We start from the raw sequence: 55,909 nt of genomic DNA, 5'->3' as shown, positions 1-55,909 counted from the left end.
CATGGGCCATTGCCTCTGGCTGGGCATCGTGGATGAGGACAAGGCGCCGTCGGTGGTGGAACACCTGATGTCCCCGCAGATGTTCACCGGCTGGGGTATCCGTACGCTCGCCTCTGACATGGGGGCGTACAACCCGGTGAGCTACCACAACGGCTCGGTCTGGCCGCATGACTCGGCGCTGGTGGCTACGGGCATGATGCGATACGGGTTCGTCGAGGAGGCCCGGCGCCTTGCGTTGGGCCTCATTGAGGCTGCCGAGCACTTTGACGGCCGGCTCCCGGAGTTGTTCTGCGGCTTCGACCGCGGCGAGTTTCCCGGGCCGGTGCCCTACCCCACGGCTTGCTCGCCGCAGGCGTGGGCGGCCGCGGCGCCGGTGCAGTTGGCGAGGATCCTCCTGCGGTTCGACCCCGACTTCACCCGCAACGTGGTCCACCTGGCCCCGATCCTCCCCGAAGCCCTCGGCGAGTTCAGTGCCGAGAACGTACTGCTGGACACCTCCCGGGTGACCATCAGGGCCCACGGTACCGAAGGCAGCCTCGAGGGCCTCCCGCCTGGACTTAAACTGCTCGGCGAACCCCGCCCGCCGTTGGACTCCCTGCTGGATGACTTCGGAGACGTGCACCCCGGCAGTTAAGGGACGGTGCGCTCCAGCACGAAGTCATGCTCCACTGTGCTGCCGAGCCGGAACGACTTTGTGCCCACCTTGCGGAAGCCGGACTTTTCATAGAAGCGAATGGCACGGGCGTTGTGGCTGTTGACTCCCAGCCAGACGCCCTGGCCGCCGGCTTCGGCAGCCGCCTGGAGACTGGCGTGCATCAGCTCGGCAGCGGCGCCGAGCCCATGGTGTTCCGGGTGCACGTAGCACTTGCTCAGTTCCACCGACGGCAGGATCTTGAGCGCGGACACAACGTCCGGGTCCGCCGCCGGCCGGTTAACCAGCAGGCTGTAGCCGCGCAGGTCACCACTGGCGTCGATCACCAGGATGATGACGTCTGGGTCGGCGAGGTGGCCCTGGAAGTGGCGTTCGCTGAGCGTGTTCGCCAGGTGCGTTGCAATGTCTTGGGGCGACGACGACGGCGGGCAGGCCAGCGGAAAGGTGACGGCCGCCAGCGCAGCCAGCGCACCGGCGTCGTCCCCTCTCGCCTTACGGATGGAAGATGTCATGCAGGGATTTTATGTCCCTACTGCTTGAAGGCGGCGTCGAAGGAGGTGCTCGACGGCGCGAAATCGAACTTCTTGAGGGCGGCGAGGGCTTCGGGGGCGCCGTGGAGGCGGTCCATCCCGGCGTCTTCCCACTCCACGGAGATTGGCCCGTTGTAGCCGATCGCAGTCAGCGCCCGGAAGGACGCTTCCCAGGGGACGTCGCCGCGTCCGGCGGAGACGAAGTCCCAGCCGCGGCGGGGATCGCCCCAGGCGAGGTGGGAGCCCATCACAGTGTTCCGGCCGGTCTGGCGGACCTTGGTGTCCTTGCAGTCCACGTGGTAAATCCGGTCTTTGAAATCCCAGATGAAGGAGACAGGGTCTATGCCCTGCCACATCATGTGGGACGGGTCCCAGTTCAGGCCGAAGGCTTCGCGGTGGCCGATGGCTTCGAGGGTGCGGACAGTGGTCCAGTAGTCGTAGGCAATTTCGGACGGGTGGACTTCGTGGGCGAAGCGGACGCCGCATTCGTCGAAGACGTCCAGGATCGGGTTCCAGCGGTCGGCGAAGTCCTGGTAGCCGGCCTCGATGACCTTCTCCGGGACGGGCGGGAACATGGCGACGTACTGCCAGATGGAGGAGCCGGTGAAGCCGACGACAGTGTCCACACCGAGTGCCTTGGCGAGCCGGGCAGTGTGCTTCATTTCCTCGGCGGCCCTTTGGCGTACGCCTTCGGGGTCGCCGTCGCCCCAGACCTTCGCTCCGACGATCGCTTCGTGGCGGAAGTCGATGGGGTCATCGCAGACGGCCTGGCCCTTGAGGTGGTTGGAGATGGCCCAGACCTTCAGGTTGTACTTCTCCAGGACGGCGAGCTTGGATTCGACGTAGCCGGGTTCGTCCCAGCGCCAGGCATCCAGGTGGTCGCCGGAGACGGCTATTTCCAGGCCGTCGTAGCCCCAGCCGGACGCCAGCTTCGCGACTTCCTCAAGCGGGAGGTCGGCCCACTGGCCGGTGAACAGGGTGTAGGGGCGGGGCATGTCAGGCTCCTTCTGTCGTAGCTGCAGTGCGGGTTGCGGGGGTCAGGCTGATGGTCGAGCTTTTCGCGGCGGCGGACTCCTCCACGGCGGCCAGGATGCGCTGGACTTCCAGTCCGTCCTCGAACGACGGCGACGGCTCGGTTCCGCTGTCGACGGCAAGCAGGAAGTCCCGGATTTCGTGCGTGAACGTGTGCTCCCAGCCGATGATGTGGCCCTGGGGCCACCAGCCGTCCATGTACGGGTGGTCGGGCTCGGTGACAACGATCCTGCGGAACCCCTGCTCGCGGGCAGGTGCCGTGGCGTCCAGGAACTGCAGTTCGGTGAGGTTTTCCAGGTCGAATCGGAGGGCGCCCTTGTCGCCGTAGACCTCCAACTGGAGGGAATTCTTCCGGCCGGTGGCCACCCGGGAGGCCTCCACGGAGGCGACCGCCCCGGAGGCGAGGGTCAGCGTCGCCCAGGCGGCGTCGTCGACCGTTACCTCTTCAAGCCCCTCGGGTCCCGGCCTCTGGTTCACGAAGGTGTGCAGGCGGCCGGCAACTTCTGTGACCTGGTCGCCGAGCAAAAAGAGGACCTGGTCGATGGCGTGGGAGGCGATGTCCCCGAGCGCCCCGGAGCCCGCGGTGTCCTTTGCCAGCCGCCAGGTCATGGGGGCTGACTCGTCGGCGAGCCAGTCCTGCAGGTAGGCGGCGCGGACCTGGCGGACGGTACCGAGCCTGTCGGCGTCGATCAGTTCCTTCGCAAGGGCCAGGGCGGGAACGCGGCGGTAGTTGAATCCCACCATCGACTGCACACCCCTGGACCTGGCGGCCTTCGCTGCGGCGGTTATGGCCTCGGCCTCGGCCAAGGTGTTGGCCAGCGGCTTTTCCAGCAGCACGTGCTTGCCGGCTTCGAGAGCGGCAATGGCAATTTCCGCGTGCAGCCAGCCGGGGGCGCAGATATCCACGATATGGATATCGTCCCGGTCCATCACGGCGCGCCAATCCGAGGCCGTTTCGCTCCACCCGTACTTGGCGGCGGCGTCCGAGACGGCGGCGGCGTCCCTGCCCACGAGGACCTTCTGCTCAAACGCGGGGACGTCGAAGAAGCTTGCCACGTTCCGCCAGGCATGGGAATGTGCCTTGCCCATAAAGGCGTAGCCGATCATCGCCACGCCCAGCGGACCAATGGGGCCCGGTTCGCGGCTCACGCGTTGCCGCCAAGGGTCGGCGTTTCCGGGGACCAGTCCTCGGGGAGGGGAGCCGACGCCGGTGCGGAGCTTTCCACATTAACGAACGTGCCGGACTCCATGGACTCCGAGATGGAGACCATGCTGTCCAGGACGTGATAGGCAAGGTTCCCGGTGGCACGGTGGGGGACGCCGGCACGGATGGACCGGGCCATGTCCAGGACTCCCATGCCGCGGCCGTTCGCCGGACCCGTGGCCGCGATGCTGGTCCAGTCCTCGTCTCCTGCGCGCCAAATCCTGATGTCGCCGTCGAAATAATTCGGATCCGGCAGTGAGAGGGTGGCCTCGGTGCCGGTGATCTCCACGAAGCCCATCCGCTGGCGGGGGGACTCGAAGGAGAAGACGCTGTGGGAGGACGCCCCGCTTTCGAACTGGGCCATCGCGGACACGTGGGTGGGCACCTCCACCGTGAACTCTTCGCCGGCTTTGGGCCCGGAACCGATCACGCGGACGTTCTTGGCCTTGGATCCGACGGCGGCCACCGTGCGGATGGAGCCGAAAGCCTGGATAAGGGTGGTGAGGTAGTAGGGGCCCATGTCGAACAGGGGGCCCGCACCGTGCTGGAAGAGGAAGGCCGGGTTGGGGTGCCAGGATTCCGGGCCGGGGGTCTGGAACGTGGTCATGGCGGTCAGGGGTGTTCCAATGTCGCCCCGCTGGATCACGCGCAGTGCGGTCTGCAGGCCGGCGCCGAGGAACGTGTCCGGGGCGCATCCGAGGCGGACCCCGGCGGCATCAGCCGTTTTGAGCAGGCTTAGGCCGGACTCGCGGTCCAGCGAGAAGGGCTTCTCAGTCCAGACGTGCTTGCCGGCGTTCACTGCGGCAGTGGCAACCTCCACGTGGGCGGCAGGAATGGTCAGGTTGACGATGATTTCGACGTCGGGGTGGCTTAGGGCTTTCTCCACCCCGCCCCACTCGGGGATGCCATATTCCTTGGCGCGGGCTTCCGCCGCTTCCTCGAAGAGGTCCGCGATGACGTGGACTTTCACATCCGGGAAGATGGTGAGGTTGTCCAGGTACTGCTTGCTGATGTTGCCGGCGCCGATGATACCAACGCCCACCGGGCCGCTGCCCGGTGCTGCGTTCCGCGCGGTTGTTTGATTCAGTGGGGATGCGGCGCTCATGCTTCTGCTCCGGTTGCTGCGGCGCCGGACTCCTGCAGGAACTTCAGGCTTTGGGCGATGCCGTCGAAGATGTCCCCGTCGTAGTCATCAAATTCCACAACTCCCACTTCCAGGGACTTCGCGGCGGCAATGACGTCCAGAACAGCCACTTCGCCCTTGCCCGCGGGCAGTTGGGCCTTGGTGTCCGTGGTCAGCGGCCCGTCCTTGATGTGGATGAACTTCACCCGGTCACCCAGCCTGCCCAGGATGTTCACGGGGTCCTGTCCACCGACAGCGACCCAGTACGTGTCCACCTCCAGGACGAGTTCAGGGTCCAGCAGGTCGGCAAAGTACTCCAGGGCAGTCCGGCCCTCGACGGTGGACTCCAGCTCCCACTGGTGGTTGTGGTAGCCCACCCGGATGCCGTAGCCCGCCCCCTTTTTGGCTGCTTCGTTCAGTTTGGCGGCTGTGGAATGGACGTGTTCTGCGGACTGCCAGCGGTCTGCGGGAATGAACGGCTCGATCACAGTGGTGATCCCCAGTTCCTTGGCGGCTGCGAAGATTTCGTCCTGGTCCTGGCTCAACAGCGGGGCGTGACCGGACGGCGCGGTGACGCCGTTCTCCCGCAGGGCCGCTCCAAGCTCGGTGGCAGTGGCAACGAAGTTGTACGGCTCCACCTTGGTGAAGCCGAGATCCGCCACCCTTCTGATGGTTCCGGGAAGGTCTTCCTGGATGGCGTTGCGCAGCGTATAGAGCTGGAGGGAGTAGGACATGTGGTCTCCTGGGTTTGGGACTCGTTCAGGCCGGCGCAGTGGCCTCGACCACGGCTCTTTCGTCTACTGCAAAGCTAAGGCCACTTTTGTTGCGCGTCAAGCAAAAGTTGCCAGCGTGACACGCAGAAGTTGCCGTGTTATCCATGTCCTATGACCAAGGCAGCCGGCAGCAGCATCCCGGCAGCCGGGCCTGTCGCAGCCCAGGGCGGGGCGGGCGTCCTGTTCCAGCTCCTCCGTGACGGTAAGGCGCGGACCCGGGCAGAACTTGCGCTGACCACTGGTTTGGCAAGGTCCACGGTGGCGTCACGCATCGATGCCCTGATCGCGTCAGGGTTGGTAGGCCCGGCCGGTGAGGGGAATTCGAGCGGCGGCAGGCCGCCGTCGCGCTTTGCCTTCAACCCTTACGTGCGCGTGGTGTTGGCCGTCGATGTCGGGGCCACCCACGTGATCGTCGCCGTCACGGACCTCAACGGCCAGGTCCTGGCCGAACAACGCCTGGCGCAGGACGTGGCTGACGGGCCGGAGGCCGTGCTGGGCCGGGTGGTCAAGGAGGGTTTTTCGCTCCTGGCCACGGCTGGACGCGGGATGGCTGACCTGGCCGGCGTGGGCATCGGATTGCCGGGGCCGGTGGAGCACTCCAGCGGGCGGCGGGTCAAACCGCCCATCATGCCGGGCTGGGACGGGTTCGACGTCGTCTCTTACGTTCAGCGATCCCTGCCGGTGGCCGTCCTGGTGGACAACGATGTGAACATCATGGCGCTGGGGGAACGGTCCGCACACTGGCCCGCGGACGAGAATTTCCTGTTCATCAAGGTGGCCACCGGTATCGGCTGCGGAATTATCAGCAGCGGAACCCTGCAGCGAGGTGCCAACGGTACCGCCGGTGACCTGGGCCATGTGCGGGTTCCGCGCGGCGACGACGTGCTGTGCCGCTGCGGCAACTACGGCTGCCTGGAGGCACTGGCGTCCGGTCCTGCGTTGGCCGCCGAGCTGGACCGGCAGGGAATTACGGCCACGAATGGCAGTGACGTGCTTCGGCTCGTGGCGCAGGGAAACCTGCAGGCCATCCAGCTGCTGCGCCAGGCGGGCCGGGACGTGGGCGACGTCCTGGCCACCGTGGTGAACCTGCTCAACCCCTCTGTTGTTGTGGTCGGTGGAAGCCTGGGCGAGGCCGGGGAGCACCTGATGGCTGGCGTGCGGGAAGTGGTGTACCGGCGCTCGCTTCCGCTGGCCACAGCCCACCTCCGTATTGCGCTGTCGCTGGCCGGCGACCGGGCAGCCATTCTGGGCGCAAGCCAGATGGTGACGCAACATGTGCTGTCTCCGGCATCCATTGAGGCAGCGCTTCAGGTACCCGGGTAGCCGGACGGGACCCTTTGGACCCGCGGGCGGCTCGGTCCGCCGCGCCCTACGCCCTGCTTAGGGGCATCAGCCGGAAATTACGCGCACGGGCGAGCCTGCCAGCCAAGCCTTGACGTCTTCCAGCGCCCCGCCGTAAAACTCCCGGTAGCTCTCGCGAGTGACATAGCCCAGGTGCGGGGAGAGCACCGTGTTGGGGGCGCTGAGGAGCGGGTGGCCTACCGGCAAGGGTTCGTGGTCGAACACGTCCAGCGCGGCGCCGGCGATCCAGCCTTCGGACAGGGCCCGCACCAGGGCGTCCTGGTCAACCAAAGGTCCTCGTGCGGTGTTCACCAGGACGCCGTCCGGACCCAGCAGCCGGAGCTCCGGCTCGCCCACTATGCCCTCTGAACGGGGAGACAGGCGCAGATGGAGGGTGGCGACGTCGGAAGTCCTGAAAAGCTCTTCCTTGGACACTTTCCGCACCCCGGCCCCAGCCGCGGCCTCATCTGTCAGATTCTGGCTCCACGCCACGACCTCCATGCCGAAGGCCTGACCGTAGGCGGCAATCCTGCGGCCAATCTTGCCCAGGCCCACCACGCCCAGGGTCTTGCCGGCGAGTTCGAACCCAACCGTGTTCTGCCAGGCGCCCGAACGGAGCGAAGCATCCTCTGCGGGAAGGTTGCGCGCGAGAGCCAGGAGCAGTGCCCAGGTCAGTTCCGGCGCGGCCGTGGGCGAACCGGGAGTGCCGCACACCGTCAGTCCGAGCTCAGTTGCCGCCTCCACGTCAATTGAGGCGTTTGCCATCCCGGTGGTGACCAAAAGCTGGAGGGCGGGGAGTTTTTCGAGCACCTCCCGCGGGAAAGCGGTCCGCTCACGCATCGCAATGATGATGGTCGCTCCTGCCAGGGCGGAGACCAGCGCGTCCGGTGACGCGAACGGCTCGCGGTATGAGGTGACCGAGACGCCGTCGGCCTCCAGGGAAGACCAGTCCGCGAACCCATGCGCCACGTCCTGGTAGTCATCAAGGATGGCAAGCCGGTGCTGCATGTTGTGTCCTTCGTCCGGAGTCAGCGGCAGTGATGTTCATCGTAAGGCAGGACCGGCCCGCCGCCGCCGGGACCTGCCGCGTTCGTGCCCGTGATAGCAATGAGGGTGATGAAAAAAGATCCAGCATCCAAGCCCTGCAGGTGAGCGGCCGCATCTTTGCCAGGATTCCCAAGACCTGGATCTTGCTGGCCTGCATCGGGCTGCTGGCGCTGAACCTTCGCGGGCCCTTCGTCGCCGTCGCCCCGGTGGTGGATATTATGCAGGCCGACTTGGGCTTTTCCCCGGTGGTGCTGGGACTGCTGACCAGCATTCCGGTGTTGTGCTTTGCGCTCGCGTCACCCCTGGCTTCGATGGTGGCCCGCGGGTATGGTGCCGAGTTCGCCGTGACCCTCACCATCCTGGGGGTGCTGGCCGGCGTCATCATCCGGTCCTCGGGCGGTCCAGCTCTGGTGCTGGCCGGGACAGTAGTGATTGGCCTTGCCATCACCATTGGCAACATTGCCGCGCCCCTCATCATCCGCCGAGACTTCCCGCCGCTGCGGCAGGGAACAGCCATGGGCGTCTACACGGCCGCGCTGAACGTCGGGTCCTTCCTGACCTCGATGGTCACAGCACCGCTGGCAGAACTGGCGGGCTGGAAGCTCGCGCTCGCCTCCGTCGGGGTCTTCGCCGTAGCGGCCATCGTGTGCTGGGCGCTCGCCGTCGGACTCCGCGCTGCTTTTCTACCCTCCGCGGCTGTTGCTCCGGACCGGCCGAGGGACGGAGCCGTTGCCGGTTCAGGCTGGACCACGGCCGGGCTCACGGCTGCGTTCGCCGGACAGGCCTTCTCCTACTACGCAGTTACGGCCTGGCTGCCCAGCTACCTGAACGACGAACTGGGCATGTCCGCTGCTGCGGCCGGAGCAGGGTCCTCGCTTTTCCAGGTGTTCGCCATTGTGGGCGGCCTTGGCGTGCCGTTCGCGGCCAAATACTTCAGTACGACGACGGTGGCCGTCACCTTGGGTTTGTTGTGGACTGCCGTGCCGGCCGGTCTCCTGCTGGCACCGGAACTTTGGTGGCTGTGGTCAATCTTTGGCGGCGTCGCCCAGGGCGGCGGCATCACGCTGATCTTCATAGCCATCATCAAGCTGGCGCGGGACCAGGTTTCCGCCGGCCGGATGTCCGCCACCGTCCAGGGTCTCGGTTACTGCTTCGGCGCGGTGGCACCTCCGCTGGTGGGATACGTGCATGACGTTTCAGGATCCTGGACGCCTGCCCTGCTTCTTATTCTGGCGTCGGTGCTGACGTTCTTCCTCGCCGCCACCCTCTCCGTGCGGCGGGTGCCCAAGGGGCGGTAAAGCCCTGCGGGCGTGGGCCCACCTCGCGAGGCATGTGTGTTCCGCCGCCGGGCCGGCCCTCCGGATTTCGGAGGAGCCTGTTGCGGAGGGCGTGCCGGCCCGGCAGACGGAAGTTTGGAAGGTTACCCGGATGGTTATGCCGCGGCGAGCTCTTCCACCGATGCCCGTTCACGGGCTTCGGTGAGGTAGCGGGCGTAGGCGGGGAGGGTGAGGAACGACGGGAAGTCCTGGGCGAGGGTGACTTCCTCAAAGATGTCGCGGGCGTCTTCGAAGCGGTCGCCGTCGAAGCGTTCCAGACGTGCAAATTCCTCGTCCAGGAGCTCTTCAATCCAGTGGTGGGTGATGATTTCGCCGTGGTCGGTGATGGCCCGGGCGTAAATCCACTGCCAGAGTTGTGAGCGGGAGATCTCGGCGGTGGCGGCGTCTTCCATGAGGTTGTGGATGGCCACCGCGCCGTTGCCCCGGAGCCAGGATTCGATGTAGCGGATGCCCACTTCGATGTTGTTCCGGATGCCCTGTTCGGTGATGGTGCCTTCGGTGGCGGCAACGTTGATCAGGGCGCGGTCATCGGGGGTGACGTCCTCGCGGGCCCGGTCCAGCTGGTTGGGCTTTTCGCCGAGGACGTTGTCGAAGACCTCGCGGCAGACGGGCACGAGGTCCGGGTGGGCTACCCAGGAACCGTCGAAACCGTCGTTGGCCTCGCGGGTCTTGTCGGCACGGACCTTTTCAAGGGCGTTGGTGTTTGCTGCTTCGTCCTTGCGGTTGGGGACGGCTGCTGCCATGCCGCCGATGGCCATGGCGCCGCGCCTATGGCAGGCCCGCACGAGCTGTTCGGTGTAGGCGCGCATGAAGGGGGCGGTCATGGTCACCTGGGCCCGGTCCGGGAGGACGAAACGGGGGCCGCGGGTGCGGAAGTTTTTGATCAGGGAGAAGATGTAGTCCCAGCGGCCGGCGTTCAGGCCGGCGGCGTGATCGCGCAGTTCGTAGAGGATTTCCTCCATTTCGAACGCGGCGGTGATGGTCTCGATCAGCACGGTGGCGCGGATGGTGCCCTGGGGGAGGCCGAGGAGGTCCTGGGCGAGGATGAAGATGTCGTTCCAGAGCCGGGCTTCGAGGTGGTTTTCGATCTTGGGCAGGTAGAAGTACGGGCCTTTGCCCTGGGCGAGCAGGCGGCGGGCGTTGTGGAAGAAGAACAGGCCGAAGTCCACGATGCCCCCGGCGACGGGCGCGCCGTCGATGAGCATGTGCTTTTCGGGCAGGTGCCAGCCGCGGGGTCGGACCACGATGGTGGGCAGTTCCCCGGCCGGGCGGAGCTTGTATTCCTTGCCCTCTTCGGTGGTGAAGTCGATCCGGCGTTCCAAGGCGTCGGTGAGGTTCAGCTGACCCTTGATCACGTTCCGCCAGGTGGGGGTGGAGGAGTCCTCCATGTCCGCGAGCCACACCTTGGCGCCGGAGTTCAGGGCGTTAATGGTCATCTTCTGGTCCACCGGCCCGGTGATCTCCACGCGGCGGTCCTCGAAGCCCGGGGCTGGGGGAGCGACCCGCCACGACGGGTCGTTCCGGATGCCCTCGGTCTCGGGCAGGAACCGGGGATCAGCACCGCCGGCAATCTCAGCCCGCCGTGTACGCCGGGCCTGCAACAGTTCCTGCCGCCGGTCAGCAGTAGCCCGGTGCAGCTTCGCAACGAACTCAAGAGCGTCCGGAGTGAGCACCTCGTTCTGCCGGCAAATGGGCTGAGCGGTCAAGGTAATGCCATTGATGGTGAAGCTGTCAGTAAAGCTATTCATGTCAAGATCTCCTGAAAGTACTCCGTTGCCCCATCACTTTTGTTTGCCGAAACGGCTTGATGAGGACCAAAAGTGATAGAGCAACAGGTGGGGAAAGTGGGGCCACGGCCGCCGGGTTCCCTCGCGAGCTTGCGAGCGGAGGGGGCGGCTGGGGATTAGTGGAATTGGCCTTCTTCGGTGGATCCCACCAAGGCGAGGGTGGAGGCGTTCGGGTTGAGCGCGGTGGCGATGTCGTCGAAGTAGCCGGTGCCGACTTCGCGCTGGTGCTTGGTTGCGGTGTAGCCGCGGGATTCGGAGGCGAATTCCTTTTCCTGGAGTTCGACGTAGGCGCTCATGCCTTTCCGGGCGTAGCCGTGGGCGAGATCGAACATCGAGTAGTTCAGGGCATGGAAGCCGGCCAGGGTGATGAACTGGAACGTGAAGCCCATGGCGCCAAGTTCACGCTGGAACTTCGCGATGGTGGCATCGTCCAGGTGCTTGCGCCAGTTGAACGACGGCGAGCAGTTATAGGAGAGCATCTGGTCCGGGAACTCGGCCTTGACGGCCTCGGCGAACCTGCGGGCCAGCTCCAGGTCCGGGGTGCCCGTCTCCATCCAGATCAGGTCCGAGTAGGGGGCGTAGGCCTTGGCGCGGGCGATGCAGGGTTCGATGCCGTTGCGGACCTTGTAGAAGCCCTCGGCGGTGCGCTCGCCGGTGATGAATTCCTGGTCGCGGGGATCGACGTCGGAGGTGATCAGTGTGGCTGCCTCGGCGTCGGTGCGGGCAATGACGACGGAAGGGGTGCCGGCGACGTCGGCCGCGAGGCGGGCAGCGTTCAGGGTCCGGACGTGCTGCTGGGTGGGGATCAGGACCTTGCCGCCGAGGTGGCCGCACTTCTTTTCGGAGGCGAGCTGGTCTTCCCAGTGCACGCCTGATGCGCCGGCCTGGATCATCGATTTCATCAGCTCGTAAGCGTTCAGCGGGCCGCCGAAGCCGGCTTCGGCGTCGGCAACGATTGGGACCAGCCAGTCCTCGACGGTCTGGATGCCCTCGGAGAATTCGATCTGGTCGGCCCGGAGCAGTGCGTTGTTGATCCGGCGGACCACGGTGGGGACGGAGTTGGCCGGGTAGAGGGACTGGTCCGGGTAGGTGTGGCCTGAGTTGTTGGCGTCCGCGGCGACCTGCCAGCCGGAGAGGTAGATGGCGCGGAGCCCGGCCTTGACCTGCTGCACGGCCTGGTTGCCGGTCAGGGCGCCGAGGGCGTTGGTATAACCGCCGGTCTTCTGCTCTTCGGTGAGCTGCTTCCAGAGCTTCTCGGCGCCGCGGCGGGCGAGAGTGTGTTCTTCGGAGACGCGGCCGCGGAGACGGACGACGTCGGAGGCTGAGTAGTCACGGGTCACACCTTCCCAGCGGGGGTCGGCGGCCCACTCGAGCTCCAGGGCGGCAGCCTGCGATGTTGTGTCCTGGCCGGACGGCTGCTGGTTCGGCTCAAATGCTGCAGTCATCGTTGATCTCCTTGATTGAGCTCCGGTGTTTTATGGCTGGCGGGGCTGCCCCGTTGCAGTCCCGGCCGGCTTTTCCCGGTGCGGCGTTTCTTTCCGTGAAGACCACTTTTCTGCATTTACAACAGCCTTTCTAGGCAAAAACTATGGAAAGAAATGCAGTTCTTCACGTATTCTTCAAAAATGTCGCCTTCAAGCTGGAACAGGGAAGTTTTGCAGCCGCCGTCCCCGGGGACGGCGGCGGAACTGGACGTCATATCACTCGGCCGCCGCGTACGCCATCTGCGCAAACAAGCCGGGCTTACCCTCGAAGGCCTGAGCGCCGCCGTCGGGACAGCCCCCAGCCAGCTGAGCCTCATCGAAAATGGAAAGCGGGAACCCAAGCTCGGGCTCCTCCAGCACTTGGCGTCCGCACTCAACGTCAGCATCGATCAGCTGCTCGGAGCCGAACCGCCCAGCCGCCGGGCCGCCCTGGAGATCGAGCTTGAGCGGTATCAGCGCGGACCCCTCTACGATTCCCTGAACCTGCCGAAAATCCGCATCAGCTCGCGGCTTCCGCTGGACGTGCTCGAGGCCCAGGTGGGGCTGCTGCAGGAACTCGAACGCAAGATGAACGAGCAGGTCGCCACCCCCGAGGAAGCCCGCAGGGCCAACGGTGAACTGCGGGCCATGATGCGGGAGCGGGGGAACTATTTCCCTGAGTACGAGGCCGAGGCACAGAAGGTCCTCAAGGAGGTGGGCTACACCACCGGGCCGCTGAGCCAGCACGTGATCGCGGACATCGCGGAGCACCTCGGTTTCTCCCTGCATCATGTGGGCGACCTGCCCCATTCCACCCGCTCCGTCACGGATTTGAAGAACCGCAGAATTTACCTGACCCAGAGCCAGCGTCAGGACCACGATCCGCGCTCGGTGCTGCTGCAGGCCCTTGGCCACTACGTGCTGGGGCACGAGACGCCCCGTAACTACGGTGATTTCCTCGCCCAGCGTGTGGCCACCAACTATTTTGCGGCGGCCCTTCTCCTCCCTGAGCAGGCAACTATGGATTTTCTGCAAAAAGCCAAGGCAGCGAAGGAAATCGCGGTCGAGGACATCCGGGACGCGTTTGCCGTTTCCTACGAAACCGCGGCCCACCGCTTCACCAACCTGGCCACCAAGCATCTGGGCATCACAACGCATTTCCAGAAGACGCACCAGAGCGGGATCATCTACAAGGCATATGAGAACGACGGTGTGAACTTTCCGCAGGACCACACCGGTGCCATCGAGGGTCAGCCATCGTGCAAGGCGTGGACATCGCGGGCGGTGTTCGACGTGCCGGACAAGTTCAGCGCCTACAGCCAGTACACGGATACCCCATCCGGCACGTACTGGTGCACCGCCCGCACAGAACGGTCGGCGAACGGTGAGTTTTCACTGAGCATCGGGGTGCCCTACCAACACGTGAAGTGGTTCCGCGGGCGGGAGACGACGGCGCGGGCTACTTCCAACTGCCCCGACCCCACCTGCTGCAAACGCCCGCCTGAATCCTTGACGTCCGAATGGGCTGGAAACGCCTGGCCGTCTGCCCGAGCCCACTCGCACCTGCTGGCCGCCATGCCGCCGGGCGCGTTCCCCGGCGTCGACGAGACCGAGGTGTACAGCTTCCTGCAGGCGCACTCGGGGACTTAGACGCTCTCTCACTCTCTTCAGGAAGGTGAGAGAGCGTTTCGGCATTTCGTGCATCAAGTGAGAGAGCGTTTTTGTCATCCGTGCAGCGCGCGGTACGCGTCAGCCGCGGCCGGGTGCAACGGGATGCCCGCCGTGTTGATCAAGGTTTCCGGGCGAGGGGATGAAAGCCACTCGGCCGGGGCACCGGCGAGACCTAAATGAGTGCAAAGCGTGACCGTACAGGCATCGCCTCGTGCCGCCGTCGCTGTTTCACTGGGAGGAGGCGGATTTCCGCCATGGTGTGCCGGGGGAGGCAACAGAGGTGTTTCGTTTTCAGCGGATGATGGCGCTGGGTGCTGTGATGGGACTCGCGGCATGTGCAGCCCCGTCGGCTCCGGAGTTGCTCACGGCCGACGGCATCGAGCGGGCCTCGGCGGACCGCGCGGCTTACCCGGACGAACTGGCCATGTTCCGGACTTCCGCACTGAGGCTGGGCGACGCACTCCTGGCCAGCGAAGAGGGGAACGTCATCGCATCGCCGGGCAGCCTGCTGATCGCCCTGGCCATGCTCCGGGCCGGCGCATCCGGGGAGGCCGCCGCAGAAATGGACGCCGTGCTGGGACTGCCGGAAGCGGACCGGGACGAAGCCATGAACGCGCTGCTGGCGTCCCTGGAAGAGTACGACGGCGACCCCGGCTCAGTGGACGAGGACAACCCGCCTGCCAAACCGCTGGTGCATACTGCCAACGGCCTGTTTGTGGACAGAGACGTTCCGACCGGCCGGGGCTACCTGGAGACGCTTGCGAAGCACTACGGGACAGGCGTGCATCCCGTGGATTTCCGGGACCAGGCAGTCACCGCACCAGCGATCGACGCGTGGGTCAACAAAAACACCGGCGGCCGGATTGAAAAAGCGCCGGCTCCCTACGACCCCAACAACACCTTCAGCCTGCTCAACAGCGTCTACTTCGCTGCCGCCTGGGACATTCCGTTCGACGCGGAGGCGACGTCGGATGAACCATTCGCCACGGCCGATGGCACGGTTGATGTCCCGATGATGCACGGGCTGCAGGAAATGGCCTACGCCGAGGGCCCGGGCTGGCAGGCCGTTGACCTCCCGTATGGTGAGGGTTTTGTGATGCGGCTGGTGCTTCCTGCCAAGGATTCCGACGGCGGCGCCGGCACCCTCAACGCGGACCGGCTGGCGGAGGTGGCACTTGCCCTTGAAGCTGCGGACCCCGAGGACGTTGACCTGGCACTGCCCACCTGGGACCACAAGAGCCATTTTGACGTCCGGGCCATCCTTGAGCAGCTTGGACTGCAGAAGACCCTGAGTACCACCAGTGATTTCGACACCATCCAGCCGGGGCTGGTGATCACGCAGGCTGCCCAGGACGCGAACATCACCGTGGCGGAGAAAGGGACTGTGGCCGCCGCGGTTACCCAGATCAACGGCATGGCCACGAGCGTTCGGCCCGAGCCGGCGCGGTCCATCAGCTTCGACCGGCCGTTCCACTACCAGATTGTGCATGTCGGGACCGGCCTGCCGCTGTTTATGGGGAAGATCGCGGACCCGCGATAGGGTGAGGATCCGCTAGCGCGTGCCGCCCTGCCAGAGGGCGTCGAACGGAGCCCCGGAGGCCACCCGATTGCGGATTCCGGCGGTGACAAATTCTTTAGCCGCCCGCGCAGCTGCCAGCGGCGTGGCGCCCTTGGCCAGTTCTGCCGTTACCGCCGCCGCGAGCGAGCAGCCGGCGCCGGACACCGCCACCTCGCCCACTTTGGGTGCGCTAAGGACTTCGAGGGTCTCGCCGTCGTAGTAGACATCGACGGCGTCCGGGCCTGCCAGCCGCACCCCGCCCTTGGCCAGCACTGCGGCCCCGCTAAGCTCGTGGATGCGCACGGCCGCGGCCTTCAGGGACTCCACGTCAATGATTTCCAGCCCGGACAGGGACTCGGCTTCGAAGTGGTTCGGCGTGACGAACGTGGCCAGGGGGAGGATCTGCGCCTTCAGTGCCTGGTCGGTGTCCAGAGCGTGCCCGGGCTCCTGGCCCTTGCAGATCAGTACGGGGTCCAGGACCACGTTGCGGAACTGCCCCGCCTCGAGGGCACCCGCTACCGTGCTGATGGTGGCCGGGCTGCCCAGCATGCCGATCTTCACGGTGTCCAGTACGGACGTCGCGCCGGATTCCCGTCCGTAGGCGGCCGTCGTCGCCTCCAGCTGGTCTGCGATCACTTGCTGGTCCACGGGAACAAAGCGATGGTTCCAGCTGTCGTTCGGGTTGAAGGACACGATGCAGGTGAGGTTGGCGATGCCAAAAACGCCGAGCTCCTGGAACGTCTTCAGGTCGGCCTGGGCGCCGGCGCCGCCGGTGGCTTCAGAGCCTGCGATCGTCAGGACGATGGCGGGAGCGGCAGCGGGGGACTGGACATCGGTGGGAACAGAAGTCATGGCTCTATCCTGCCATCCGGCGCCGACCGCCCGCTTTGTGTGTCTGAACAGCTGGCGGGCGTTTCCAATGGCGTGGCTGCCGGCTGGGCTGGCTCTGCTTCCTTCGAGGGCGGGTCGTCGTGGACCGTAACGAGAGTTACCACTGCGGCGCGGCCCAGCGCCGCGCAGACCCCCGCCCACAGGACGAGCCCCCACATCGTGTACCAGCGGACACCTGCAACGGCCAGACTCGCCCCCAGGAAGAAGGCGCCGGGACCGAAGGTCACCCGGAGAGGGCGGGTCACGGTGTGCCTTTGGCGATCTGCAGGAGCGCCCGGCCCAGTTCGGGCTGGCTGTAGACGAAGCCATGGTCCAAGAGCTTCTGCGGCTGAACCCAGCGGCTTTTCAGGACCAACTCGGTCTCTGTCCGGATCAGTCTGGCGCCCAGCCGCAGCAGCCAGGCCGGTGTCGGGACGCCGAATCTGGCCCGATAGGCCCGCCGGACCATGCGCATCAGTTCGCGGTTGTCCACTACATCCGGCGACGCGACATTGACCGGGCCGGTGATGTCTTTCCGGGCATGCACAAAGAGCACGGTTCGGTAGAGGTCCTCGACGTGTATCCAGCTGAATTTCTGTGTGCCGGGGCCCATGCGGCCTCCCAGGCCCAGCCGGGCAAGGTTGGCGAAGGGCCGCAGCGCACCGCCGCCCGGGCCCAGGACGATGGCAATCCGGAGCGGAATCTTCCGCGTCCCGGGCGTGGTGGCAGCTTCCAGTTCCGCTTCCCAGGCACGGGCGACGTCGACCGAAAAGCCCGTCCCCAGCTCGCCGTCGCGTTCGGTTTGGGGGCCGTCCGTGGCGTTGCGGTAAATGGTGCCGGTACTCGCGTTCAGCCAGGTCGACGGCGGCTGACGGCAGAGAGCCACCGCCCGGCGGAGTGCCGCAGTGGTGGAGACCCGCGACTCCATAATGGCTGCCTTGTTCCGGGCGCTGTAGCGGCAGGAGACGGAGCGCCCGGCGAGGTTGACGAGGAGCTCGGTACCGTCGAGCACCCGGGCGAGCCCGGCGTCGTCGTCCTCCCAAGTGGCCGCTGGCGAACTTTTGGCGCCCTTGCGGCCGATAGTGCGCACGGTCCAGCCATCCTGCTCAAGACGCCGCCGGAAGTATGTGCCGATGAAGCCCGAGGCTCCGGCCAGTACCACCGTTCTGGTGCTGCTCATGTTTCCCCCAAATTGTTGTTTCGATACTTAGTTGCGGATGCTGCGGCTCAAGCTGAGGACGTCGTCCTGGATTTTGCTGACGCCGGGAACCCGCGCCAGTGACAGTCCCCGTGCGATCAGGGGAACGGCTCCGTCCACCAGCCGGCGGGTCCGCTGCTGCCCTTCGGACGTGTCGTAGACCCAGAAGAGCGTGATGCCCATGTAGAAAAGCCATAGCAGTTCCGGCAGGTCGGCGCGCAGCTTCTTCGGCGCAGCGGGTTTGGCTCCTTCAACCGCCGTGCGGAAGATAGCCAGGGAGGCCTCGCGTGCTGCTGTTGAGCCGGCCGCAAAAGGGTTCACCGGGGAGGTGGGACGAATGGCCGTTGCCACGAAATCGGCACCGAACCGGTGGTAAGGAGCCATGACGTCCAGGCCGGTATGGAGCACGGCTTTGAGGCGGGCGGAGAGATCGGTGGAGTCTTTGAGCGTCGCGCCGGCCTCGGCTGCATGCTCTGCCTGCACCTGCACGTAGAGCTCATGGACCAGATCGTCCTTGGACGCGAAGTAGTAGTACGCGTTGCCAACAGAGATTCCGGCTTCCGCGGCGATGGCGCGCATGGTGGTCTTCGCGAAGCCGATCTCGCGGAACATCCTCAGGGCCACGTCCGCCACCAGCTGCCGGGTCTGCTCGCTCTTGGTCATGTGGACTCCTTGAGAATCTGAACGTGTTCAATAAGTATGTCACGAATTGAACGTGTTCAGATTTCGGTCTGGCCGGTCTTCGTGCCGTTCGCTTTCGATGGGAGAATTGGGCGGACAGTGCTAATACAGCCGGCGGCCGGCCTCAACCCCGGACGCCGAGCGAACCACTATGAACGGAATCCCCATGCCCTCATCCACAGGCCCAAACGCCCTGCCTGAAACAACCCCGCCAGGCAGCGCGGCCACGTTCGCCTCCATTGGCTCCCCCTACTTCGGGATCATGCTTGCGTCCATGGCGGTATTGCTGATCCTGTCCAACATCGGTGCGTCCAAGGGCGTAGCCATCGGGCCGATCATCACGGACGGCGGCTTCTTCCTCTTCCCGCTGGCATACATCCTGGGCGACGTCATCAGCGAGGTCTATGGCTTCAAGGTGGCTCGCAAGGCCATTCTCACCACGTTCGCGCTGTCTGTTTTCGCATCCCTCTGCTACTGGGTGATCATCGCCCTGCCCGGTTTTGACGACGAGTTCGGAACGTCGAAGCAGGCCGCCCTGGAAGGGGCACTGGGCCCGGTACCTCAGATTGTGCTCGCTTCGCTGCTTGCGTTCCTGGCAGGGCAGACCATCAACTCGTGGATCCTCGTCAGGATGAAGGCCCGCTCGGGTGAGAAGTCCCTGTGGGCGCGGCTTATGGGGTCTTCAGGTGCCGGCGAGTTCGTGGACACCCTCATCTTCTGCAGCATCGCGGCCTCCGTTATTGGCATCACCGACTTCGGGACCTTTGTGAACTACGTGGTGGTGGGCTTCGTGTACAAGACTTTGGTGGAGTTCCTCTTCGTGCCCGTCACGTCGCTGGTCATCGGATGGATCAAGAAGCGCGAGCCGAGCTATGGCGTTCCTGCCGCCGTCTGACCTGCAGCTGCCCGCTCCAGAGTCGCTGGAACAGTGCCGGGCTGCCGGAGGGCTTCAGCGTCCCGGCACTGCGCCGCTCTTCAAACAGGACTTCAGCGGTTGGCCGGTAGTCAAAGTATTTGACCTTCCCGTCAAATTCGAGTGCTACCTTCTGCTCCTTCCACGCAAAGTCAAGGCGGTGCCTGCCCAGCCGGGTTTGCACCTCAACCTGCGGCTCAGGCATGGGAAGTTTCAGCCGCGACAAACGTTCCCGCGTTAGCGTTTCGCCTGCTGACTCGGACCGCGGATCTGCCTTGAGCAAGGCGCTCCGAAGATTCCTGATGCCTGGGCGGCCAGCCAGAGCGTCCGCCATCATATGCACCACGCCCGGCTGCGCACCGAGCCGGAGGGCGTGGTCCATAAGCACCAGTGCCTGGCCGTACTCGAGCATCAGAGCGCAATCCACGGCTGTGCGCTCCAGCGTAGTGACTCTGACCTTGCCCAGAGTCATAACGTCGGCGTCCGTGAAGGGTCCGGTGTGGCCCTGAACATCCTTACCCAGGCGCTCCTTGGAGGGTTTCACCCGCAGCAGGACTTGGATCAGGTCATCCACATTCCAGAGGAACAGGCGGTGCAGCCGTGCGGCAGAGGTGTGGCTGTAAACGTAGCCGCCCGTCGACGTCGTCATTGTCCCGTAGGCATGCGCATGGATCAGCTGGAGGCTGCGGACGGTGGCGGACTGCTTCGCCCAGACATCGGCGCGGACGTAGCAGCCATACCGCAACCGGACCAGGCTGCCGTTGTTCAGCAGACGGCGGATTGCCCGAGAATTCAATCCTTTTTCGTGGAGCTGAGGCACCGTCGCAGTTATGTGCAAAACCCCGGGTCGCTGGAACGGTGCGGGGTAGCCCGAACGCTCCGGCGTCCTGGCAGCTCTCCGGCGATTCCGACGGCGGGGTCAGGCTTAGGCGTAGTACTGTCCCAGCGTCTCGGCTTTGAAATCGAAGAAGGTGCCGGCCTCGATGGCCAGGCGGGCGTCGTCCACCATCTTCACCACGAAACGCTCGTTGTGGATGGAGATCAGGGTGGCGGACAGCATCTCCTTTGCCTTGAACAGGTGGTGGATGTAGGCCCGCGAATAATGGGTGCACGTGTAGCAGCCGCAGCCGTCCTGGAGCGGGCCGAAGTCACGCTTGTACTTGGCGCCGGACAAGTTGAAACGGCCCTGGGGTGTGTAGAACGCCGAGTTCCGCGCTACCCGGGTGGGTGAGACACAGTCGAAGGTGTCGGCGCCGTTCTCGATGGCGGTGAAGATATCGTCCGGCTCCGAAATGCCCAGCAGGTGGCGCGGTTTGTTCTCGGGCAGTTCCTCGTTGCACCACCGGACGATGGTGCCCAGGTTCTCCTTCTCCAGCGCCCCGCCGATGCCGAACCCGTCGAAGGGCATGGCGCCCAGGTCACGGCACGCCTTCCGCCGAAGGTCCTCGTACTGCGCGCCCTGGATTACTCCGAACAGCGCCTGGTACGGCTTGCCCACCCGCGAGGAGGTCAGGCGGAAGTGCTCCTCGATGCAGCGCAACGCCCACTGCCGGGTGCGCTCCAGCGATTCCTCCTGGTAGCCCCGGGAGTTCTGCAAGGTGGTCAGCTCGTCGAACGCGAACATGATGTCCGCGCCGATCTGGTGCTGGACCTGCATGGAAATCTCGGGGGAGAAGCGGTGCTTGTCGCCGTTCAGGTGCGATTTGAACCAGACGCCGTCGTCATCGATGTGGGCGAGACGCTCCTTGCCGGGTGCAACGGAGTCATCCGGGCCTGAAGTGTCAACGGACTTCATATCGATGACCTTTTTGAACCCGGACCCCAAGCTCATCACTTGGAATCCGCCGGAGTCCGTGAAAGTGGGCCCGGACCAGTTCATGAACGCGCCAAGGCCGCCCGCCTCGTCCAGGATGTCGGCGCCCGGCTGCAGGTACAGGTGGTAGGCGTTGGCCAGCAAGGCTTGCGCCCCGAGGTCCGCCATGGACTCGGGCAGCACGGCCTTGACCGTGGCTTTGGTCCCGACGGCGATGAACGCCGGCGTCTGAATCTCACCGTGGGGAGTGGTGATGGTGCCGGTGCGTCCCAGGAAGTGACCGCCGTTGGATGCCACCTGGGCAGCCGACGGAGGGCAGGTCTCGGTAAGGCGCGTACCCACCCGGAACCCGAACTCAGACTGCCGCGCCGCTGCATCCGGCGCCGCCTCGCGGGGGGACGCAGGCCGGGACGAAGGCCCGGTTTCCGTCAGGGCGGCAGAGGGGGAAGGAGCAGAAGCAGGGTTGGCTGGCACCGTACCAGTGTGCCAGCAATCGTGCAGGTCCCTCAGCTCACCGGTTCGGATGTGGGGTAGTTCTCAGCCCGCCACGCGTCCCAGGACGTGCGGATCGCATCAAGCCTGCCGGCACCCAGGCCGTACGTGGAGGCGATCACCAGGGACCCGCCGTCGGGGCGGACGTCGTCGATGGCAAGCTGGTCGGCGACCACCAGGAGGCCGTCACCGTGGTCCGCGTAGCTGTGGACTGTCAGTCCCACCTGGTGGTTGGTCCGGTACCAGACCTTTCCGGAGATCTCCTCACCCGTGGCGAGGGTCAGCTGGTAGTTGTCACCGCGCGCCGGGAGTTCCGTCAGGCCGAGTTTTTCGATTGCAGAGCCGGGTCCGCCCGGTAGCTGCAGGAACAGCGTATGGCGCTTGCCGTGCGGGTGGCGTTCCAGGGTGAAGCGGAGCTGCTGCAGGAATGTGAGCCAGCCCTGGGTGATGTCCTCGTCCCAGGCCGCCCATTCGGAGTTGTGGTCCACGGCAGCCCGCGTCACGCTGACCAGCGTCCCCTGGGGAACCGGCCTCAGCTCGAAGATGTCCCCGCCGTGGACTGTCAGGCTGGTGTGGTCCGGCGCTTCCTCCACGTCAGAGGAGAAGTAGATTTCCTTGATCTCGGCGTCCAGGTCCTCGGCTTGCCAGCCGTGCCATTGAGCGACTTTGGACGGTTCGCGCAGCATTGTCCAGACCTGCGGCGCGTCAGCATTGATCACCACGCTCAGATTGTTAGTCATAGCCCCGAATGTACAACTCCGGCCCGGCGCCGGGTAGGGGGAATTTCTTAGGCGCGGACAGCCTCAAGTTCATTGCTGATGCGGCGCTCCAGTTCGCCCAGCCCGATGGTTTCCGAACCCCCGTGGGCGCGGAGGAACAGCAGGGATTCGAGCCGCAGCAGCCGCCATTCCCGCTCGGCGTCGTGGTTGGAATTGTCGATGGACCGGAAGATTTCCTTGTCGTACAGGTTGGGCTCGTTAAGCGAGCGCTGCCGGACCTTGGCGGCCATCCTGGCCTTGAACGGATCAGTTTCCTGGTTTTCCGGCGTGCGGATCAGCCTCTCGTAGACCTCTGCCCGCTCCTTCTGGCCGTCCTGCCGGCAGATGTAGCTGGACAGCGCCAGGGACGCCTCCACGGAGGCCCACCGGCCGGGATTCCCGTCGTACGGCAGGACGTTCAGCAGGTCCGCGACAGCAAGGGAGCCGTCGGCGTCCTTGAGGGTGATGAAGAGTTCGTGCGCCAGATCGCTGAGGTCCTTGAGGCAGCTGCCCGACTTGAAGTTCACGCCCTTCGCCAGCCGGTCAGCCAGCAGCAGCACTCCCATCGCGTCCGGGTGCGCTTCCGCCGCGGCTTCCACCACCGATTCCGGCGTACCCTCCGGAGCCGGGATCAATGCGAGTTCCTCCTCGCTGGGGCCACTGGCCGCCGGCGGAACAGGGGGCAGGGGAGGTACGACGACGGCAGGAGCCACTGGTGCCGCAGCGGGGGTCCCGCCGGGCTGCTCCCGCCGGGCCTCCTCAGAAGGTTCCGCCGGCAGCGGAAGCTGCCTCACGGCGTCGGCCTCTCCGTCGGTGACCCTCACGGTGGTGCCCACGGCGATGCGCAGTGTGCCGCCGCCGGCAAGGCTGGCCAGTACCAGCGCGGGCGCGCCGAAATCGTCCGATTCCAGCTCCACCTGATGGATCTCCGCCGTCCGTTCACCGTCGGGCAGGAGGATGTGGGTGCCGGTGGTCAGGGATCCAGCCTGCTGTTCACGATGGTGCCGGGCGGCTGGTGTTTCGGTCATGGGAGTCCTTAAGTTCTCTTGCGGTCCGCCCTACAGTCTACAAAGGAGGGTGCCGGAAGTCGGGGACGCCGGGTGCGGCCGAGGGTGTCAGAACCCCACGCCGGCGAAAGCCAGGGCCTGCCGGATGAGACCGCCGCGCCCACCGGTGAACTCCACCTGAACGCCGGGACTGAGCACTTCCTCGGGGGTCATCCACGTAAGTTCAAGGGCGTCCTGGCGGGGCTCGCATTCGCCCGTCACGGGAATCACGTAGGCCAGGGAGACGGCGTGTTGGCGCTCATCCGTGAAGCCGGTCTGGGACGGGGCCGGGAAGTACTCCGCCACGGTGAAGGGGACCGGGCTGATGGGCAGTTGCGGGAACGCCAGCGGGCCAAGGTCCTTCTCCATATGCCGGAGAAGGGCCGCGCGGATGGTCTCCCGGTAGATGACGCGGCCGGAAACGAGGGACCGGACCATGGTGCCGTCCTCGTCCGCCTGGAGGAGGGTTCCGACTTCATTGACGAAGCCCAGCGGATCCAGCCGGACGGGCACTGCCTCGACGTAAACCATGGGCAGCCGCCCGCGCGCCTCAAAGAGGTCTTCTTCGGAGAGCCAGCCGGGATTCGGGTCAGGGGTGCGCACGTTCATGGTTAAGTTCTACCGCATGGGACGCCGCTCGGAGATCCATACCGTGGCTGGCACGTGGGGCGCGGCGGCGCCGGCATCCGGGTTGGGCACGTGGAGAGTGCTGCCAAACGCCTCCTCGGTAATGATCGCCTCCAACCCGGCGGAGGCGAGGCGTTCCCGCAGCGGCTCGAGGCCGCCGTCGTACTCAAAGCCGAGCCCGGATCGCGGAGTCCCGGACGCCGGACGCACCAGAAGCACCCCGCCATTCTTGGCCGTAAAGTCGGCGGTTTCGTCAGCGTCCGGCACGGGACGCGGGCGGGCGCCGACGTGCCGCAGCGTCTGCGAAGCGGAGGTGGGGTCCTCCGTCAGCCAGACCCCGACGACGGCGAGGGCCGGATCAGCATCTCCTCCCGGCCCGTCGGGGGCGGCTGGGTCAGCCAGGAAGCTGAAACCGTCCGGCGCGGTGATTTTGCAGGTTTCCCCGTGGTCTGCGGTGATGATTTCCGCGGGCGTGGTTCCGTCATCCGCCGCCGAGAGGTTGGTGCGGCGGGCGAACTCAGCCACATCACCCACCTCCACGGCCAACGCTGTGGTTCCGTCTTCGGCTGCGCCTTCCGGTACGCCGTGGAGGGCCAGGCGGCCTGAACCGGCGTCGAACACCTGCCACCCGGGCGAATTCTCCGTGCGGGCCAGGCCCAGGGCCGTGAGCAGCTGTTCCCAGGCTTCGATCCTGGAGGTGAAATGAAGCGGACGGACGCGGAGCATGGCTTCTCCTTGCATAGTCATGGGACTTTGGTGCCATCCTGCCACGTGGTCCGCCGGGTGTCGCCGCGCTTGTGCTGCCGGGTTGCAGGAGCAGAATAGGGGCCATGGCTGTTGAACTCGAGGAACTGCTGGTTCCGGACGCTCCTGCGTGGCGCAGCTGGCTGGAGGAAAACCACAAAACCAGCCCCGGTGTATGGCTTGTCCTGCACAAAAAGGGCGGACAGGTTACCCAGCTGGACTATGCCGCGGCGCTGGATGAGGCGCTGTGCTTCGGCTGGATTGACGGCCAGGCCAGGCGCCGGGACGGTGAAAGTTCCTTCCAGCGGATGACGCCCCGGGGACCCAAAAGCCCCTGGTCGGCACGGAACGTCACATACGTGGCGCGGCTGGAGTCCGAGGGCCGGATGACTGATGCCGGGTGGGCGGCGGTGAATGCGGCCAAGGAAGACGGCCGCTGGGACAGGGCCTACGAGGGGCAGGCGGCAGCCGAAGTGCCGGCGGACCTGGCAGCTGCGATTGCCGCGGTTCCTGCAGCCCAGGCGATGTTCGACGTCCTCACCAGGACCAACCGGTTCGCCCTGATCTACCGGACCAACTCGGTGAAGCAGGCCGCGACCCGGGAGCGGAAAATCGCCGGGTTCGTGGACATGCTGGCCCGCGGCGAGGCGCCCTACCCGCAGAAGAAACGCCCGCCGGGGGTGTCACAGTGATTGTTCGGCCATGCTAATCGAAGCGGCTGCCTCGATAGCCATCCAGGCCTGCAGTTGGGTGGAGAGCTCGACGACGGTTCCGGGCGGGTAGGTGACGGCGGCCGGTTCGGCGGCGTGCATCGAGAAGATTGGCCTTCCGGCCTGCCCCCTGTGAAGTGGCCCATCGCCGGGGCCGGCAGGCCGCTTTCCCTCCCAAAACGCCCCGGCAGTGTCTAACACCAGGCGGGCAGCGGCAGCCCGGGTCCGTTCAGGAAGCCGGGGATCGGCTGCGGCGAGGGCAAGGTAACGGCACAGGATCCCGGTGAAGAGGCCGCCGTCGCCCGTTCCCTCGCAGCGCAGGACCTTTCGGGGAGCACCCGCGGCACTCACCGCCGCCGGGGCGCGTAGCGGAACGGTCAGCAGCCGGTCCACCCCCGCCACCAGTTCTGCCGCCCTGGTGAGGTTCCTGTCCCCGCCGAGCTCAAGCAGCACTCCCAAAACCGGGCCCTGGTTGTAGGTGTAGACCGCCCTGTCGATGATCACGTTCCCTTCCGGGCTGAGCCGGGCGCCGTCCAAGTACAAGCCCTGGTCCGGATCGAAGAGGGTGGCGTCCAGCCAGTCCAGCAGCGTCTGCGCCTTCTCAACGCGGCCGGTGCGGGCATAAAAGAGCGCAATGGGTGCCGTTGCCGGCGTGTTCTTGAAGTCCCGTTTTTTGCTCCAGAAAGCACCTCCGCCCATGTCAGCGGTGCAGGCGGCGTCGAACTGACGGGTGAGTGATTCGCGCACGCGTGCATTGCGCCGCCGCCCTGGCTTGCACGCCTCCTCTGCCAGCTTGTCGAGCCGGAGGGCGGCGAGGGCGAGCCAGGCCATGTCGTCGTAGTAGTTGTTGACGAACGTGAAGGCGTTGCGCAACCACATTCCGAGCACCAGCCGGGAGGACAGCCGCCCCGCGCTGGGCTTGCCGGGACCGTCGAACCGTGATGCCGGAGTGGCGCCCTTCCCCAGTTCCCGCCGGCCCGCATCCACCAGGCAGTCAACATAGTGGGCCTGCCACCAGTAGTGCCAGGGCTGGAGCAGTGTGCCCTTCAGGCCGTGTCGCCAGGCAGGGGCGGGCCACTTTACCTCCGCGAGGTGCGTGCCCGGCAGGAAGAACAGCTTCTTCCCGAAAAGTGCGGTAACCGAGCGGGCGGCCATGTTGGCCCTTTCCTGCCAGTCAACGGGAGAAGAAGCATCCGCAGAAGTCATGGCTTCCACCCTAGCCGGGGACAACGGCGTGCCGGCGGAGGGCCGGTAATGCGGATTCAATGCAATTTCAGTTAACATTCACTAACTAATGCTTCGCAGTTTCCTGCGGAAGCGGTCTCGCATCGAGGAGGATGTATGGACGTCACTGGCAGCGTGGCGCTGGTTACCGGAGGGGCATCGGGCCTGGGCGCCGCCACGGCCCGGAGGCTGTTCGACGGCGGAGCAACAGTTGTGCTTGTTGACCTTCCCTCCTCAGCAGGCGAGGCCTTCGCGGCGGAGCTGAACAGCGGGGCGCTGAACAGTGCGGCTTTGAACAGCGGTGGCAACCACCAGGACGGCGGCCCCAGAGAAAGCCCGGTAAAGTCGGCTGTTTTTGTGCCCGCGGACGTGACGAGCCAAGCTGAGGTCCAGGCCGCCGTCGACGCCGCCACGGCACTCGGCCCATTGAGGATCGTGGTCAACTGCGCCGGCATCGCCACCCCCGGCAAGGTGCTGGGCCGGGAGGGTGTGCTTCCGTTGGAGGCCTTCAACCGGGTCATCCAGGTCAACCTGGTGGGGACCTTCAATGTGGTCCGCCTCGCAGCAGCGGCGATGGTTGCCACCGAGCCGGCCACCACAGAACTGGGCGGACCCGAGCGGGGCGTCATCATCAACACTGCTTCCGTGGCCGCTTTTGAGGGACAGATCGGCCAGCCCGCCTACGCTGCTTCCAAAGGCGCAGTCGCAGCCATGACCCTGCCCATCGCACGGGAACTCGCGCGCTCGCTGGTGCGGGTGGTCACCATAGCTCCCGGGATCTTCGAAACGCCCATGATGGCCGGGCTGCCGCAAGAAGCACAGGATTCCCTGGGTGCCCAGGTGCCGCACCCCTCCCGGCTGGGCAAGCCTGACGAATACGCCAGCCTGGTGGCGCACATCGTGGACAACGCCATGCTGAACGGCGAAACCATCCGCCTCGACGGCGCCATCCGGATGGGACCGAAATGACTACCGCTGCCCATCAAGCCGCTGAAACAATGTCCAGCTTGCCCTCGGCGGACTTCTTCGCGGTCGAATCCTTGCTGAACCAGGCCGAACGGGACAAGCTGGCCGAACTGCGCGGGTTCCTGGCAGCGGAGATCGCCCCCTTCGCGGGGGACTGGTGGAACAAGGCAGAATTTCCGGCGCACATCCTGCCCAAACTGGCCGCCCTGCAGCTGAGCACCCCGGCGCAGCGCGGCTACAGCCACTTGTTCGCCGGACTGGTGATCGCCGAGATGACGCGCGTGGACACCTCGATCGCCACCTTCTTCCTGGTCCATCACGACCTTTTTGTTGAGTCCCTGTACGCCTTCGGCTCCGCCGACCAACGGCACCGGCTGCTCGAGGACGCCTCCAACCTGCGCATCACCGGCGCCTTCGCGCTGACGGAACCGGACCACGGCTCGGACGTGGCCCGGGGCATGGAGACCCGTGCCCGGAGGATCTCGTCTGCCACGGGAAAGCCCGACGACGGCGGCGACACCTGGGTGCTGAACGGGGCAAAGCGGTGGATCGGCAACGGGACGTTCTGCGACTACGTGCTGGTCTGGGCCAGGGACGAGGCCGACGGATCAGTGCGGGGCTTCATCGTGGACGCCACCCTGCCCGGTGTCAGCCGGTCCCGGATCGAAAACAAGATAGCCCTGCGGACCGTCCAGAACGCCGACATTGTCCTTGAAAACGTCCGGGTGGCGGAGGCTGACCGCTTCGCCGCCATCAGCAGCTTCGAGGACACCAACGAGCTGCTGCGCGGCTCCCGCATCATGGTTGCGTGGCAGGCCGTGGGCCAGCAGCTGGCGGCGTTCGACGTTGCCCGGCAGTACGCCGTCGAACGCCACCAGTTCGGGCGCCCGCTGGCGCAGTTCCAGCTCATCCAGCAACAGCTCGTGACCATGCTCGGCAACACTGTGGCGAGCATGGGCATGATGGTGGGCCTTGCCAGGCTCCAGGACGAAGGGGTCGCCGACATGCCGCAGGTGGCGCTGGCCAAGTCCTACCTCAGCGCCCGGATGCGGGAGTCGGTGGCGCTGGGCCGGTCAATCCTGGGTGGGAACGGCATTGTGACCGATTACCGGATGGCGAAGATTTTCTCGGACGCCGAAGCCATCTACACCTATGAAGGATCGTTCGAGATCAACACCCTGATTGTGGGCCGTGCCGTCACCGGCATTTCGGCCATCGTCTAGTCCTCGGCAGGATACGGCTGCATCTCGCCGGCCTCAACCCGCACGTCCAGCGAATTGTTCTTCACGGGCATGGGGCAGGTGCCGTAGGGGGTGAAGGCACTGGGGTAATTGATGGCGCGGTTGAAATCGAGGACCACGGACCCGTCCGGCCGGGGCCGGGGCACAGCGAGTTTGCGCCAGTCATCGGTGGTGTCGCCGTTCGTTTCATCGTGGAACGTCACGGTCAGGGCGCCGAGCTTTTCCTCCTCCGCCTGCAGCCGGAACTCGTGGCCGCTGCCGGGAAGGCGGAACACAACCTCGCCCACCGTGCGGTGGATGCCGTCCACCAACGGGTTGGCTGTCGCGATGGGCACCTCCACGGGCTCGGGGTAGGGTTCGAACCTCCCGGTCACCTCCCACAGGGGGTCGTACCCATAGGTGGGAACGCCGTCGAATCCGGTAAAAACGGGGGAGCCTGCGTCCCGGGTGCGGACGGCGTACCTGCCTCCGCGCATGGCCAGCTCAACCACAACCTGCGTCCCGCCCGCGCCGCCGAACTGGACCCACATCAGCGACTCCTCATCGGCGAGGGCCGCGGAGACAGTCCCCTTGAGCGCTTCGCCCGTATCCACCAGGGACAGCCCGTCAGCCGGCACTGCGGTGAGTACCGCCGTCGTACCGTCCGTTGACCACAGCCCGGGCACCAGCTCGACGGCGGCGGGGGAGTCCTCCAGCCACTGGAAGGAGGTGAGGGTCAGCCAGCCGTGGCGGGCGGCGAGGGCCTTGTTCCGGTTGTCGCGGAAGCGCTGCCAGCGCTCCACCTTGGCGGCGGGAATGGTGCTCATGGTTCCTTCCAGAGGTCTCCTTGCCCCGGCTACAACTGCAAGGAGCTCTCCTTCATTCCGAAGCAGAGCCGGGGCGGATGCATAGAACAACGTGGTCCGCACTGTTGAATGGATGCTGTGGACCTACTTGCGGGAGTCAGCAGCGACTGGCTCAAATACCTGACCTGGATCGTGGCACTGGCTTTCGCGGCCGTGGTGCTGCTGTTGCGGCGGCCTTGGCGTCCGGATCTGGCCCTGTTCGCCGGCGTGCACGTATTCATTGCAGCCAGCCTAGCCGCTGGCATCTACGTACTGAATCATTTGGGCGAAGGCCGCTGGGGCGGCGATAAGGAAGCCAAGCTCGATCCGCCGTCGCTCTCGGAAACGCCCATGATAGGGCAGTTCCTGGAACCGCTGGACGGGACGCTCAGCGGCGTTGCCGACGTCGTCAACGAGTTCGTGGAATTCCGCGCCGCACTTCCGGTGGCGCTGGACTTTTTTGTTGCGGCCGGCTGGGCCCTTGCTGCCGCTGCACCGGCCGGCCTGTGCGTCCTTATCGGCAACGCTTGGGAAACCAAACGTCGCAAGGCTGAATTTGCTGCCTCCAGGAGGGAGCTTGCACAGCTGCGGGCGGAGCTTGAGAGCGTGAAGCAGCATGTCGGCTATCGTTCCGGTGCTGACATTATCTGAGACGGATTCCCGCGGGGCCCCGGACTGCGGGTAGCATCTTTAGCTAGTAACGTGGCTCACAGTATCCAGCGCAGTGTACGAGCCAAGTCCGAAACCCTCGAAAGATAGCTTCCATGGCTCACACTGCAGCACATCCCGAAACAGATCTTGCCTCCGAACTGAGGGCAGACGTCCGCCGCGTGTCCACCCTCCTGGGTGAATCCCTGGTCCGCCAGCACGGGCCGGAGCTCCTGGACCTCGTGGAGCAGGTCCGCCTCCTCACCAAGGAATCCAAGGAAGCAGCCCGCGGGGGTGCGGATGCCACCGGCCCGTGGAGCGCGCACGACGTCGTGGCCCAGGTCCGCGAACTCCTCGGCTCCCTGCCCATCGAGCAGGCCACCGACCTGGTCCGTGCCTTCGCCTTCTACTTCCACCTTGCCAACGCGGCCGAACAGGTCCACCGCGTGCGTGGCCTGCGGACCCGCGCGGAAAAGGACGGCTGGCTCGCAAAAACCGTCACGGAGATCGTTGAACAGGCCGGCTCCGGGGTGCTGCAGGAAGTAGTCAACGCCCTGGATGTCCGGCCCATTTTCACCGCCCACCCCACGGAGGCCTCGCGCCGCTCGGTGCTGGACAAGATCCGGAAACTTTCCGACGTCCTGGCCCAGCCCACCGCCGAGGGCAGCACGGCACGCCGCCGCCAGGACCGCCAGCTCGCCGAGATTATCGACCAGATGTGGCAGACGGACGAACTCCGCCAGGTCCGGCCCACACCGGTGGATGAAGCCCGGAACGCGATCTACTACCTGGGCGGCATCCTCACCGACGCCATGCCTGAAATGCTGACCGAGCTGTCAGAACTGCTGGGCGAACACGGCGTCAGCCTCGCGTCCCAGGACGCACCCATCCGCTTCGGTTCCTGGATTGGCGGCGACCGTGACGGCAACCCCAACGTCACCGCGGCAGTAACCCGGGAAATCCTGCAGATCCAGAACCAGCACGCTGTCCGGATCAGCATCGGCATGATGGACGAGCTGATCTCCATCCTCTCCAACTCCACCTCGCTCGCCGGCGCGGACGAGGCACTGCTGGATTCCATCGACGCCGACCTGAAGAAGCTGCCCGGCCTGGACCGGCGGGTGCTGGAGCTGAACGCCCAGGAGCCCTACCGCCTGAAGCTCACATGCATCAAGGCGAAGCTGATCAACACCGGCAAACGGGTAGCGGCAAACTCCAACCACGAGCACGGCCGGGACTACAGCGGAACCGACGAACTCCTGGCGGACCTCCAACTGCTGGAACTCTCGCTCCGCAACCACTCGGCGTCGCTGGCTGCCGACGGTGCCCTTGCCAGGGTCCGCCGCGCCGTCGCCTCCTTCGGCCTGCACCTTGCCACCCTGGACATCCGCGAACATGCGGACCACCACCACGACGCCGTGGGCCAGCTTATGGACCGAATCGGCGGGCCCGGGCTGCGGTACGCGGAACTGAGCCGCGAGGAACGCTTCGAAGTGCTCGGCTCCGAACTCGCGTCCCGCCGGCCGCTGTCCGGCCACCCGATCAAGCTCGACGGCGCCGCTGACGGCACGTACGACGTCTTCCGCGAGATCCGGCGTGCCCTGCGCGCCTACGGACCGGACGTCATCGAGACGTACATCATCTCCATGACCCGCGGCGCCGATGACGTACTGGCCGCCGCCGTGCTGGCGCGTGAAGCCGGCCTGGTGAACCTCTTCGGCGAAAAGCCGTACGCCAAGATCGGTTTCGCGCCGCTGCTGGAAACAGTGGAGGAGCTCCGCGCGTCCGCCGAGATCGTGGACCAGTTGCTGTCCGATCCCTCCTACCGCGAACTGGTGCGCCTTCGCGGCAACGTCCAGGAAGTCATGCTGGGCTACTCGGACTCCAATAAGGAATCCGGTGTGATGACCAGCCAGTGGGAAATCCACAAGACCCAGCGCAAGCTGCGGGACGTGGCCGCCAAGCATGGCGTGCGCGTGCGCCTCTTCCATGGCCGCGGCGGGTCCGTGGGCCGCGGCGGCGGACCCACCTACGACGCCATCCTGGCCCAGCCCAACGGCGTCCTGGAAGGCGAAATCAAGTTCACCGAGCAGGGCGAGGTCATCTCGGACAAGTACTCGCTGCCCGAGCTGGCCCGCGAAAACCTTGAGCTGTCCCTCGCTGCCGTTCTGCAGGGTTCCGCCCTGCACCGCGACCCGCGCACCTCTGCTGACCAGCGCGAACGGTACGGGCACGTGATGGAAACCATCTCCGACGCCGCTTTTGAGCAGTACCGGAACCTGATCGACGATCCCGACCTGCCCGCCTACTTCCTGGCCTCCACGCCGGTGGAACAGCTGGGTTCCCTGAACATCGGCTCCCGCCCGTCCAAGCGCCCGGATTCAGGCGCGGGGCTCGGCGGCCTGCGCGCCATCCCGTGGGTGTTCGGCTGGACCCAGTCCCGCCAGATCGTCCCCGGCTGGTTCGGCGTCGGGTCTGGCCTCAAGGCTGCCCGTGAGGCAGGGAACTCTGCGCAGCTGGTGGAGATGTGGGAAAACTGGCACTTCTTCCGGTCGGTGCTTTCCAACGTGGAGATGACCCTCGCCAAGACGGACATGGATATTGCCGGGTACTACGTGTCCACTCTGGTCCCCGGCGAGCTGCACCACATCTTCCGGGTCATCCGCGAGGAATACGACCTCACCGTGGCCGAGGTTCAGAACCTGACGGGGGAGAGGCTGCTCCTGGACGCCCAGCCCACGCTGAAGCGCTCACTCGAGATCCGCGACCAGTACCTGGACCCCATCAGCTACCTGCAGGTGGAGCTCCTCCGCCGCGTCCGCGCGGAAGCTGCAGGAAAGGCCGACGGCATCAGCGGGGCCGAGATCGACGAACGCCTCCAGCGGGCCATGCTGATCACCGTCAACGGCGTGGCCGCCGGCCTGCGAAACACCGGGTAAAGCCGCTGTTGCCCTATCACTTACGGTTCTCAAACGGCCCGGATGAGGACCATAAGTGATAGGGCAACGAGCGTCTGGGTAGGGTTGGGGGCATGCCCTCGTTCCAGACCCGCCTCAAGATCACTGGCCTGCGCCCCGGCACTCCGCCCGAAGCAGTAATGGATGCAGCGGTGGAGGCACTGGAAACACGCCACCATGTTGAGTCGAACCAGCTGCAGATCGCCGGCGGGGTGCCGCAGCTGAACCTCCGCTTCCTCGTGGAAGCCACGGAATACAGCGGTGAGAACCAGCAGGCGCTGGAGTCGGCAGCCATGATGCGCGACGCCGTCGAACGCGTTGCGCTGACCGGCTCGCTGATGGTGCTGCGGCGCAGCCGGGGCCGCTGGGCACCTGTCTAACCTGCTCCATGCCTCGTCCCGGCGCCCTGCCCATTGGTCTGGCCGGGGCGACCGGTGTAACCCCCGGTTGGTGTAGGTCCTGAGGTGGCTCCTCAACATAAGCCAAGGTTTGTCGCGTACAGCGCGCAAGATTTCCGCAGGAATAAGCATTGTGAACCCAATCCCGTTCTTGTAGCCAAAATCCGTGTCTACAGTTACTGGGGTCAGCTCGGCAAAGAGGCCTTGCTGGTCCCGCTCAGGGAATACGTATCCGGGCGGCGCTGAGGTGCACGGACACGAATTGAAGGCCGGGGGGGCAATCAGGATGAGTCTAGAGGAACGCCAAAAGACATTCACGACCACGCCCCGCACATCGCCCGTGACCACACCGAGGCTGCGTTGCGTGTTCACACGGCCTTCACTCCAAAGATCTCAGAACGGAAATTGCATTGAAAAAGTTTTCGTCCTATTCACCTTTAGCTGTTATTTCCATTTTCGCTGGATCGATAGCGCTATCTATAACCCCTGCTGTTGCTCATGCCCTTCCCGTAGTTAATGCTTGGCCATCCCAGAGTCTTTCCTATATTTCCACTCCGCCGGAAGGGGAGAAGAGGTACATTGTGCGGTACGCCAATGATGTGAATGCGGAAGCCGAGTCTGAGGCTTTGGAACAACAAGGAATTGAAGTAAAAGGGACTCTTTCCCACGCAATGAAAGCTTCAGTAGTTGTCGCGACACCTAAGGAGTTGGAGTCGCTGGAAAATTCAGAAGACGTGGCGTCCGTCGAACTTGACAGCCGTGCTTCGATTTCAAGTTCTACTTCTCTATGGGGGCTTGACCGAGTAGATCAACGATCTGGAAGAGACGGACAGTACAGCATCGGGGATGAAGGCGCCGGGGTGAACGTCTACGTTGTTGATACCGGGTTGTACCTCTCCCATTCAGAGTTTTCCGGCAGGGTTCCTGCAATGTGGAACGGAATCAATGATGGCAAAGGGGTTAATGACTGCAACGGTCATGGAACACATGTCGCCGGAAGCGCCGCTGGAACAACTTATGGCGTTGCCAGGAAAGCGAACATCATCCCCGTTCGAGCGCTTGAGTGCGACGGGAGTGGCTGGTCTTCAACCGTTATGGCGGGGATTGACTGGGCGATTTCACATCATTTTGCCGGCCAGCCAGCCGTCATGAACCTCAGCGTCGGCGGTTTTACCAATGCCTCATTTGAGGAAGCCGTTCACGGAGCCATAAATGATGGAATTACGGTGGTGGCAGCAGCAGGCAACTCCGGTGAGGATGCATGTGCTACTTACCCCGCCCGAGTTTCATCTGCCATTACAGTCGCAGCAACGGATATCAACGATGCTCTAGCTGCATGGTCCAACTACGGTTCCTGCGTTGATATTCAGGCTCCCGGAGTGTCCGTCAGGTCTGCGTGGAACAGCTCTCCTACCGGATACAACACTTTGGATGGCACCTCAATGGCTACTCCTCACGTTTCTGGTGCAGCTGCAATTCTGCTTTCCCGTTACCGTTCGCTGTCTCCAGCAGAAGTTCAACAGACAATAATCAATAACGCTACTGCGGGTTTAGTCAGCGCCAACAAGGGTGCAACTCCTAACAGATTGCTATTTGTACCCCCTCCCACTCCTGCCCTTCCCGCCTGCTCACAGCTGAAACTCGGCGATGCATGGTCTGGAGTAGGGACACATTGTGGGCTCCAAGGAACAGTAGCTTCTGTTCTCCCTCCCGCGGAAGCGACAGTAGCTGCAACTGAATCTCTTGCCCCCGCCGTAAGTGCCGTTGAAGCTCCTGCTCCTGTTTCTGCTCCCAGTCCCACTCCCTATGCTGATGATGCGGCGCCTGCGCCGGCGCCCGTCCCAGCGCCAGCACCTGTCCATGTTCCTGCCCCTGCGCAGGCTTACGATTCCTCTCACCAGGTTGCATCCACTTTCGCCCAATCCACATCCGATGCCGGCAACGCGGAGCAGGAAGTGTCGGTGGCTGCACCGGAAGTGCTTGCACCTATGGCGGTAGGGGACCATGTCAGCAACGAACCCGAAACGGCGCCGTCGGCAACAGCAGCTGCGGCCTCTGCCCCATCACCACGTGGTGCTTCGGCTATCGCTCCCGTCGGGGGCGCATTAGCAGACCCCATGGAGGGTAAGGCCGTTACTCAGGAGAACAACCCGATGTGGGCAGTCGCGGTCGGATCAGTTCTTTGTGCAGCGGCTTTTACATTTGGGATCAGGAGACTTAGATTCACTAGAGGCCGCTGACAATGCGACAGCGACTTCCCTTTGATCGCCACGGGTGGGCCGAATGCCATGTGTTCCGTGAAGCAGAAACAATCCGCTCCGCTGTACACACAACACACCACGCTGATTACAACGTCGCCGGGAATGACACCTAGGCCAACGGGGGCTCCGGCTCCTCAACCGGCGATCTGTTGCCGCGCCGCCGCGTCACAATGATGCCGACGACGACGCCGATCAGCAGTCCCAGCGCCACCCCGATCAGCGAGCTGGCCCAGAACGGCAGGCCGGTTGCCGAACCGGTGAAGTAGCCAAGGCCCACGAGCCAGCATGCCCAGAGCACCGCCCCGAGCCCCGCGCACAGGCTGAAGCCGCGGACCGAGACGTTGGCGATCCCGGCAGTGGCGGATGTGGCCAGCCGTCCGCCCGGGATGAACCTGGCTCCGATAATGGTTCCGTACGTGGACGAGCGGCCCGCTTTGGCAATCGCTTCGTGGATTCCGGAGTGCACGCGCCGGCCCCAGTTCCAACGGTCAAGGACGTGGCTCAGCCGCCGCCTGAACAGTTGGAACACCACAACATCGCCGAGCCAGGAGGCCAGGGCGGACAGGGCCAGCACCAGGAACACGTTGGCCCGGCCGTCGGCGGAAAGCGCACCGCCGGTGATCACCACCATCTCGGAAGGGACGGGCGGAAAGATGGCATCGCCGAGCACAATGGGGATGATCCAGAAATAGATGGCCGTCCCCCAGCTGTCAGCGCCGCCGAAGTCCATTGCCACAACGTACCGCAGATTCGGGTGGGTGGGACCGTGGGTCTGCCACGGAGTTGCCGCCCAGGCCCAGGCCCGGGACCGTTTGCCGGCAGGCCTCAGCGCCGGATGAAGTCGGACACGAGGTCGCTGAGCTGGTCCGAAGGCGGGACGCCGAGTTCGTCGTGAACCGGTCTGCAAACCGATTTTGCAGCTTCTCAACCGGACGCGGTCCCACGTCTCGAACGTGACCAGGGAAGTCCTCGATGTCCCCTGCGACCGGTCCCTGGTCTCCGGCGGTCCCCTGAACTATCAGGCCCTGCTGCCGGACACCCGGGAAGCCTGGCTGCACGCCTCCACCGCCGTCATACGCGGCCCCTGAACGGTCACCCGGTAAAGGAACCGGCGGCCTCGCTGAGCAGCAGGCGGCTGCGGTACTCCACCGGCTTCCCGGAGATGGGGTCCACAAACCGGATGCCGCGGGCAAGGAGTTGTAGGGGCTTGGTGTAGTCGTCCGGGGCCTTGTCCAGCAGCTCGGGGTAGAACGCGTCGTTAACGATCCCCAGCCCCAGGGACGCCATGTGCACCCGCAGCTGGTGGGTCTTTCCGGTGTGGGGTTCCAGCCTGTACAGAGCCCGCCGCTCCGGACTTCCGGAGGCCGCAGCGGCGGCGGAAGCACCGCCGTCGAACGTTTCCAGCCGCTCAATCCGCGTCTCCGCGTTTGGCTCGCCGTCGATCACCTCGGCCAACAGATAGCTGCGGGACTTGGTCATGCGGTTGCGCACCACCACCGGAAATTCGATGGCGGGATACCCCTGGGCGGGCTCTGCGGCGGAGACACACTCGTAGTCCTTCTGGACCTGGCGCTTTTCAAAGAGCACCTGGTACTTGCCGCGGGTGTCAGGATTTGTGGACAGCAGCAGGACGCCGGCCGTCATGCGGTCCAGCCGGTGCATGGGAATCAGGTCCGGCAGGTCCAGCTGGTTCCGCAGGCGCACCAGGGCGGATTCCTGGATGTAGGTGCCGCCCGGCGTGGTGGGCAGGAAGTGCGGCTTGTCCACCACCAGCAGGTGCTCGTCCTGGTGCAGGATGTCCAGCTCCACGGGAATGCGGGTTTCGGGAGGCAGCGTCCGGTAGTACCAAATGAAAGTGTGGTCCTGCAACGGAGTGGAGCGGCTCAGCGGTGCCCCGCCCTCGCCAACGATCTCGCCGGCGTCGAACCTGTCCTCGATGCCCTGCGGATCGATATGCCCCCAGCGGTGCATCATGTAGTCCATCGCCGTATCCCATGGGCCCTCCCCGGGAAGGCGCAGGCGGGTGGCGTTGACGCCGTCGCGCACGGGAAGGGGGGATTGCATCACCGGATAATTCTACGGGGTGGTTCCTGCATCGTTTCGACGGTTCCCGGCCAGCTTGACGTCCGCAAATATCGGGTGGGAGCTTAGCGTCAAAACGGTGCCGAAAGAAAAAAACTTCTTGACAATAAAAGTTGTCGGTAGGCACACTTGAAGCATGTTGGACATCGCAGTGATTGAGGACCCCGCTGCGGCGGAGGCGTCCCTGGATCCCATCCGCACGCGGATCCTGCAGGAGCTGTCCCGGCCCGCGTCGGCAACGCAGATCGCGGTCAAGGTGGGGCTGCCCCGGCAGAAGGTCAACTACCACCTCAAAGCGTTGGAGCGGCACGGCCTGGTGGAGTTGGTGGAGGAGCGGCGCAAGGGCAACGTGACCGAGCGGGTGCTCCAGGCCACCGCGGCCTCCTACCTGATCTCGCCGCAGGCACTGTCCTCGGTGTCCCCGGACCCGCGCCGGTTCGCCGACCGATTCTCGGCCTTTTGGCTGCTGGCGCTCGCCGGCCGCATGGTCCAGGAAGTGGGAAAACTGATTGCAGGCGCCGCGGCCGCGAAGCAAAAGCTGGCAACGTTCGCGATCGACGGCGAAATCACCTTCCGGACCGCGGCGGACCGCGCCGCCTTTGCCGAGGAACTTGGCGCCGCGGTTACGCAGTTGGTGGATAAGTACCACGACGGCGGCACCCGGGCAGGTGCCCCGCCGTCGGGCGGTGGACGGCGGCACCGCCTCGTGGTGGCGCTGCACCCCGTCCTCAAAACAACAACAACCCCCGCAAGCAAGGAGCAGGACAATGACTAACAACTGCAAATTCGAGATCGTCCACGACACTGAACTGCCGGCCACGCCGGAGCGGGTATGGGCGGCCGTCACCACCGGAACCCCCGCCTGGATGTTCCCCACCGACCAGTGGCCGGACGTCAAAACCGTCCAGGAGTACCCCACGCACCTGGTGTCCCGGATGGATGGTCCCGACGGCTGGTTCAACCAGCTGGAGCATGTCCTGGAGCCCATCGAGGGCGGCGCCCGCCTGCACTACGTGCACAGCGGCATCTTTGCGGACAACTGGGACCAGCAGTACGACGGCGCCAGCCGGCACACCGAGTTCTACCTCCACACCCTCGGCCAGTACCTGCAACACTTCGACGGCCGGCCGGTGATTTTCACGGACATCCAGGCGCCGGCAGCTTCGCAGGGCGCGGATGGCTTTGTTCAGCTGCGCAAGGCCCTTGGTGTTGAATCGACGGTGCAGGGTTCGCAGGTGGAGTTGGAGCTCGACGGCGTGGGGCGGCTCGCCGGGGAAGTGGATTTCTCCAATGAGCACTTCCTGGGGCTGCGGACCTCCTCCGCGCTCTATCGCTTCTTCGGACGCAACGCCTTCGGTGCGGCGGTGGGCATGACCGTTCACGATTTCAGTGGCGCGGGGGACTCCGATACCACCGCCACGGCGTGGGGCAACTTCTTGGAAAAGGCTTACGCGTAAGGCCCTCGACGGGCATCGGCGCGGCAATAAAACAGATCGACGCGCGAAATACCTGGCGCATTGGGTATACCGCTCGCGTCAGGCATTTTGCGTGTCGCGGGCGAATAGGCGCCTCGGAGGCGTGGCGAGGTCAGGCGGCCCAGCCGCGCGCGACGGCGTCGAGGGCCGAGCTGTAGGCGGCGGCCCAGTCGGCGTCGGGCGGGCCCACCTGGGCCAGCTCCAGGCTCACCAGGCCGTGCACCTGGCCCCAGATTGCGAAAGCGACCATCTCAATCGGCGCCGGCATCAGGGCGCCCTCCGATTGCGCGGCAGCGACGGCTTCCATGAGGGGTTCCATGGACCCAGCCGCGACCTCCGGGCTGGGCTGGCAGTCCACGTATGCCGCGAGCGCGCCGCCGAACATCAGCCGGTACAGTGCACGATGCTCCAGCGCCCACGCCCTGTAGGCGACGCCGAGTCCCCGAAGTCCTTCGTAGGCAGCAGCAGCCTGCGAGTCGCCGAAGGACCGGAACCCGTCATCCACCACCGCCGTCAGGAGCTGTGACTTCCCGCCGAACAGGGAGTAGACGGCTGTGGTGGAAGTCCCGGCCGCCGATGCCACATCCCGCAGCGTCACTTTGGCGGGCCCGTCCCGATCCACGAGCTCGGCCGTGACGCTCAGCAGTTGCTGCCTTAAGGAGTCGTTGTGCACCACAGGTCTTGCCATGGAACCCATTGTTTCATAACCTTGTTTTGTAACGTCGTTATGAAATGGCGTTGCCGAAATCGAGACCAAGGAGCTTCCTGTGGCGCAGAATGTTTTTTCTGGCCGGTACACCGCTGACCCGGGCCGGGACTCAGTCACCGTCTTCCTGATCGGCATGCGCGCAAACCGCTGGTGGAAGGCGGGGACGGTTGGCAGGGTGGCAGCTGCCATGCCACGGATGCTCCAGCACCTGGCGGACGACCCGGCATCGGGAATGCTGGGATATGAGCAGTGGTTCGGGCGGACCACCATGCTGCTCAGCTACTGGGAGAGTCCGGAGCACCTGCGGAAGTTTGCCGCGGACCGGGAATCGCCGCATCTGGAGCCCTGGCGCCGCTTTATGAAAGAAACCGCCGGGAGTGGCGACGTGGGCGTATGGCATGAGACCTACCAGGTGCCCGCGGGTGGAATCGAGGTCATCTACAACGGGATGCCCCTGTTTGGGCTGGCTAAAGCCACCGCCCATGTACCTGTCGGAGCCGGCACCAACACGGCAAAGCAGCGCCTGGGCAGGTCCGCCCGGCCGTCAACATCCGTCACGCAATAGCAACGGCGGGGGCGTCCCTAAGGGTCCGGCGGAGCTGCGGGGCGGCGTCGAGCCGGTCCTGAGCCGAACGCAGGGCAAGCACCGCCGTCTCCAGCTTCTCCGGCGGCAGCGTGAAGGGCACCCGGAGGTAGCGCTCGAAGGCGCCGCCGACCCCGAAGCGCGGCCCTGCAGCCAACCGGATCCCGAACTCGGGGGCGATCACCGTCAGCGCAGTGCTGATCGGGGCGGGCAGCCTGCACCAGGCAGACAGGCCGCCGGAGGGGTACGCCACCTCCCACTCCGGCAGGTGGCCGGCCAGCAGTTCCAGCAGGGCCGCCCGGCTGTCCCGGAGCGCGGTGAGGCGGGCCGGCAGTGGCTCATCCAGGGCCCGGACCAGGTGCGCCGCGGCCAGTTGCTCCATGACTGGTCCACCCAGATCCAGGGACGTCCGCGCCGCCGCGAACCGCTGGATGAGGTCTTCCGAGGCCCGGATCCACCCCGTCCGGAGGCCGCCCCAGTGGGACTTGCTGAGGGAGCCGACTGTCACCACTGCCGGACTAAAGGCCGCCACCGGAGTCGTCTCGACGCCGTCCAGGTTCAACTCCCGCAAGGTCTCGTCCACCACCAGTGTTGTTCCGGCCGCCGTTGCCGCCCTGACCAGGTGGCGCCGCTGAAGGTCGGGCATCACGTGGCCGGTGGGATTGTGGAAGTCCGGCACCACGTACGCGAGTCTGGGCCGCTGCTGCATCAGGGCGGCCTGCAGTGCCTCCAGATCCCACGCTGAAGCGGCCTGCCGGCCGCGGGCACCGTCGGTACCGGCTCCGGGGTTGCCCGTGAACGCCGCCGGGACGGCGCGGCAACCCGCTGCGCGGATGGCATCAAGGGCGTTCGGATAGCTCGGGTGCTCTACGAGGACCCGATCATGCCGGCCCACCAGGGCGCGGAGAATGATGTTCAGGGCGTGCTGTGCTCCGGACGTCACCAGGATCTGGTCCGCAGTAGTGGGTGCCCCGGCCGCCGTGTACCGGGCCGCCACTGCCTCCCGCAGGGGGAGCAGGCCGACGGCGTCATAGCCGAATCCCGGGAGCAATGCCGGAAGCTCGGTGAGGGCCGCCGCGAACGCGCGGTGCACTACCTCGCCGCTGGCGGGAAGTGACGCGTACGCGAGGTCGATCAATCCCTCCGGCGCTGCCAGTCCGGGTGCCGCCAGTCCCGGTCCTGCAAGCGCGGGACCAGGCGTCGGGCCGGTGAGTGCGGTGGTGCCGGCGGGCGTCGTGCGTGGAATTCGGGTCCGGCTCCTGCTGCCTTGGCCGCTGGTGAGGAACCCTTGTTCGCGCAGTAGGCCGTAGGCGGCCGTGACGGTAGTCCGGCTCACGCCAAGCAGTTCCGACAGGGCGCGCTCGCTGGGCAGGGCGGCATCCAGGGCCACCCGGCCATCCAGGACCAGGAGACGTACGACGTCGGCCAGCTTGCGGTAGGCGGGTGACGCACCGACGTTCCACGTGCCGAGGAGCCGGGCAAGAGCGGGCGCGCCAAGGGAAGTCATAAGGCCAGTATTTCAAACTGGCTATGTAATTCAAGGCCAGTTCTCTGCGAGAGTTGTTCCCATGTTGACCCGCAGACTCCTCCAGCTCTTCCTCGGCCTCGCCATGTACGGCATTTCCCTCGCCCTGTTTATCCGAGCCGGACTGGGCCTTGACCCGTGGGATGTCTTTCACCAGGGAGTGGCCGGCAGGACCGGGCTCAGCATTGGCGTGGTGGTCATCATCGTGAGCTTTCTAGTGCTGCTTCTGTGGATTCCGCTGCGGCAGCGGCCCGGCTTTGGCACGTTGTGCAACGCCGTGCTGGTGGGCGTCTTCGCGGACATCGGCCTTGCCCTGATCCCGACTTTCTCCCACCTGGGCGGCCAGATCGGCATGCTGGCCGGCGCGGTGCTGCTGAACGGGATTGCTTCCGCCTGCTATATCGGTGCACGGTTTGGCCCCGGCGCCCGCGACGGACTTATGACAGGGCTGGCAAGGCGCACCGGCTGGTCCGTCAGGTTGTCGCGAACCCTCATTGAAGTGGTGGTCCTGGCTGTCGGCTGGGTCCTGGGCGGCTCGGTGGGAGTGGGCACCGTTGTGTACGCTCTCGCTATTGGGCCCCTTGTGCAGCTGCTGCTTCCGGTGTTTATGGTGCCGGCTGCGCTTCCGGCCCGGCCTGACTCACAGGAGCACAACGCCGCCGCTGCGCCGGAACCGCTGGCCAGTAACGGCTAGCGCCGAACTTCCCGGGCAGGACCTGGTGCCCGGGACGCTGACCGCAGGATGCCGCACGACCCTAAGGCAGAAGCGGCTGGCACTTGGGACAAAAGTAGATGTCCCGTTCTTCATCGCCGTTCAACTTTCCCAGGGAGCCCCGCCGGATGGGTGTTCCGCATTTGAGGCAGGGCTGGTGCTCCCTGCGGTAGACCCAGTAGCCGGGGCGTCCGGCCATTCTCCCTACCGGCAAGCCTTTGGCGTTGAGGATGGTTACCCGGCGGCCGGGGCCGAGGTTGACCTCCAGCAGCTGCTTGGCATCAGTCATCATGGTCCGCACGTCCTGGATGGCCGACACCGGGGTTGCAGGGTGCACGCCGGAAAGGAAGCACGCCTCACAGCGGTAGATATTGCCGATCCCCGCGAGGTTGCGCTGGTCAAGGAGGGCGACACCAATGGGTACGTCCGGGGCAGCGCGGACCCGCCGCTCCGCTTCATCCAGATCCCAGTCCGGACCCAGGAGGTCCGGGCCAAGGAACCCCACGATGGAGTCCTCATTGGCCGTAGCCACCACTTCAACGATTCCCAGCGAGAACCCGACGGCGTCCGCTACGGGTGTGCGCAGCACGCACCGGGCCGTGTATCCCGGCTTCCGCCACCTGCCGCCCGGCGGGTAGACCTGCCAGGTTCCTTCCATTTTCAGGTGCGAGTGGATGGTGAGCTTTTTGTCCTCCGGACCCTCCACCCGCATGAGCAGGTGTTTGCCGCGGGCCAGAACTTCCGCCACGGTCCAGCCGGCCAGGTTCAGTGTGGCGAAGCGGGGCACGCGGAAATCGGACGCGGTGAGCTTCTGTCCCGCCAGGGCCTGGTGCAGTTGGCTAGCAGCCCGCCAGACCGAGTCCCCCTCAGGCACGGATCCTCAGTCCCTTCGGCGTGGAGTAGGCACCGGCGGAGCTGAGCGCAGCGGCAACAGGCGTGTCCAGGAGCCCGTGCCCGTTCACTTTCTCCATGATCAGCTTGTCGACAGCGCCGCGGGTCACCACACCCACCAGTGCCGCACCGGCTGCGGCGAGGATGGCGTCATCGTCGCTGAAGGCCAGCAGGGTTTTTCCGCCGCGCTCCACGTAGAGGACCAGTGCCCCGTCCACCAGCACCACCAATGCGCCCGCCTTCCGCCCGGGGCGGTGCCCGGTTCCGGCTTCGTCATGAAGGGCGGGCCAGGGGAGGGCAGCGCCGTAGGGGTTGGCGGGATCGGTGGCGGCCAAGGCGAGGGCGAGAGGTTCGGGCTTGGCGAGCTGGCTGTCCTCCGAGTACGAACGCAGCCGGTCAACGGTGGCGGGGACGGCGAACTGGGCTGCCCCAAGGTGCTCGATGAAGTAGCCGCGGCGGCAGCGGCCGGCTTCCTCGAGCCTGGCCAGGACTTTGTACATCAGGCCGAATCCGCCCAGGATCTGTTCTGCCATCACCGAGCCGCGGGTGACCACGCCGTAGCGGTCAAGCAGGAGCTCGGCGGTGGCCCGGGCATGGATGGTGGGATCCAGTTCGGGCTGCGGGAGGGCGGACCAGCGGCCTGCCGCCATGGGAGGCGTGGCCGTGCCCGCTGACGTTCCGTAGCGTCCGCTGCCCCCTCCAGCAGAGCCCAACAACCCGGTTCCGTGGGAGCGGCCCAACCGGCTCAGGCGCGGAGCCCTTGCCCGGGGAGCGCGGGCAACCTGGCGGTGTGCTGTGTGCCCGCCGGCGATCAGGGCCCGGACAGGCGCGAACGTATCACCGGTGATGCGGCCTGCCCACGCCAGGTCCCACAACGTGGTGACAACCTCCTGGTCACTAAGAACCGAGTCCATTCCGCCGGCCACCTCGGTCAGTTGCCGGAAAAAGTAGCCTCCGCCGTTGTTGCGAAGGTGGTCCAGGAGCCGCAGCTGGGCGTCACCCGGCTCGTAGTCCATGGCCGGATTCAGCGTCAGCTCGGCGGAATCGGCCAAATGCAGGCTGATCCAGCCGTCATTTCCGGGCAGTGCTCCTGCTCCGGACCACAGGACCTCGCCGGTGGCCATGAGTTCATCAAGCATGGCTGGCTGATAATTGGAGACGCGGCTGGCCAGGATCAGGGGCTCCCAGGCCGAGGCAGGAACCGGAACACCGGAGAGCTGGTCGATGGCCGTGATGATGCCGTCCAACCCGCGCAGCGCGGGCTGGCCGCGGTCCGCGCCCGGGGTGCGGACGTGCTGCCACGCCGGCAGGAAGCGGCCGTAGGCGGACGCGTCCACAGGTTCCACCTCTGCCCGCAGCGCTGCCAGCGACCGACGGCGCAGCTTGCGGAGGACCTCGGCATCGCACCACTCACTGACCGTGGCAGGGCGCAGCGCTTCCGTGGGTTCTGCCGGTTCCCCCGCCGGTGCCTGCGCCGGGGATTCCAGGCCATCCCTGGAAGTGGTGACGGCGGCAGTGCTTCCGTTGTCAGCCGCACTTGTATGGGGCCGGAATTCGCCTTCCACCACCCGTCCATCCGCTGCCAGGCGCTTCAGGGCTGTGCTTACCACTGCCACGCCCAGGCCAAGCCGGGCAGCTGCTTCGGCCGCGGTGAAGGGCCCGTGGGTGCGGGCATAGCGGGATACGAGGTCACCAAGGGGATCCGCAACGGGCTCGATAAACGCGAGCGGGACGCCCATGGGTAGGGGTACGCCGATGGCATCGCGGAGCCGCGCGGCGTCCTCGACCGCTGCAAAACGCTCAACGCCGCCAATGTTGACTCTGATGGCCCGGTTGGCGCGCTGCAGCGCCAGCAGGTGCCCGGTGGCGGACTCGGTGCTGGCAGGCGCCATCTCGCGTACCGGCGGCTGGCCGGCTACGTCCGCCGCGAGCTCGGCGTCTGTTGGTTCTCCAACGGGCACTTCCGTGGCCATCGGTGCTTCTACAACCGGCGCCTCTGCAGGGGGTGCCGCGGCCTGTGATTCCGGGGCTGCGGCTTCCTCACTTTGGAGCCTTGCTGCCGCTTCCTCCGGCGCCAGCGGACCAAGGAGCCGGAGCAGGTCCGCGACGCCCTCCACCCCTCGCGCACGCCGGTCCGGTGCCAGGCGCTGAAGCTCCCGTTCGGTGGCGTCGATGACCTTGGCGTCGAGCAGTTCGCGCAGCTCAACGCGGCCCAGCAGTTCGTTGAGGAGGGTGGAATCGAGGGCCAGGGCAGCGGCCCGGCGCTCTGCCAGGGGTGAGTCACCCTCGTAGAGGAACTGTGCAACGTATCCGAACAGGAGTGACTTCGCGAACGGCGAAGGCTGCGAGGTGGTGGTCTCCACGATCCGCAGCTCGCGCCGCTCCACGGACGCGGCGATGTCCTTCAGCGCCGGGAGATCGTAAACGTCCTGCAGGCACTCCCTAACCGTTTCCAGCACGATGGGGAACGTGGGGTACTTCCGCGCTACGTCCAGCAACTGGGCGGACCGCTGCCGCTGCTGCCACAGCGGCTGCCGCTTGCCGGGAGTTTGCCGCGGCAGCAGCAGGGCACGGGCGGCACATTCACGGAAGCGTGAGGCGAAGAGCGCGCTGCCGCCTACTTCAGCCGTGACGATCTGTTCCAGTTCCTCGGGATCGAACAGGAACAGTTCGGCTCCCGGCGGTTCATCCTCCATCATGGGCACACGCAGCACAATGCCGTCGTCGGCGGCCATGGCGGAGCCGTCCATGCCGTACCGCTGGTGGAGCCGCTGGCCCACTGCAAGCGCCCAGGGTGCGTGCACGGGCATTCCGAAGGGGCTGTGGAGGATCACCCGCCAGTCGCCCAGTTCGTCGTGGAAACGCTCCACCACCAGCGTGGTGTCACTGGGCACCACCTCAGTGGACTGTTTCTGTTCACTGAGATACTGGATCAGGTTGTTGGCCGCGAAGGCGTCCAGGCCGCTGGCCTGGCAGCGCTCGGTGGCGGGCCCGACGTCGGACGCTGACAGTTCGCGCACGAACGCACCCAGGGCGCGGCCCAGGTCCACGGGACGGCCCAGCGAATCGCCTTTCCAGAACGGCAGCTTGCCGGGCTGGCCAAAAGCGGGGGAGACCAGCACGCGGTCGTGGGTGATGTCCTCGATTTTCCAACTGGTGGCGCCGAGGGCAAAGACGTCGCCCACACGCGATTCGTACACCATTTCCTCGTCCAGCTCGCCCACCCGCCGGCCGCCCTTGGGTGCGGGCGAAGGCTTGCCATCAGTGGAGGGCGACGCCGATCCCTCAACCTCGGTGCCGATGATGTAGACGCCGAAGAGCCCGCGGTCCGGAATGGTGCCGCCTGAGGTGACGGCGAGGCGCTGGGCCCCGGGCCTGCCTTCAATGGTGCCCGCGTTGCGGTCCCAGACGATTCGGGGACGAAGCTCGGCGAATTCGTCGGATGGGTAGCGGCCGGCGAGCAGGTCCAGGGTCGCCTCGAATGCTGACCGGGGGAGGGACGCGAACGGGGCCGAGCGGCGGACGGTGGCAAACCATTCCTCAACATCGATGCTGCCCAGCGCCGTGGCGGCCACGGTCTGCTGCGCCAGGATGTCCAAGGGGTTGGCCGGGATGCTGAGGCGCTCGATCTTCCCGCCCAGCATCCGTTCCACGGTGATGGCTGTGTGCACCAGGTCTGCCCGGTGCTTCGGGAAGAGGACGCCTTGGGATACTTCCCCCACTTGGTGGCCGGCGCGGCCCACCCGCTGCAGGCCGCTGGCTACCGACGGCGGCGATTCCACCTGCACCACCAGGTCCACCGCGCCCATGTCGATGCCAAGTTCCAGTGACGATGTGGCCACCACGCACCGCAGCCGGCCTGATTTGAGGTCGTCCTCAATCAGGGCGCGCTGGTCCTTGGAAACGGATCCGTGGTGGGCGCGGGCCAGCACCGGGTCTGCCCCGGCGGAGGTTCCCGCCTGGGCCATCATGTGCGCGGGTGTGGCTGTAGATACCGGCGCTCCGGCCGTTGCGTTGAAGGCCGCCGGCCCGGCCGGGACAGGATCGTCCCAGCCTCCGCCTTCCGCCATCAGCTGCCGTTCCACGTATATCTCGTTGAGGCGTGCCGTGAGCCGTTCGGACAAGCGGCGGGAGTTCGCAAAAACGATGGTGGACTGGTTGGCCAGCACCAGGTCAACGATCTTTTCCTCCACGTGCGGCCAGATCGATGCCTGGGGCTGCAGGCCGGAGGCCGGGCCGGAGTCGAACGCGCCCGCAGCCGCCTGGAGGTCGGACATGTCCTCCACCGGCACGGAAACGGTGAGGTCCCAGTTCTTTTTCGCCGGCGGGGCAACGATTTCCACCGGCGCGGTGCCCGCCAGGAACTGCGCAACGAGTTCCCTGGGTTCCACGGTGGCCGATAGCCCGATCCGCTGGGCCGGTTTGGGCAGCAGGGCATCGAGCCGCTCAAGGGAGACAGCGAGATGGGCTCCACGTTTGGTCCCGGCGACGGCGTGGACCTCATCGATGATGATGGTGTCCACCTCGGTGAGGGTTTCGCGGGCCTTGGATGTGAGCATCAGGAAGAGCGATTCCGGTGTGGTGATCAGGATGTCCGGCGGACTGCTCAGCAGTGCGCGGCGGTCCGCCGTCGTGGTGTCCCCGGACCTGACACCCACCGTGGTCAACGGCGCCGGCAACCCGAGTCGCTTGGCGGTCTGGGTGATGCCGATGAGCGGGGAGCGGAGGTTTCGCTCCACGTCCACGCCGAGGGCTTTCAGGGGCGAGATGTACAGGACGCGGGTCTTGCGTTTGGGTGCGCGGGCGCGCTTGCCTTTTGCCGGCGCCTCCGCCGTTGGCGTCCCGGAAGCAGCCGTCGAGGAGGAACCGAGCAGCCGGTCCAGCGCCCATAGGAACGCGGCGAGGGTCTTGCCCGAGCCGGTGGGAGCCACTACCAGCGCGTGCGACCCCGAGGAGATGGCCTGCCAGGCGCCGTTCTGCGCCGGCGTCGGCTCTGAAAAGGCGCCGAGGAACCAGTCGCGTGTTGGCCTGCTGAACTGGGCCATGGGAGCCCGCACGCCGTTGTCCCGGCCGCCGGCGGTGGGCTGTTCCTGCTTCATGCCTCCATCATGCCCCAGGCCACCGACAGTGGTGCCAGCCTTCCCCTTGCCTTGGCTCAAGCCTTTCCTGCGGCGGGAAGGTCCCTGGTGGCCGGACCTTCAAGGCGTTTTCCTTCGCTGTCGAAGCGGGAGCCGTGCAGGGGGCAGTCCCACGTCAGCTCACTGTCATTCCAGTGCAGAATTCCGCCCAGGTGGGTGCAAACGGCCGAAAGTTTGCAGGTGGTGCCGTCGACAGTGGAGACGGCCACCGGTTTTGATCCCTCACGGTAGACCCTGCCCTGGCCTTCGGCCGGAACCACCGGGGCAGCTTCCGGCGCCGGCTCCTTCCTCTCTTTTCGCAGGCCCTCGGCGGCGACCTGCCCCCAGCCGGAAGCAAGCTTGGCTGCCACTCCGGCATTAAGCGCGACGGCGGAGAAGGCACCGGAGGGTGAGGTGACCCGGTGGTGGATAGTGTTTGCCCACGGCACGTTCCCGCCCAGGATGTCAGCCGAAATGCCCACGGCGGCAGCCACGGCGTTCGTCATGCCCCACTTGTTGTAGCCCGTGCCGAAGTAGATGTGGCCCTTGCCCCGCGGGAACTTCCCGAAGAAGGGCATGAGGTTGGTGGGCATGTAGTCCTGCGCGGACCAGGTGTGGGTGGCTACCGCGCCGGGGTAGTGCTGCACAGCCCAGTCGAGGAGGCTTCCGAGATGGTGCTTCTCGGACCGTGCGCGGCCCACGTGGTGTCCGTGCCCGCCCACCAGGAGCAGTCGGTGGCCGTCCACCTCGTAGTCGCGCAGTGAATGTGTGGGCTGTTCAACCGAGAGGTACATACCTGGGGGAGGAACCTGGTCCTCCTGAAGCTGTAATGCCGCCGCATAGGAACGGCTGGGCTTCAGCTTGGCGAAGTAGAGTCCGCGGTCCAGCACCGGAATGCCGGTAGCGAGTACCACTTCGTTGGCGGTGACGGTGCCCCGGTCTGTGTGAACAGTGGCAGGGCTGGAGCCGGTGACGTCCTGCAGCCGTACGCCACCCACAATCGAGCCGCCGCGGCCGCGGATGTCCGACACCAGGGTGTCCAGCACCTCCACGGGGTTGATCTGCGCCTGGTCCGCGAGGCGTACGGCGCCGTGGACGGGAAACGGCAGCCCGGGGTCGCGCACGTATTCCATGTCCAGTCCTGCGGTGGTGCCGGCACTGACCTCTTCACGGAGCTTTTCCGTCCCCTGCGCGGACGCCGCATACGTAAAAGCGTCCCGGGTCTGGAAGGCCACCTTGTGTTCCTCGAGGTACCGCAGCAGCCACGCCTGGCCTTCGCGGTTGGCATCCACGTACGCCTGCACCTGCTTCTGCGAGTACTGGCGGGCCAGCTGTGACAGGAAGGTGCCCTGCAGCAGTGTCACTTTGGCGGTGGTGTTCCCGGTGGTTACCGCACCGGGATGGCGGGCCTCCAGCACCAGGACGTTTTGCCCCGAACGGGCCAGCAGGAGTGCGGTCACCAGGCCGGTGAGTCCGGCGCCTGCCACCACGGTGTCATAGCTGCTTCCGGGCTCGAACGGATCTGACGTGAAAGTCTTCGCGCGATCCAACCAAATCGACGTCATCCCTGCTCAGCCTGCCTTTTGGTCCATGCCCTTGCGGGCCATTTGTGATGGGTCTGTTATAGATCCTGATCTATGCGTGGCGTAGTTGCTAAGTATACTTATGATGTCGGTGTTTAAGTCTATGGTTCAGGCGCGACCCGGCAGCCAGATGTGAACGTTTACGACAACAGCAGGAGTAATCATGACAAGCATGAGTTCCGACGGTCGCACCGGAGGCCGGACAAACATCCAAAAAGCTGCCCTTGCCGTGGGCGCAGTGTTCCTTCTGGTGGGCGTCCTGGGCTTCATCCCGGGCATCACCTCCAACTACGAGACCATGGGCTTCGCGGGGCATGAATCCAAGGCCCTGCTCCTGGGGATCTTCCAGGTGTCAATTCTGCACAACATCGTCCACCTCCTGTTTGGGGCGGCCGGCATCGCCATGGCCCGTAGCGCTGCACAGTCAAGGAACTACCTGCTCGTTGGTGGCGCCATCTACCTGGTCCTCTGGCTTTACGGCCTGCTGATCGGACTCGACACGGCCGCGAACTTCGTCCCGGTTAACACCGCAGACAACTGGCTGCACTTTGTCCTCGGGGTTGGCATGATCGGCCTGGGCGTTGCCCTTTCCCGCGGCACCGCCCGCGCCGGACGCACCACCACCGCACACTAGATACCTCAACAAACGCCCCAGCGGGCGGAGCCAACTGCAGGCGGCCCGGCACCTTGCCGGGCCGCCTGCAGTTATCTGTGCACTTATCGGGGCACCGATTCGCCGGGGAAAGCAGGGAAGTAGAGCGGGACAGCGGGAATGCCTTTACGCGGGCTGGAAGGCCCCAATAGTCAGCAGGGTGATATCGGCGTTGCTGCAGGCCTTCGTCGGCTGGGGAAGGAACAGGGATGCTGTGTCCTCCGGCGGGTAGATCCGGTAGCCGGCGGCATCCACGATGGTGCAGTCGGGGTAGTTCCCGGCCTGTGTATAGCGCAGGACTGCCGAGCCCGTCTGGCCGGGGGCCAGCAGGACGGTAACGGGTGCCGTGGCTTCGTCACGGGTGGCCGGTGCGCCGATGGGGGCGCCTGCAGCATCAGCGGCGAGGGACACCCCTGCAAAACCCCGAAGGACGCAGGCTTCAGTGCCCGTGTTGGTGAGGTTGAGCTTCATATAAACGCTCCCCGCTGCTCCGCCGCCTGACGCATCCGTTGCGGCGGAGAGTCCCGCCGCCTTGCAGAGGGCCGGTGCCCCGGTTTTGGCTAGAGCCGGCGCCGGTGCGGACGGCGTTTCCGACGACGTCCCTGACGCTGACGACGTCCCTGGCGCCGACGGCGTCCCTGACGCAGCCGGCGGTGCGGACGGTGCGTCGGGGCTCGCCGAGTTGGCGCCCGGCGCCGTCGCCGTCGTCCCCTGCGATTGCGCTGCGCTAGGGCCGCACCCGCTAAGCATCAGTGCAGCCGCCGCGGCCGCCGTCGTCATAACCAACCCATGTGAAATTCGCTGAGACCTCATGGCACCACCTTGGCGGCAGTGTGGGGCCGCGTCAATGATGCCAGCACGCAGCCGAGCGTTTTGATGCCCGGATCGTGATGATCCGGGTATCAATAGCGTTTCTCCTACTTGCCCGATGCCCCGGCTGCGCTGCGGCGCGAACCGCTGCGCAGGAAGGCTGCGCCGCCAAGCACCAGGCCGCCGATGCCCGCTGCCAGCCCCGACCAGCTGCGGACGTCGGCCCCGCTGTCCGTTGCTGACGCCTGCTCGGTGGCGGGGCTTTCAGCGGTGTGCGATGTTGCCGCGGCCTCGCCATGTCCATCGGGGCCGGCAGCTGGGGTGATCGTGATGGACGGCGCAGGTGCCTCCAGCGAGTGTGGGTCCTGGCCGTCCTTGGCGATCTCCGACCAGTCCGTCTGCCCGGTCTCGCAGCTCTGGAGGGTGGGGAAGTACAGCGTGGTGCCGGCTGCATCAGGAAGTTTTACGGAGAGCACCAGTGCATCCCGCAGCTCGTGGGCCAGAGGTGCCTTTGCGGTGTAGACGATCTGGCTGGTCCGCTTGGTGATGGACGTTCCGTCGGCGAGTTTCTTTGGCTCGGCGAGCTGCTCGGTAACCTTCTCCACCGTCCAGTTGGGGTTGACTGTGGGCTGTGCGTCGTTCAGTTCCTGCGGCAGGGTGATGGCAACCTTCGTGGTGCTGGAGGTATCGCAGCCGTGCGGAATGCCGAAGGTGAGCAGGGCGTGGGAGTTGGCGGCGGTTTTGTCCGGCGTCACCCCGACATGTGCCGAGGCTCCACCCGCGGCGGTGAGCAGCAGGGCTGCGGCGCCACCGGTGACGGCGGCAGTTTGGAGGGTACGGCGAAGAGCTGAGGTGTTCATGGATTTGCCTTTCTGGCGTGCTCACCGTTGGGCCGGAGCGTGGCCGGGAGCACCAAAATCTGATGTGCTGCCGCCTGCAGGAGGTGCGGCGGCGGTTCTAGCAGGGAAGTACGACGGCGGAAGGCGGGCCGCGCCGGCTGTCTTGCCGGAGGTTTCGCCAGGGACGCAGCGGCGCTGCGAAGGTGGGGAAGCCGGCCAGAGTTGGCGGAACAGTGGCGGGCGCCACCGCGCGGGGCAGCGCGGCCAGGGGCCGGAGCCAGGCGGCGAGTGCCCACAGGGCCGCTTCACCCTTGGCGAGCAGGATCGCGCAGCCCAGTGTGGCCAGGGCGTGCGCGGCCAGCATCAGGGGCCCGGACGCAGCGTCCGCTCCGTGGAGTTGGGCGGCGGCGGGAGCCAGGATTTCGGCGCCGGCAAGGTGGGCTTCATGGGGGGCAGCCGTAGTTGGTGCTGCCCCGACGGCGGCCGGGCCGAAGGCGGTAAACAGTTTGTGCAGGGCCAGTTGACCACCGCCCAGCAGGGCGGCCATTGCCGGAAAGCCCAGCCGCAGGCGTGTGGCGGTGGTGCTGCCGAGGGCGGTCAGTGCCAGGACTGCCAGCAGGATGGCCGGAGCCGGGAGCTCTCCGCCGCCGGCAAGGTGTGCTCCGGCGGCGAGGGTCAGGATGACTGTGGCCACGGCGGACGAGCGGAGGAAATGGAAGGGCGTCCGCTGACGGTGCGCGCGCACAGCTTCTCCCTTCCCGGTGACCGGACCGGCGCGGGTGTGCGGCGCCGGTCAGATGATAGTCGTTCAGATTCTATCGGTGATCCCTTGCCGGCCCCGTGCCGGCGGCGGGTGCCGGGCCAGCGTTACGTAGACGGCGAGCAGTATGACAGTTAGTGGGTACCGGCCAGCAACTCGGCAAGGACTTCCGCTGCGGTGTCGTACCGCAGCAACGGCGCGGACTGCCCGGCCCACAGGGACATCAGTTCCGTGTTTTCCCTTTTGGCTGCCTCTGGCCGGAAGCGGCCGGTCAGCCAGTTCTGTACCGGGAAGGGGGCAACAGTGCCGCCCTCTTCAAGCTCGGCAATGATGCGGTTGGGAATGCCACGGGCCAACCGGCCGCTCAGGGCCCGGGTCAACACCGTCTGTGCGGCGGCGGTGCTGCGCAGTACGTTCCGGTAGGCGGGCACGGCGGCTGACTCCCGGGTGGCCAGGAACGCCGTTCCCACCTGCACGGCCTCAGCGCCCAGAACCATGGCCGCCGCGAAGCCGCGGCGGTCGGCTACTCCACCGGCGGCGATCACTGGAATGGAAACGGCATCGGCCACCTGGGGGACCAAGGCGAACGTTCCAACGAGTGACTCCTCCGCGGGCTTCAGGAAGGACACCCGGTGGCCGCCGGACTCCATTCCGCTGGCTACCACGGCATCGACGCCGCCTGCCTCCAGCGCCACGGCTTCTGCAACGGTGGTGGCCGTGCCGACGACCTTGACGCCGCGGCGGTGCGCTTCTTCCACAACGGCCGGGGCAGGCACGCCAAAGACAAAGCTCACGACGGCAGGGCGCGCCTCCAGCGCCGCTTCCACCTGTTCGCCGAAGTCCGGCATGTACCGCGCGGGCATGTCCGGAAGGGGAATGCCCAGTTCCTCGAAGTAGGGCTTCAGGGCACTGGCGCAGCGGTCGAACTCTTCTTGCGGCAGGACTGTAGTTTCACTGCCGTTGGGCACCCAGAGGTTCAGGGCGAAGGGCTTCGCGGTGGCGGTGTGAAGCTCGGCTGCGGTCTTGCGGATGGCGCCGCCGTCATACCCGTACAGGCCGTAGGAACCCAGCCCGCCGCCGTCGCTCACTGCTGCGGTGAGCTGTACGGAAGAGACGCCGCCGAACGGGCCAAGAACCACGGGAACGTCGATCCCGAAGAGCTCCAGGACCCTGCTGGCGGAGGCGGAAGGGCGGGGGTGGGTGGTCATGGCAGCTCCCGATGGCTCGTGTGGTTGGGCTCGAACCCAGTCTTGCACTATGTACCGTCCCAAGAGGGCGACGCTAGACTGCTGGCGTAGATGTCGGCGACCTTGAGGAGTAGATATGGAATACACCCGCAGTCAGCAGGAAAAGGCCGTTACCGCCGGTGACCTTGGCCGTAGCCATGTCGGCCAGACCATTAGCTTCCAGCCGAACGAGTTCACCGTTGTTTTCGGCAAGATCGCTGGAATCGCCCGTACGGAGGCCATGGTTTACCTGTCCCTGGACGGAGTGGGGAACGGCACGCACCTGAAGGATGAATACGACCTGCCGCTCACGCATGAGGTCTACCTGCCGGTGGATGTCCTCACCAACGCCGAATCAACCATCAAGGATCTGTTCGGCAAGGTCCAGGAGAACCTGCGCGGGTCCGGCCATAAGGGCGAAGACCAGACGGACCGGCTCTAGCGGAACCTGTTGCTTCGAAGCCCCAGCGGCAGCTGCCGCTGGGGCTTCTTTGTCCGTGTTCCGATGCAGTACCTCGCCCTGTTCGGTGTGGACAAGGATGATTCCGGCGTGGCCAGCGCGCTGGTCAATGCCTCGCAGCAGGTTGGCGGATCGCTGGGCATCGCGCTCTTCAGCACCATCCCGGCCTCAGCTACAGCTGCGGCCGGGGGAGCGGTACTGGCTGCGCTGTCGGCCGGCTACTCCCTGGTTTTCCTCTGGGGCGCCGGTGTTGCCATCCTGATCGTTCCGATTGCCCTGCTGCTGATAGACATCAACCGCAAGACCTTCAGCGGTGCAGCGGCCGACACCCCGGCGGTCCCCCTCTAGGCGCACAACGGGAGCCAAGCGGTCAGGAGTTCCGCGCGGAGGCCGTGGAACTCCTGACCGTCAGATGCGTGGGCATCACCGAACGGTTGCGGATGCCGCCGCCGGCGAGCGGGTTGAGCTGGGCCAACAACATGGACACAGCGACCCGGCCGGCCTGCTCGATCGGTGAAGCCATGGTGGTCAGCGGGGGGTTGCAGAAGTCCGCTCCAAAGATGTCGTCGCACCCCACGATGCTCATCTCCTCCGGC

At 65.8% G+C, this 55,909-nt stretch carries 53 protein-coding genes and 1 pseudogene (2 of these 54 only partly in view); 22 read left to right on the top strand and 32 right to left on the bottom strand.

Going from position 1 to position 55,909, the window contains the following annotated elements; all coding sequences use genetic code 11:
• Positions 1-634, top strand: the end of a protein-coding gene (locus tag CXQ88_RS05705; protein ID WP_104043196.1) for an amylo-alpha-1,6-glucosidase. The gene continues 1,526 nt to the left of window position 1, outside the view; 634 of the gene's 2,160 nt are visible here — the last part of the coding sequence; the start codon falls outside the window, past its left edge; it ends in the stop codon at positions 632-634.
• Here the strand turns inward: CXQ88_RS05705 and CXQ88_RS05700 are convergent.
• From CXQ88_RS05700 to CXQ88_RS05680, 5 genes are read right to left on the bottom strand one after another with little or no spacing between them, the layout of a single operon-like run.
• Complete coding sequence (locus CXQ88_RS05700) at positions 631-1,164, bottom strand: GNAT family N-acetyltransferase (protein ID WP_104043195.1); 534 nt, start codon at positions 1,162-1,164, stop codon at positions 631-633. The genes CXQ88_RS05705 and CXQ88_RS05700 overlap by 4 nt on opposite strands.
• Before the next feature lie 17 nt (positions 1,165-1,181).
• A complete protein-coding gene (locus tag CXQ88_RS05695) occupies positions 1,182-2,177 on the bottom strand; it encodes a sugar phosphate isomerase/epimerase family protein (RefSeq protein ID WP_104043194.1) in 996 nt (331 codons plus the stop codon).
• Between the two features lies 1 nt (position 2,178).
• Positions 2,179-3,321 carry a Gfo/Idh/MocA family protein gene (locus CXQ88_RS05690; RefSeq protein ID WP_104043387.1) on the bottom strand — a complete coding sequence of 381 codons (1,143 nt, stop codon included), beginning with the start codon at positions 3,319-3,321 and terminating at the stop codon, positions 2,179-2,181.
• A gap of 38 nt (positions 3,322-3,359) precedes the next feature.
• A complete protein-coding gene (locus CXQ88_RS05685; protein ID WP_104043193.1) occupies positions 3,360-4,523 on the bottom strand; it encodes a Gfo/Idh/MocA family protein in 1,164 nt (387 codons plus the stop codon).
• Entirely contained in the window at positions 4,520-5,275 is a 756-nt protein-coding gene (locus CXQ88_RS05680) for a sugar phosphate isomerase/epimerase family protein (protein ID WP_104043192.1), read from the bottom strand. Before CXQ88_RS05680 ends, CXQ88_RS05685 begins: the two co-directional genes overlap by 4 nt.
• A 150-nt stretch (positions 5,276-5,425) precedes the next feature.
• On the opposite strand from CXQ88_RS05680, the gene CXQ88_RS05675 reads away from it, so the two are divergent.
• The gene (locus CXQ88_RS05675) at positions 5,426-6,637 is read left to right on the top strand and encodes an ROK family transcriptional regulator (protein WP_104043191.1); all 1,212 of its coding nucleotides are present in this window, start codon (positions 5,426-5,428) and stop codon (positions 6,635-6,637) included.
• Between the two features lie 66 nt (positions 6,638-6,703).
• Here CXQ88_RS05675 and CXQ88_RS05670 read toward each other — a convergent pair whose 3' ends face one another.
• Positions 6,704-7,663, bottom strand: coding sequence for a D-2-hydroxyacid dehydrogenase family protein (locus CXQ88_RS05670; RefSeq protein WP_104043190.1), 960 nt, complete (start codon positions 7,661-7,663; stop codon positions 6,704-6,706).
• A gap of 140 nt (positions 7,664-7,803) precedes the next feature.
• On the opposite strand from CXQ88_RS05670, the gene CXQ88_RS05665 reads away from it, so the two are divergent.
• Positions 7,804-9,000, top strand: a complete 1,197-nt coding sequence (locus tag CXQ88_RS05665) for an MFS transporter (protein WP_258061700.1) — start codon at positions 7,804-7,806, stop codon at positions 8,998-9,000.
• Between the two features lie 134 nt (positions 9,001-9,134).
• Here the strand turns inward: CXQ88_RS05665 and aceB are convergent, their stop codons facing one another.
• Positions 9,135-10,787, bottom strand: a complete 1,653-nt coding sequence (aceB, locus tag CXQ88_RS05660; protein WP_104043188.1) for a malate synthase A — start codon at positions 10,785-10,787, stop codon at positions 9,135-9,137.
• 155 nt (positions 10,788-10,942) lie between these two features.
• Entirely contained in the window at positions 10,943-12,271 is a 1,329-nt protein-coding gene (aceA, locus tag CXQ88_RS05655; RefSeq protein ID WP_104043187.1) for an isocitrate lyase, read from the bottom strand.
• A 153-nt stretch (positions 12,272-12,424) separates the two neighbouring features.
• Between aceA and CXQ88_RS05650 the strand changes: the two genes are divergently transcribed.
• On the top strand, positions 12,425-13,939 hold the full coding sequence (locus CXQ88_RS05650) for an XRE family transcriptional regulator (protein WP_104043186.1): 1,515 nt from the start codon (positions 12,425-12,427) through the stop codon (positions 13,937-13,939).
• A gap of 340 nt (positions 13,940-14,279) precedes the next feature.
• Complete coding sequence (locus CXQ88_RS05640; protein WP_104043386.1) at positions 14,280-15,500, top strand: serpin family protein; 1,221 nt, start codon at positions 14,280-14,282, stop codon at positions 15,498-15,500.
• Positions 15,501-15,512: 12 nt separating this feature from the next.
• Here CXQ88_RS05640 and CXQ88_RS05635 read toward each other — a convergent pair whose 3' ends face one another.
• The 4 genes from CXQ88_RS05635 to CXQ88_RS05620 are packed head-to-tail and all read right to left on the bottom strand — an operon-like array spanning position 15,513 to position 18,249.
• Positions 15,513-16,370, bottom strand: coding sequence for a hydroxymethylpyrimidine/phosphomethylpyrimidine kinase (locus CXQ88_RS05635; protein WP_104043184.1), 858 nt, complete (start codon positions 16,368-16,370; stop codon positions 15,513-15,515).
• A complete protein-coding gene (locus CXQ88_RS05630) occupies positions 16,367-16,654 on the bottom strand; it encodes a hypothetical protein (protein ID WP_104043183.1) in 288 nt (95 codons plus the stop codon). Before CXQ88_RS05630 ends, CXQ88_RS05635 begins: the two co-directional genes overlap by 4 nt.
• Positions 16,651-17,568, bottom strand: a complete 918-nt coding sequence (locus CXQ88_RS05625; RefSeq protein WP_104043182.1) for a TIGR01777 family oxidoreductase — start codon at positions 17,566-17,568, stop codon at positions 16,651-16,653. Before CXQ88_RS05625 ends, CXQ88_RS05630 begins: the two co-directional genes overlap by 4 nt.
• A 27-nt stretch (positions 17,569-17,595) precedes the next feature.
• Positions 17,596-18,249 carry a TetR family transcriptional regulator gene (locus CXQ88_RS05620; RefSeq protein WP_104043181.1) on the bottom strand — a complete coding sequence of 218 codons (654 nt, stop codon included), beginning with the start codon at positions 18,247-18,249 and terminating at the stop codon, positions 17,596-17,598.
• A gap of 184 nt (positions 18,250-18,433) precedes the next feature.
• On the opposite strand from CXQ88_RS05620, the gene CXQ88_RS05615 reads away from it, so the two are divergent.
• Entirely contained in the window at positions 18,434-19,162 is a 729-nt protein-coding gene (locus CXQ88_RS05615; protein ID WP_104043180.1) for a queuosine precursor transporter, read from the top strand.
• Here the strand turns inward: CXQ88_RS05615 and CXQ88_RS05610 are convergent.
• From CXQ88_RS05610 to CXQ88_RS05585, 6 genes are all read right to left on the bottom strand, one after another.
• On the bottom strand, positions 19,119-19,976 hold the full coding sequence (locus CXQ88_RS05610; RefSeq protein ID WP_181037429.1) for a hypothetical protein: 858 nt from the start codon (positions 19,974-19,976) through the stop codon (positions 19,119-19,121). The two genes, CXQ88_RS05615 and CXQ88_RS05610, sit on opposite strands and share 44 nt — an antisense overlap.
• A gap of 129 nt (positions 19,977-20,105) precedes the next feature.
• The gene (tgt, locus tag CXQ88_RS05605) at positions 20,106-21,425 is read right to left on the bottom strand and encodes a tRNA guanosine(34) transglycosylase Tgt (RefSeq protein WP_104043385.1); all 1,320 of its coding nucleotides are present in this window, start codon (positions 21,423-21,425) and stop codon (positions 20,106-20,108) included.
• Between the two features lie 74 nt (positions 21,426-21,499).
• Positions 21,500-22,225, bottom strand: coding sequence for a hypothetical protein (locus tag CXQ88_RS05600; protein ID WP_104043179.1), 726 nt, complete (start codon positions 22,223-22,225; stop codon positions 21,500-21,502).
• Positions 22,226-22,272: 47 nt separating this feature from the next.
• A complete protein-coding gene (locus CXQ88_RS05595) occupies positions 22,273-23,271 on the bottom strand; it encodes a DUF6707 family protein (RefSeq protein WP_104043178.1) in 999 nt (332 codons plus the stop codon).
• 87 nt (positions 23,272-23,358) lie between these two features.
• Positions 23,359-23,898: an NUDIX hydrolase family protein gene (locus CXQ88_RS05590; protein WP_104043177.1), complete on the bottom strand. Its 540-nt coding sequence runs from the start codon at positions 23,896-23,898 to the stop codon at positions 23,359-23,361.
• 9 nt (positions 23,899-23,907) lie between these two features.
• On the bottom strand, positions 23,908-24,642 hold the full coding sequence (locus CXQ88_RS05585; RefSeq protein WP_104043176.1) for a hypothetical protein: 735 nt from the start codon (positions 24,640-24,642) through the stop codon (positions 23,908-23,910).
• Positions 24,643-24,746: 104 nt separating this feature from the next.
• Here CXQ88_RS05585 and CXQ88_RS05580 point away from each other — a divergent pair, with 104 nt between their 5' ends.
• Complete coding sequence (locus tag CXQ88_RS05580) at positions 24,747-25,352, top strand: YdeI/OmpD-associated family protein (RefSeq protein WP_104043175.1); 606 nt, start codon at positions 24,747-24,749, stop codon at positions 25,350-25,352.
• Here the strand turns inward: CXQ88_RS05580 and CXQ88_RS05575 are convergent.
• Positions 25,344-26,576 carry a glycoside hydrolase family 76 protein gene (locus tag CXQ88_RS05575; protein ID WP_104043174.1) on the bottom strand — a complete coding sequence of 411 codons (1,233 nt, stop codon included), beginning with the start codon at positions 26,574-26,576 and terminating at the stop codon, positions 25,344-25,346. The genes CXQ88_RS05580 and CXQ88_RS05575 overlap by 9 nt on opposite strands.
• A 135-nt stretch (positions 26,577-26,711) precedes the next feature.
• Between CXQ88_RS05575 and CXQ88_RS05570 the strand changes: the two genes are divergently transcribed.
• Complete coding sequence (locus CXQ88_RS05570; RefSeq protein ID WP_104043173.1) at positions 26,712-27,563, top strand: SDR family NAD(P)-dependent oxidoreductase; 852 nt, start codon at positions 26,712-26,714, stop codon at positions 27,561-27,563.
• Positions 27,560-28,783 carry an acyl-CoA dehydrogenase family protein gene (locus tag CXQ88_RS05565; RefSeq protein ID WP_104043172.1) on the top strand — a complete coding sequence of 408 codons (1,224 nt, stop codon included), beginning with the start codon at positions 27,560-27,562 and terminating at the stop codon, positions 28,781-28,783. Before CXQ88_RS05570 ends, CXQ88_RS05565 begins: the two co-directional genes overlap by 4 nt.
• Here the strand turns inward: CXQ88_RS05565 and CXQ88_RS05560 are convergent.
• A complete protein-coding gene (locus tag CXQ88_RS05560) occupies positions 28,780-29,607 on the bottom strand; it encodes a DUF1684 domain-containing protein (protein ID WP_104043171.1) in 828 nt (275 codons plus the stop codon). The two genes, CXQ88_RS05565 and CXQ88_RS05560, sit on opposite strands and share 4 nt — an antisense overlap.
• Before the next feature lie 117 nt (positions 29,608-29,724).
• On the opposite strand from CXQ88_RS05560, the gene CXQ88_RS05555 reads away from it, so the two are divergent.
• The 4 genes from CXQ88_RS05555 to CXQ88_RS05540 all read left to right on the top strand — a co-directional run bounded on the left by CXQ88_RS05555 (position 29,725) and on the right by CXQ88_RS05540 (position 35,868).
• On the top strand, positions 29,725-30,276 hold the full coding sequence (locus CXQ88_RS05555) for a hypothetical protein (protein WP_104043384.1): 552 nt from the start codon (positions 29,725-29,727) through the stop codon (positions 30,274-30,276).
• A gap of 113 nt (positions 30,277-30,389) precedes the next feature.
• Positions 30,390-33,212 (top strand): phosphoenolpyruvate carboxylase, encoded by a 2,823-nt coding sequence (gene ppc, locus CXQ88_RS05550; RefSeq protein WP_104043170.1) that lies wholly within the window; start codon positions 30,390-30,392, stop codon positions 33,210-33,212.
• Between the two features lie 92 nt (positions 33,213-33,304).
• Positions 33,305-33,610 carry a hypothetical protein gene (locus CXQ88_RS05545; RefSeq protein ID WP_104043169.1) on the top strand — a complete coding sequence of 102 codons (306 nt, stop codon included), beginning with the start codon at positions 33,305-33,307 and terminating at the stop codon, positions 33,608-33,610.
• Between the two features lie 428 nt (positions 33,611-34,038).
• Positions 34,039-35,868 carry a S8 family peptidase gene (locus CXQ88_RS05540; protein WP_146069166.1) on the top strand — a complete coding sequence of 610 codons (1,830 nt, stop codon included), beginning with the start codon at positions 34,039-34,041 and terminating at the stop codon, positions 35,866-35,868.
• Positions 35,869-35,998: 130 nt separating this feature from the next.
• Here the strand turns inward: CXQ88_RS05540 and CXQ88_RS05535 are convergent, their stop codons facing one another.
• Positions 35,999-36,619: a DedA family protein gene (locus tag CXQ88_RS05535; RefSeq protein WP_104043167.1), complete on the bottom strand. Its 621-nt coding sequence runs from the start codon at positions 36,617-36,619 to the stop codon at positions 35,999-36,001.
• Between the two features lie 223 nt (positions 36,620-36,842).
• On the opposite strand from CXQ88_RS05535, the gene CXQ88_RS22240 reads away from it, so the two are divergent.
• Entirely contained in the window at positions 36,843-36,977 is a 135-nt protein-coding gene (locus CXQ88_RS22240) for a hypothetical protein (protein WP_258061699.1), read from the top strand.
• A gap of 4 nt (positions 36,978-36,981) precedes the next feature.
• Here the strand turns inward: CXQ88_RS22240 and CXQ88_RS05530 are convergent, their stop codons facing one another.
• Positions 36,982-37,953, bottom strand: coding sequence for an RluA family pseudouridine synthase (locus tag CXQ88_RS05530; RefSeq protein WP_104043166.1), 972 nt, complete (start codon positions 37,951-37,953; stop codon positions 36,982-36,984).
• Between the two features lie 154 nt (positions 37,954-38,107).
• On the opposite strand from CXQ88_RS05530, the gene CXQ88_RS05525 reads away from it, so the two are divergent.
• On the top strand, positions 38,108-38,746 hold the full coding sequence (locus tag CXQ88_RS05525; protein WP_104043165.1) for a winged helix-turn-helix domain-containing protein: 639 nt from the start codon (positions 38,108-38,110) through the stop codon (positions 38,744-38,746).
• Complete coding sequence (locus CXQ88_RS05520) at positions 38,739-39,428, top strand: SRPBCC family protein (protein ID WP_104043164.1); 690 nt, start codon at positions 38,739-38,741, stop codon at positions 39,426-39,428. Before CXQ88_RS05525 ends, CXQ88_RS05520 begins: the two co-directional genes overlap by 8 nt.
• 130 nt (positions 39,429-39,558) lie before the next feature.
• Here the strand turns inward: CXQ88_RS05520 and CXQ88_RS05515 are convergent, their stop codons facing one another.
• Entirely contained in the window at positions 39,559-40,134 is a 576-nt protein-coding gene (locus CXQ88_RS05515; RefSeq protein ID WP_258061698.1) for a TetR/AcrR family transcriptional regulator, read from the bottom strand.
• A 79-nt stretch (positions 40,135-40,213) separates the two neighbouring features.
• On the opposite strand from CXQ88_RS05515, the gene CXQ88_RS05510 reads away from it, so the two are divergent.
• Complete coding sequence (locus CXQ88_RS05510) at positions 40,214-40,720, top strand: DUF4188 domain-containing protein (protein ID WP_104043163.1); 507 nt, start codon at positions 40,214-40,216, stop codon at positions 40,718-40,720.
• Here the strand turns inward: CXQ88_RS05510 and yczR are convergent.
• On the bottom strand, positions 40,710-42,245 hold the full coding sequence (yczR, locus tag CXQ88_RS05505) for a MocR-like transcription factor YczR (RefSeq protein ID WP_104043162.1): 1,536 nt from the start codon (positions 42,243-42,245) through the stop codon (positions 40,710-40,712). The two genes, CXQ88_RS05510 and yczR, sit on opposite strands and share 11 nt — an antisense overlap.
• Before the next feature lie 61 nt (positions 42,246-42,306).
• On the opposite strand from yczR, the gene yczE reads away from it, so the two are divergent.
• Entirely contained in the window at positions 42,307-42,957 is a 651-nt protein-coding gene (gene yczE / locus CXQ88_RS05500; protein WP_258061697.1) for a membrane protein YczE, read from the top strand.
• A gap of 61 nt (positions 42,958-43,018) precedes the next feature.
• Here the strand turns inward: yczE and CXQ88_RS05495 are convergent, their stop codons facing one another.
• The 3 genes from CXQ88_RS05495 to CXQ88_RS05485 are packed head-to-tail and all read right to left on the bottom strand — an operon-like array spanning position 43,019 to position 50,548.
• Complete coding sequence (locus CXQ88_RS05495) at positions 43,019-43,849, bottom strand: Fpg/Nei family DNA glycosylase (RefSeq protein ID WP_104043161.1); 831 nt, start codon at positions 43,847-43,849, stop codon at positions 43,019-43,021.
• Positions 43,842-48,965, bottom strand: a complete 5,124-nt coding sequence (locus CXQ88_RS05490; RefSeq protein ID WP_104043160.1) for an Lhr family ATP-dependent helicase — start codon at positions 48,963-48,965, stop codon at positions 43,842-43,844. Before CXQ88_RS05490 ends, CXQ88_RS05495 begins: the two co-directional genes overlap by 8 nt.
• A 56-nt stretch (positions 48,966-49,021) precedes the next feature.
• Entirely contained in the window at positions 49,022-50,548 is a 1,527-nt protein-coding gene (locus CXQ88_RS05485; protein ID WP_104043159.1) for an FAD-dependent oxidoreductase, read from the bottom strand.
• 181 nt (positions 50,549-50,729) lie between these two features.
• On the opposite strand from CXQ88_RS05485, the gene CXQ88_RS05480 reads away from it, so the two are divergent.
• Complete coding sequence (locus tag CXQ88_RS05480) at positions 50,730-51,200, top strand: DUF4383 domain-containing protein (protein WP_219816300.1); 471 nt, start codon at positions 50,730-50,732, stop codon at positions 51,198-51,200.
• A 144-nt stretch (positions 51,201-51,344) separates the two neighbouring features.
• Here CXQ88_RS05480 and CXQ88_RS22585 read toward each other — a convergent pair.
• A pseudogene (locus tag CXQ88_RS22585) lies at positions 51,345-51,695 on the bottom strand (DUF4232 domain-containing protein); the annotation flags it as partial.
• Positions 51,696-51,774: 79 nt separating this feature from the next.
• Between CXQ88_RS22585 and CXQ88_RS22580 the strand changes: the two are divergent.
• On the top strand, positions 51,775-52,023 hold the full coding sequence (locus CXQ88_RS22580) for a hypothetical protein (RefSeq protein WP_306736459.1): 249 nt from the start codon (positions 51,775-51,777) through the stop codon (positions 52,021-52,023).
• A gap of 112 nt (positions 52,024-52,135) precedes the next feature.
• Here CXQ88_RS22580 and CXQ88_RS05470 read toward each other — a convergent pair whose 3' ends face one another.
• From CXQ88_RS05470 to CXQ88_RS05460, 3 genes are all read right to left on the bottom strand, one after another.
• Complete coding sequence (locus tag CXQ88_RS05470; protein WP_104043157.1) at positions 52,136-52,888, bottom strand: YcnI family copper-binding membrane protein; 753 nt, start codon at positions 52,886-52,888, stop codon at positions 52,136-52,138.
• Positions 52,889-52,985: 97 nt separating this feature from the next.
• On the bottom strand, positions 52,986-53,612 hold the full coding sequence (locus CXQ88_RS05465; RefSeq protein WP_104043156.1) for a hypothetical protein: 627 nt from the start codon (positions 53,610-53,612) through the stop codon (positions 52,986-52,988).
• Between the two features lie 149 nt (positions 53,613-53,761).
• Positions 53,762-54,835, bottom strand: a complete 1,074-nt coding sequence (locus tag CXQ88_RS05460) for an NAD(P)H-dependent flavin oxidoreductase (RefSeq protein ID WP_104043155.1) — start codon at positions 54,833-54,835, stop codon at positions 53,762-53,764.
• A 115-nt stretch (positions 54,836-54,950) separates the two neighbouring features.
• Between CXQ88_RS05460 and CXQ88_RS05455 the strand changes: the two genes are divergently transcribed.
• Both CXQ88_RS05455 and CXQ88_RS05450 read left to right on the top strand, forming a co-directional pair.
• Positions 54,951-55,295 carry a hypothetical protein gene (locus CXQ88_RS05455; protein WP_104043154.1) on the top strand — a complete coding sequence of 115 codons (345 nt, stop codon included), beginning with the start codon at positions 54,951-54,953 and terminating at the stop codon, positions 55,293-55,295.
• A gap of 63 nt (positions 55,296-55,358) precedes the next feature.
• Positions 55,359-55,661: a hypothetical protein gene (locus CXQ88_RS05450; protein ID WP_258061696.1), complete on the top strand. Its 303-nt coding sequence runs from the start codon at positions 55,359-55,361 to the stop codon at positions 55,659-55,661.
• 22 nt (positions 55,662-55,683) lie between these two features.
• Here the strand turns inward: CXQ88_RS05450 and CXQ88_RS05445 are convergent, their stop codons facing one another.
• On the bottom strand, positions 55,684-55,909 hold the 3' portion of the coding sequence (locus CXQ88_RS05445) for a LacI family DNA-binding transcriptional regulator (protein WP_104043381.1). The gene runs 788 nt beyond the window's last position; the window shows 226 of its 1,014 coding nt (coding positions 789-1,014); the start codon falls outside the window, past its right edge — the gene reads right to left on this strand; the stop codon is at positions 55,684-55,686.

Origin of the sequence: Arthrobacter sp. ZGTC412 (assembly GCF_002929215.1) — a bacterium.
In the GTDB taxonomy this organism is placed as follows: domain Bacteria; phylum Actinomycetota; class Actinomycetes; order Actinomycetales; family Micrococcaceae; genus Arthrobacter.
Note: the sequence above shows the minus strand (reverse complement) of the source record. Positions and strands in the feature narration are given on the sequence as shown.

Coding starts and splice junctions, on each gene's coding strand:
- yczR (WP_104043162.1), bottom strand. CDS start 42,245: ATGACTTCCCTTGGCGCGCCCGCTCTTGCCCGGCTCCTCGGCACGTGG.
- CXQ88_RS05530 (WP_104043166.1), bottom strand. CDS start 37,953: ATGCAATCCCCCCTTCCCGTGCGCGACGGCGTCAACGCCACCCGCCTG.
- ppc (WP_104043170.1), top strand. CDS start 30,390: ATGGCTCACACTGCAGCACATCCCGAAACAGATCTTGCCTCCGAACTG.
- CXQ88_RS05545 (WP_104043169.1), top strand. CDS start 33,305: ATGCCCTCGTTCCAGACCCGCCTCAAGATCACTGGCCTGCGCCCCGGC.
- CXQ88_RS05600 (WP_104043179.1), bottom strand. CDS start 22,225: ATGACTAACAATCTGAGCGTGGTGATCAATGCTGACGCGCCGCAGGTC.
- CXQ88_RS05490 (WP_104043160.1), bottom strand. CDS start 48,965: ATGAAGCAGGAACAGCCCACCGCCGGCGGCCGGGACAACGGCGTGCGG.
- CXQ88_RS05680 (WP_104043192.1), bottom strand. CDS start 5,275: ATGTCCTACTCCCTCCAGCTCTATACGCTGCGCAACGCCATCCAGGAA.
- CXQ88_RS05485 (WP_104043159.1), bottom strand. CDS start 50,548: ATGACGTCGATTTGGTTGGATCGCGCGAAGACTTTCACGTCAGATCCG.
- CXQ88_RS05640 (WP_104043386.1), top strand. CDS start 14,280: ATGGGACTCGCGGCATGTGCAGCCCCGTCGGCTCCGGAGTTGCTCACG.
- CXQ88_RS05650 (WP_104043186.1), top strand. CDS start 12,425: ATGCAGTTCTTCACGTATTCTTCAAAAATGTCGCCTTCAAGCTGGAAC.
- CXQ88_RS05695 (WP_104043194.1), bottom strand. CDS start 2,177: ATGCCCCGCCCCTACACCCTGTTCACCGGCCAGTGGGCCGACCTCCCG.
- CXQ88_RS05575 (WP_104043174.1), bottom strand. CDS start 26,576: ATGACTTCTGCGGATGCTTCTTCTCCCGTTGACTGGCAGGAAAGGGCC.
- CXQ88_RS05515 (WP_258061698.1), bottom strand. CDS start 40,134: ATGGCAAGACCTGTGGTGCACAACGACTCCTTAAGGCAGCAACTGCTG.
- CXQ88_RS05590 (WP_104043177.1), bottom strand. CDS start 23,898: ATGAACGTGCGCACCCCTGACCCGAATCCCGGCTGGCTCTCCGAAGAA.
- CXQ88_RS05675 (WP_104043191.1), top strand. CDS start 5,426: ATGACCAAGGCAGCCGGCAGCAGCATCCCGGCAGCCGGGCCTGTCGCA.
- aceA (WP_104043187.1), bottom strand. CDS start 12,271: ATGACTGCAGCATTTGAGCCGAACCAGCAGCCGTCCGGCCAGGACACA.
- yczE (WP_258061697.1), top strand. CDS start 42,307: ATGTTGACCCGCAGACTCCTCCAGCTCTTCCTCGGCCTCGCCATGTAC.
- CXQ88_RS05460 (WP_104043155.1), bottom strand. CDS start 54,835: ATGACCACCCACCCCCGCCCTTCCGCCTCCGCCAGCAGGGTCCTGGAG.
- CXQ88_RS05580 (WP_104043175.1), top strand. CDS start 24,747: ATGGCTGTTGAACTCGAGGAACTGCTGGTTCCGGACGCTCCTGCGTGG.
- CXQ88_RS05520 (WP_104043164.1), top strand. CDS start 38,739: ATGACTAACAACTGCAAATTCGAGATCGTCCACGACACTGAACTGCCG.
- CXQ88_RS05565 (WP_104043172.1), top strand. CDS start 27,560: ATGACTACCGCTGCCCATCAAGCCGCTGAAACAATGTCCAGCTTGCCC.
- CXQ88_RS05700 (WP_104043195.1), bottom strand. CDS start 1,164: ATGACATCTTCCATCCGTAAGGCGAGAGGGGACGACGCCGGTGCGCTG.
- CXQ88_RS05620 (WP_104043181.1), bottom strand. CDS start 18,249: ATGACCAAGAGCGAGCAGACCCGGCAGCTGGTGGCGGACGTGGCCCTG.
- CXQ88_RS05570 (WP_104043173.1), top strand. CDS start 26,712: ATGGACGTCACTGGCAGCGTGGCGCTGGTTACCGGAGGGGCATCGGGC.
- CXQ88_RS05455 (WP_104043154.1), top strand. CDS start 54,951: ATGGAATACACCCGCAGTCAGCAGGAAAAGGCCGTTACCGCCGGTGAC.
- CXQ88_RS05685 (WP_104043193.1), bottom strand. CDS start 4,523: ATGAGCGCCGCATCCCCACTGAATCAAACAACCGCGCGGAACGCAGCA.
- CXQ88_RS05535 (WP_104043167.1), bottom strand. CDS start 36,619: ATGGACTTCGGCGGCGCTGACAGCTGGGGGACGGCCATCTATTTCTGG.
- CXQ88_RS05625 (WP_104043182.1), bottom strand. CDS start 17,568: ATGAGCAGCACCAGAACGGTGGTACTGGCCGGAGCCTCGGGCTTCATC.
- CXQ88_RS05450 (WP_258061696.1), top strand. CDS start 55,359: ATGCAGTACCTCGCCCTGTTCGGTGTGGACAAGGATGATTCCGGCGTG.
- CXQ88_RS05480 (WP_219816300.1), top strand. CDS start 50,730: ATGACAAGCATGAGTTCCGACGGTCGCACCGGAGGCCGGACAAACATC.
- CXQ88_RS05670 (WP_104043190.1), bottom strand. CDS start 7,663: ATGCAGCACCGGCTTGCCATCCTTGATGACTACCAGGACGTGGCGCAT.
- CXQ88_RS05525 (WP_104043165.1), top strand. CDS start 38,108: ATGTTGGACATCGCAGTGATTGAGGACCCCGCTGCGGCGGAGGCGTCC.
- CXQ88_RS05635 (WP_104043184.1), bottom strand. CDS start 16,370: ATGACTTCTGTTCCCACCGATGTCCAGTCCCCCGCTGCCGCTCCCGCC.
- CXQ88_RS05615 (WP_104043180.1), top strand. CDS start 18,434: ATGCCCTCATCCACAGGCCCAAACGCCCTGCCTGAAACAACCCCGCCA.
- CXQ88_RS05595 (WP_104043178.1), bottom strand. CDS start 23,271: ATGACCGAAACACCAGCCGCCCGGCACCATCGTGAACAGCAGGCTGGA.
- CXQ88_RS05560 (WP_104043171.1), bottom strand. CDS start 29,607: ATGAGCACCATTCCCGCCGCCAAGGTGGAGCGCTGGCAGCGCTTCCGC.
- CXQ88_RS05585 (WP_104043176.1), bottom strand. CDS start 24,642: ATGCTCCGCGTCCGTCCGCTTCATTTCACCTCCAGGATCGAAGCCTGG.
- CXQ88_RS05470 (WP_104043157.1), bottom strand. CDS start 52,888: ATGAACACCTCAGCTCTTCGCCGTACCCTCCAAACTGCCGCCGTCACC.
- CXQ88_RS05690 (WP_104043387.1), bottom strand. CDS start 3,321: ATGATCGGCTACGCCTTTATGGGCAAGGCACATTCCCATGCCTGGCGG.
- aceB (WP_104043188.1), bottom strand. CDS start 10,787: ATGAATAGCTTTACTGACAGCTTCACCATCAATGGCATTACCTTGACC.